Below are 57,671 nucleotides of genomic sequence, written 5' to 3'. Positions count from 1 at the left end.
CTGGCAAGTTGTTAGTTATGTTTTAACGTTGAAGGCAGATTTAGAAAAGTAAGATTGATAAGATTATTATAGATATGTACACATTTTCAAATAAATTAAAGACATTCTCTTTCATTCTAATGCTTTTAGGAGCAATAGGCGTTGGTTATGGTTTTTTTACATCTCATTTATCTTTTGAAGAGGTTGAAACCTTACTTGCAGAAGAAGCGCATCACGGTGGTGGTCATGGTGAAGATGTAGCTCATGCAGCACCGGCTCATGATGCACATGCAAAAGAAAACGCTCACGGCGATACAGCTCATGCTAAATCTGGAGAACATCACGTAGATGCTCATAAGGAGCATGTGGAACATGTACAACATCAAATAGCGAATAGACCATGGTCTGCTTTATATGTTGCGGCATTTTTCTTTATGATGATAGCTTTAGGTGTTTTAGCATTTTATGCTATTCAGATTGCTGCACAAGCAGGATGGTCACCAGTATTATTTAGAGTCATGGAAGGCATTACCGCTTACTTATTACCAGGTGCATTAATTGTTCTTGCAATTGCTGTAGCTTCTGGTACTATAGGTCATTATAATATCTTTATGTGGATGAATCCTGAGGTTACTAACCCAGAAAGTCATCACTATGATAAATTAATTGATGGTAAATCAGGCTGGTTAAATATTGGTTGGTTTGCTGTAAGAGGTTTAGTTTTTATTGCAGGATGGAGTTTATACCGTCACTTTGCACGTAAGTTTTCAATTGCACAAGATACAGCTGAAGATAACAGTAACTTTAAAAAGTCTTTCCGTATTTCTGCGGCATTCTTAGTATTCTTTATTTATTCAGAATCTATTATGTCCTGGGATTGGATTATGAGTGTAGATCCACACTGGTTCTCTACTTTATTTGGATGGTATGTTTTCGCAAGTATGTTTGTAAGTGGAATTACAGTAATTGCTTTAGTTACTATTTACTTAAAGTCTAAAAATTATTTAGAGTTTGTTAATGAAAACCATTTGCATGATGTAGCTAAGTTTATGTTTGCAATTAGTATTTTCTGGACATACTTATGGTTCTCACAGTTCATGCTTATATGGTACTCTAATATACCAGAAGAGGTAACTTACTTCGTAACACGTTTCCAAGATTATCAATTACCTTTCTTAGGAATGGTTGTTATGAACTTTGTATTCCCTCTTTTATTATTAATGAACGCTGAATACAAACGTATTCCTTGGTTTGTGGTAATGGCTGGATTGGTTATTTTATTCGGACATTACGTAGATATTTTTAACATGATCATGCCAGCAACCGTTGGAGATAGATGGTTTATTGGAATTCCTGAAATAGCTTCTGTTTTACTTTTCGCAGGCTTATTCATATTTGTAGTGTTCACCGCTTTAACAAAAGCACCACTATTAGTAAAAGGTTATCCTTTTAGAAAAGAAAGTGAAGATTTTCATTATTAATTAAGATATAAATAAAGACGAACGATACCAATGACTGCTTTATTAACAATTATAGTTTTAGTATTTATTTTAGTTGCCATATGGCAAATGGTTAAAATTTTCGATTTAGCTCAGGCTAAAGGAGAAAACAGTGCTGTTGCCACAGACAAAGACAACACAATGAATGCATATTTAATGATGGGCTTTTTAGCTTTCATTTATATCATTACCATTGTATGTTTTGTTAAATGGGGAGATTTGCCATTAATGTCAAATTCTGCTTCTGCTCATGGCCCAATCATTGATAACTTAATGGTTATCTCAATGGTGCTTATTTTCTTTGTACAGACTGTAACTCAGTTTTTACTACATTATTTCGCTTTTAAATATAAAGGTGAAAAAGGTAAGAAAGCATTATTCTTTGCTGATAATAACAAGTTAGAGTTCATTTGGACTATTATTCCTGTAATTGTATTAGCTGGTTTAATCATATACGGTTTAAGTACTTGGATTAACATTACTAGTGTTGACGAAAGTGATGATCCGTTAGTAATTGAATTGTATGCACAACAATTTAACTGGAAAGCTAGATATTCTGGAGCTGATAATACTTTAGGAAAAGCTAACGTGCGCTTAATCGATATCGATAGAGCTAATATTTTAGGTTTAGATGAAGCTGATCCTAATGCTCAAGATGATATCATTACAACGGAATTGCATTTACCTGTTGGGAAGCCTGTTTTGTTTAAAATGCGTTCTCAAGATGTATTACACTCAGCTTATATGCCTCATTTTAGAGCGCAAATGAACTGTGTTCCTGGTATGATTACTCAATTTGGATTCACGCCTACAGTAACTACTGCAGATATGCGTCAAACACAACAAATGCAAGAGAAGGTTACAAACATTAACGAGATAAGAGTTGAAAAGAGTATGGCGTTAGTTGCTAAAGGTGAAGAGGCTTTAGAACGTTACGAATTTGACTACTTGTTACTTTGTAATAAAATTTGTGGAAAATCGCACTACAATATGCAAATGAAGATTATTGTAGAAACACAAGAAGAATATGATGCTTGGATTAAGGAGCAAAAAGAATTCAAAAATTCTCTAATTAACTAATTAAAAAGATAAAAACGATATAAGATTATGTCAGCACACGCAGATACTCACGCTCACGACGACGACCACGGACATCATCATAAAGAAACGTTTGTAACTAAATATATATTTAGTCAAGACCATAAAATGATCGCTAAGCAGTACCTTGTAACTGGTACTTTTATGGGGATTATTGGAATTCTGATGTCTTTAATGTTTCGTATGCAAATTGCATGGCCAGAAGAGCCTAATGTATTATTTGAAGCGTTATTAGGTAAATGGGCTCCAGGAGGTGTTATGGATGCAGATATTTATTTAGCATTAGTAACTATTCATGGTACCATTATGGTATTTTTTGTACTTACAGCCGGATTAAGTGGTACGTTTAGTAATTTGTTAATTCCATTGCAAATTGGTGCACGTGATATGGCATCTGGTTTCTTAAATATGGTTTCTTATTGGTTATTCTTTTTATCAAGTGTAATCATGGTAATTTCATTATTTGTTGAGGCAGGACCTGCAGCAGCTGGTTGGACAATTTATCCTCCATTAAGTGCTTTACCAATGGCTCAAGGTGGTTCAGGTATGGGAATGACACTTTGGTTAGTTGCCATGGCGATATTTATTGCTTCGTCATTATTAGGATCTCTTAACTATGTTGTAACGGTAATTAACTTACGTACAAAAGGTATGTCAATGACAAGATTGCCATTAACAATTTGGGCATTCTTTATTACTGCGGTAATTGGGATCATTTCTTTCCCTGTACTATTATCTGCAGCGTTATTATTGATTATGGATAGAAGTTTTGGAACATCATTCTTCTTATCAGATATATTTATTCAAGGTGAAGTATTACACTATCAAGGTGGTTCACCTGTATTATTCGAACACTTATTTTGGTTCTTGGGTCACCCAGAGGTATATATTGTAATATTACCTGCAATGGGATTAGTATCTGAAATTATGGCGTCTAACTCACGTAAACCTATTTTTGGTTACCGTGCCATGATTGCTTCAATTTTGGCTATTGCTTTCCTTTCAACAATTGTATGGGGCCACCATATGTTTATCTCAGGTATGAATCCTTTCTTAGGTTCTGTGTTTACTTTCACAACTTTATTAATTGCAATCCCATCTGCGGTAAAAGCATTCAACTGGATTACCACGTTATGGAAAGGTAACTTACAGATGAATCCTGCTATGTTATTCTCTATTGGTTTTGTATCAACATTCATTACTGGTGGTTTAACAGGAATTATTTTAGGTGATAGTGCTTTAGATATAAACGTTCACGATACATATTTTGTAGTAGCTCACTTCCACTTAGTAATGGGTATATCTGCTCTTTATGGTATGTTTGCTGGTATCTACCATTGGTACCCAAAAATGTACGGTCGTATGTTAAACAAGAACTTAGGTTATATTCACTTCTGGATAACAGCAGTTTGTGCTTATGGAGTATTTTTCCCAATGCACTTTATTGGTATGGCAGGTTTACCTCGTCGTTACTATACAAACTCTAACTTTCCGTTATTTGATGATTTAGCTAATGTTAACGTAATCATTACTATTTTCGCTTTAGTTGGTGGTGTTGTTCAGTTAATTTATTTGTACAACTTCTTTGCAAGTATGTACTATGGTAAGAAAGCAACACAGAACCCATGGAGATCGACTACCTTAGAGTGGACAACTCCCGTAGAGCATATTCACGGTAACTGGCCAGGTGAGATTCCTCACGTACACCGTTGGGCTTACGATTATAGTAAACCAGGTCACGATGTAGATTTTGTACCTCAAGATGTTCCTTTAATGGTAGGTGAAGAGGAATTACAGCACTAATAATTTGGGCCTTGTTAAAAGGCATCTCGTACAAGAGAAATTGATATAAATAAAGGCCTTTCCATTTTGGAGAGGCTTTTTATTTATATTTGCTATATAGTTTAATCACGTTTGAATGCTTTAAGTAGCTTAAAAATATATTTGTTTAATGAATGAAAATTTAGATCCTAGCGACGAGCATTTTTCACCTGAAGAATTAGATGTTGAAAAACAATTAAGACCCTTGTCATTTGATGATTTTACGGGGCAGGATCAGGTTTTGGAAAATCTTCAAATATTTGTTCAAGCAGCAAACCAACGTGGTGAAGCTTTAGATCATGCTTTATTTCATGGACCTCCAGGGCTTGGTAAAACAACCCTGGCAAATATTTTGGCTAATGAATTAAACGTTGGAATCAAAATAACTTCTGGACCTGTATTGGATAAACCGGGAGATTTGGCAGGCTTGCTTACCAATCTTGATGAACGTGACGTTTTATTTATAGATGAAATCCATAGGTTAAGCCCTATAGTTGAAGAGTATTTATACTCGGCTATGGAAGATTATAAAATTGATATCATGATTGAAACTGGGCCTAATGCGCGCTCCGTTCAAATAAATCTAAATCCATTTACTTTGGTTGGAGCTACAACGCGCTCAGGTCTTCTTACAGCACCAATGAGAGCACGTTTTGGAATACAAAGTAGGCTACAGTATTATAAAACAGACTTACTAACTAACATTGTACAACGAAGTGCTACTATTTTAGACGTTCCAATCTCCATGGAGGCTGCCATTGAAATAGCGGGTCGTAGCCGTGGTACACCTAGAATCGCTAACGCATTGTTACGTCGTGTTCGTGATTTTGCCCAGATAAAGGGAAATGGTAGTATAGATATCACTATAGCTAAATATGCTTTGGAAGCATTACATGTGGATGCACATGGTCTAGATGAAATGGATAATAAAATACTTACTACCATTATTGACAAGTTTAAAGGTGGGCCAGTTGGAATATCTACAATTGCAACGGCAGTAAGTGAAAGTTCTGAAACTATAGAAGAAGTTTATGAACCTTTTCTAATTCAGCAAGGTTTTATTATGCGTACGCCTCGTGGTAGAGAAGTTACAGAACAAGCTTATAAACATTTAGGTCGTGTAAAAGGCCCAACTAAAGGCGGACTTTTTTAAGAAATAACGTGAACAAAGAAGATTATACCCTTTTAATTAAAACCGAAGCCAAACGCCTCGGTTTTTTGTCTTGTGGTATAAGCAAAGCTCAATTTTTAGAAGAAGAAGCACCACGTTTAGAAAACTATTTGAACAAAAACATGAATGGGCAAATGCGCTACATGGAAAATCACTTTGATAAGCGCTTAAATCCAACTTTATTGGTGGAAGATTCTAAGAGTGTGGTGTCGCTATTATTAAATTATTTTCCTTCGGAAGTTCAACAAGATACTAGCGCACCTAAATTAAGTAAGTATGCTTACGGACATGATTATCATCATATCATAAAGGATAAATTGAAACACCTGTTACATTTTATTCAAGATGAAATTGGCGAGGTTAGTGGTAGAGCATTTGTAGACTCTGCACCTGTTTTAGATAAAGCTTGGGCCGCTAAGTCTGGTTTAGGTTGGGTAGGGAAGCATAGTAATTTAATAACACAGAAAGTGGGCTCATTCTATTTTATAGCCGAACTTATTATTGATTTAGAGTTGGAGTACGATTCTGCTACTACTGACCATTGTGGTAGTTGCACGGCTTGCATTGATGCTTGCCCTACCGAAGCTATTGTGGAACCATACGTTGTAGATGGTAGTAAATGCATTTCTTATTTAACCATTGAGTTAAAAGAAAACCTTCCTCCTTCCTTTAAGGGCAAAATGGACGATTGGATGTTTGGTTGCGATGTTTGTCAAGATGTTTGCCCATGGAATCGATTTTCTAAAGCACATAGTGAGCCGTTATTTAATCCGCATCCCGAATTACTTTCAATGACTAAAAAAGATTGGGAAGAAATTACTGAAGATACTTTCAAAAAAGTGTTTCAAAAATCTGCAGTTAAACGGACTAAATTTGCTGGTTTAAAAAGAAATATCAATTTTTTAAAGTAACTTTTAGGGAGAGGTAACTCACATTATATATGCTTTTTAGGCTTCGTAAATAGAAGGCTTTTAATGTGTTGGGTTTATTTGTGTAGTTAAATTTAACAATTTATTGTGGGATTATTTCGTTGATATGAAGTAATTTGCTATAATCTTAAATTTAATTATTATGGTTACCCCAGATATACCAGAAAATGAAGCTGAAAGGCTTAAAAATCTGGAGTCTTATAACATACTAGATACGCTTCCAGAAACAGATTATGATAATATTACGGCTATTGCTGCCGAAATATGCGGTACCCCAATTGCTTTAATTAGTCTATTGGATAATAAACGCCAATGGTTTAAATCGCACCATGGTGTAGATATTACCGAAACTCCAAAAGAACAATCCTTTTGTGCTCACGCTATAAATAATACCGATGGTGTTTTTATTGTTCCCGATACACGAGAAGATTTTCGTTTTCATGATAATCCGCTTGTAACAGGAGATTCTAATGCTATTTTTTATGCTGGTGCACAACTTACAAGTAAAAATGGATTGCCATTGGGGACTTTGTGTGTTATGGATCATAAGCCAAATGTTTTAAATGAAGGACAAATAAAGTCTTTGTCTGCGCTGTCAAATCAGGTTATGAATTTGTTAGAACTGCGTAAAAACAAATTTTTATTAGAGAAAACACTAACAGATTTAGAAGAGAAAAATCATGAATTAGAGCGTTTTGCATACATTGCGGCTCACGATTTAAAATCACCTTTAATTAATATCTCTAGTTTAGCAGAAATATTTATTACAGATTATAAATTAGATATTGACGCAGAAGGTTTAAAACTTTTAGAGTTAATTATGAGTTCTGCAGATAGTCTTCGAGATTTAGTTGACGGATTACTTAGTTATAGTAGAAGTGATGGACTTTTGAAAGAAGGTAAAGCTACCATTGATTTACAAGAATTGACCACCGAAATTGCTCAACTATTTAATTCGGATCATCATGTGAAAATGGTTTTAAAGTCTTCTTTAGAGACTGTGCGTGTTAATAAAACGGCTATTCATCATATTCTAATGAATTTGGTAAGTAATGCTATTAAGTACAGTGATAAAGAAGATGTGCTTATTGAAATAAATGCACAGGAGAGCAATACACATTATAAGTTTTATATAAAAGATAATGGTCCGGGCATTGACTTTAGTGATCAAACTAAAATTTTCAAATTATTTACAAAGGTTGCCAATCAGGATAAATTTGGTCAAGTAGGGCACGGTATCGGCTTAGCTACAGTAAAAAAAATAGTTGAAAAATTAGGCGGAAAAATAAGTGTAACTTCGGAATTGGGACAAGGAGCCACATTTAATTTTTCGATAAAGAAATAGTAACAGCCTTTAATATTTTCTAAAGAAATAATATTTTTTTGAAATGTTGGGGAATTAGTCCCGACTAAAACAGATTAATCAATAAAAGAAAATAATAAAATGAGAACATCTTATAAACTTCTAGGTTTATTTTTAGTATTAACCATGGTTGCATGTAAGCAAACAAAAAAAGTAGAAGCTGTTGCTAACCCAGAGGTTGAAAGTGCCGAAGCGAAATATGATATTCCAGCCTCTTGGATAGAAAAAAGAGTAGAAGCTGCACATAAAAAACTTAATGCTACAGAAGCAGGTAAAGTACTTTGGAGCGCTATGGAAGCTCATGGCGGATTGGATAAATGGTTTTCAAATGGATACCTTTCATTTCGTTTTAATTACCAACCATTGAATGGTAAAGGTATTAGAGATTCTTATCAAACCATTGATACTTGGAGCAATAAAGCAAGGCATAATAGCATTGAAGATCCAACATCTATCTATGGTTGGGATGGTGAAGAAGCTTGGTTAAAGGCTAAGGACAGTACTTCATTTGCTTACGATACTCAGTTTTGGGCTTTAACACCATTATATTTTTCTGGTCAGCCATTTGTTTTAGATGGTGAAGGTGTAAATCTTGAATTATTACCAGAGCAAGAATTTAAGGGCGCTACTCAAAAAATTTTAAAAGCAACTTACGATGCTGGTATTGGCGCAGCACCAGATGATTATTATATTTTGTATATAAATGCAGAAACAAACTTGGTAGATGCTTTTAAATATATTGTGTCTTATCCGCAGTATTTTCCAAACGGAGGGCATGCGCCAGAGAAAATTACAGTATCTCAAGGTACTACCACTGTTGATGGTATTGTGTTTGCAACTGGGTTTAAGACATACTGGTCTACAACAGATAAAGATGGATTAGGTGAGTATATCACTAAAATAGATGTTAGTGATATTAGTTTTTCTCCAACTGTAGAAGATAATTTCTTTTCTAAGCCAGAAGGTGCAGAAGTATTGAATAAATAATTGAACAATAAATAATATTAAAAAGCCTTAGTTGTCACTAGTTGATAACTAAGGCTTTTTTGTTTTTTGTAATTAACTTAAAAGAAGATTAAATAGCAAGAGTAAAATAAAAATCAATTTTTTAAAAGAATAGCAGTTTGCTTGGTAGTATTATTATATTTGTAAGTTAGAAGCAAATCCTTTTAAGTTATTAAAATACATCATCTAAAACCGAGTAGTTTTAAACCTTAAAAGGCTAACAATAAATAAAATATCCATCTATATGAGTGAAGAAAGCAAGCGTAGAGAAGCCCTTATTTATCACGCAAAACCAACACCAGGTAAAATAGCAGTTGTTCCAACTAAAAAATACGCCACCCAACGCGATTTGTCTTTAGCCTATTCGCCGGGAGTTGCTGCACCATGTCTAGAAATTGAAAAAGATAAAGAAGCAGCTTATAAATATACAGCTAAAGGGAATTTAGTTGCCGTAATATCTAACGGAACGGCCGTTTTAGGATTAGGAAACATTGGTCCTGAAGCCTCGAAACCCGTAATGGAAGGTAAAGGTTTATTATTCAAAATTTTTGCAGATATCGATGTATTCGATATTGAAGTTGACACAGAAAATGTCGATGAATTTATTGAAACAGTTAAAAAGATAGCGCCTACATTTGGTGGTATTAACCTTGAAGATATAAAAGCTCCTGAAGCTTTTGAGATTGAACGTCGTTTAAAGGAAGAGTTAGATATTCCTGTAATGCACGATGATCAGCACGGAACAGCAATCATTTCGGCAGCAGCCTTATTAAATGCAGTTGAAATTGCTGGAAAAAAGCTAGAAGAAGTTAAAATAGTAATTAGTGGTGCCGGAGCAGCAGCTATTTCATGTTCACGTTTGTACCAGGCTTGTGGTGCAAAACGCGAAAACATGGTAATGCTAGATAGTAAAGGTGTTATTCGTGACGATAGAGAAGTCCTTTCTGATGAAAAAGCAGAATTTGCAACGCACAGAAAAATTGATACTTTACTAGAGGCTATGGAAAATGCCGATGTGTTTATCGGTTTATCTATGGCAGATATTGTAACGCCAGAGATGCTATTGGTAATGGCTGAAAACCCGATTGTTTTTGCCATGGCAAACCCTAATCCGGAAATAAAATACCAATTAGCCGTAGATACTAGAAAAGATATTATAATGGCTACTGGTCGTAGCGATCATCCTAACCAGGTTAATAACGTACTTGGTTTTCCTTTTATTTTTAGAGGCGCTTTAGATGTGCGCGCAACTAAAATTAACGAAGCCATGAAAATGGCAGCGGTAAGAGCTTTAGCTAAATTGGCTAAAGAACCAGTGCCAGAACAAGTAAATATTGCTTACGGTGAAACCCGTTTAACTTTTGGGAAAAACTATATTATTCCAAAACCATTCGATCCACGTTTAATTGCAGAAGTACCACCAGCAGTTGCAAAAGCGGCTATGGAAAGTGGTGTTGCAAAACAACCTATTACAGATTGGGAACGTTATAAAGATAGTTTATTACAACGCTTAGGGTCTGATAATAAATTGGTTCGCTTGTTATTAAACAGAGCTAAATTAGCGCCAAAACGTATTGTTTTTGCAGAAGCTGATCAATTAGATGTTTTAAAAGCAGCACAAATTGTACATGATGAAGGTATTGCTATTCCTATTTTATTAGGAAGAAAAGAAACCATTTTATCTTTAATGAAAGATATTGAGTTTGATGCCGATATTTTAATTGTAGATCCAAAAGAAGAAGAAGAAAACGAGCGTAAAAATAAATACGCAAAAGTATATTGGGAGCAACGCAAACGTCGAGGTGTAACATATTATTCTGCACAACGTTTAATGCGTGAGCGTAATTATTTTGCTGCCATGATGGTGAACGAAGGTGATGCCGACGGATTAATTTCTGGATATTCTAGAAACTACCCAACAGTTGTAAAACCGATGTTGGAATTAATTGGTTTAGCAAAAGGTATTTCACGTGCTGCAACTACCAACTTAATGATGACGAAACGTGGTCCTCTGTTTTTAAGTGATACCTCAATAAACATCGATCCGACGGCTAAAGATTTGGCTAAAATTACTCAAATGACCTCAAAAGTAGTTCAAATGTTTGGTTTAGAACCTGTAATGGCTATGGTGTCTTATTCAAATTTTGGTTCGTCTATAAACGATCGTGCTTCAAAAGTAAGAGAAGCAGTATCTTTTTTACATAGACATTATCCGGAAATGATTGTTGATGGTGAGTTACAAACAGATTTTGCTTTAAACGATGAAATGCTTCGTGAAAAGTTTCCGTTCTCTAAATTAGTAGGTAAAAAAGTAAACACTTTAATTTTTCCGAATTTAGATTCAGCCAATATTACTTATAAGTTATTGAAAGAACTAAATGAAGCTGAGTCTATCGGGCCAATCATGATGGGGATGCGTAAACCAGTGCATATTCTTCAGCTTGGTGCCAATGTTGACGAGATTGTAAATATGGCTGCTATTGCTGTAATTGACGCTCAACATAAAGAGAAGTGGGAAGTAGAACATGCCGAGCTAAAATAATTTTATTACATTTGGAAGGGACCAATAACCGGTTATGATAACACACATTCAAGGTAAATTAGTAGAAAAAAATCCAACGCATGTTGTAATAGACTGCAACGGTGTTGGTTATATGTTAAATATATCGTTACACACATTTTCAAATATACCAGATGCGGAACAATTAAAATTGTTTACGCATCTTCAGGTTAAAGAGGATTCGCATACATTGTATGGGTTTTCATCGGTGGCCGAACGAGAAATGTTTAGATTGTTATTATCTGTTAGTGGTATTGGAGCAAGTATTGCACGTACTATGTTGTCTTCATTAACACCAAAGCAGGTGCGCGAAGGTATTGCAACTGGCGATGTGGCACTTATTCAATCTATAAAGGGTATTGGAGCTAAAACAGCACAGCGTGTTATACTCGATTTAAAAGACAAAGTATTGAAAATTTATGATATAGATGAAGTTTCTGTTTCTCAAGGCAATACCAATAAGGATGAAGCGTTATCAGCTTTAGAAGTGCTTGGCTTTGTTAAAAAACAAGCCGAACGTGTTGTGGAAAAAATTGTAATGGCCGAACCCGATGCATCGGTAGAGTCTATTATAAAACAAGCTCTAAAAAAATTATAGTACATTTTGAGAAGAACTAACCTCTATTTTTATAAATCAATAAAACACGTGGCTTTTTTATTGGCCATGCTGTGTTTTTCAGTAATATCTTGGGGACAAGAAAAAGAGCAAGATTCTGTAAAAAAAGGGTATCAGCAAGGTGAAATAAAAACATCGAGACCAAATAGTATTGAGTCTAAATATACTTATGATGCTTTAACCGATAGGTATATTTACACCGAAAAAATAGGGCAGTTCAATATTAATTATCCTGTAATTTTAACACCAAAGGAGTATTATGCTTTGGTTTCAAAACAAAATTTAAGTAGTTATTATAAAGAAAAGGTCGATGCCTTTTCTGGTAAAAAAGAAGGAGCAGACGAAGCTCAAAAAAACTTATTACCAGAGTTTTATGTGAAATCCGATTTTTTTGAATCTATTTTTGGAGGTAGTACCATTGAGGTTATTCCGCAAGGTTCTGTAGAAATGGATTTGGGTGTTTTATTCTCAAAACAAGATAACCCATCGTTTTCACCAAGAAATAGAAGTAATTTCACGTTCGATTTTGATCAACGTATCAGTTTAAGTTTATTAGGGAAAGTGGGAACACGTCTTCAAATAAATGCAAATTATGATACACAATCTACTTTCGATTTTCAAAATCTTATAAAATTAGAGTACACACCAACCGAGGATGATATCCTTCAAAAAATAGAAGTTGGTAATGTAAGTATGCCGTTAAACAGTTCTTTAATAACGGGAGCGCAAAGTTTATTTGGTGTAAAAGCACAATTGCAATTTGGTAAAACTACCATTACGGGTGTGTTTTCCGAGCAGCGTTCTGAGTCTAATACCGTTGTAGCTCAAAGTGGTGGAACGCTAGAAGATTTCGAGTTGTTCATTAGAGATTACGATGAGAATAGACACTTTTTCTTAGCGCAGTATTTTAGAGATAATTACGATAAGGCATTAAAAACTTACCCGTATTTAGATACTAGAGGTTTACAAATTACTAGAATTGAAGTTTGGATTACTAACAGAAGTAATAGAACAGATAATGTTAGAAATATTGTTGCACTTCAGGATTTAGGTGAAAGTGATAAAGTATATTCTGGAGTTAATGTTTTTGGCGGGCCAGGCGCTCTTCCTAGAAATAGTAATAATGCATTTGATCCAACAAAAATAACTCAGTCGGCACCAACATCTCAATTAAATGCAAGTATTAGAGATGTGGCAACTATTAAATCTGGTATTGAAGTATCGGGAACTAATGAAGGTTTTGATTATTCGACTCTAGAAAACGCAAGAAAATTAACCGAAGGTTCGGAATATAGTTTAAATACAGAGTTAGGTTATATCTCCTTAAATCAACGTTTAAATAGTGATGAAGTATTGGCTGTTGCCTTTCAATATACTATAGGTGGTGAGGTGTATCAGGTTGGTGAATTTGCTAACGATGGTGTTTCTGCTACCGATGTTACTACAAATACAAGTGGGGATGTTACTCAGGTTGTAAATAGTAATTTAGTGGTGAAATTATTAAAAAGTAGTATTACAAATGTCGATCTTCCTATCTGGGATTTAATGATGAAAAACATCTACGACACGGGTGCTTATAATTTAAGTTCGGAAGATTTTAAATTGAATATCTTTTATAATGAAGCCTCTCCTTTAAACTACATTACACCGGTTGGAACAACAGATTTTCCTGATCCATTACCAGGAGAGAAACCATTAAATGAACAACCGCTTTTGCGTGTGTTTAATTTAGATAAATTAAACTATAACAATGATCCGCAAACAAGTGGTGATGGTTTTTTCGACTTTGTAGAAGGTATAACAGTACTTTCGCAAAATGGGCAAATTATTTTCCCGAATGCAGAACCTTTTGGAGAATATTTATTTGATGTTTTAGGTGGTGGTGATTATGAAAATGATGCATCATACAACGAAAATCAAGAAAAATATGTTTACGATGTACTGTATAAAAGTACAAAAACAAAAGCTTTAGACGAAAACGAAAAGAATAAATTCAAACTAAAAGGACGTTATAAATCATCTGGTGGCGATGGTATTTCTATTGGTGGTTTTAATCTTTCACCAGGATCTGTGAGAGTTACGGCTGGCGGACGAGTGTTAGTTGAAGGTATAGATTATACTGTAAATTATCAGTTAGGGCAGGTTCAAATTTTAGATGAATCTTTAAAAGCTTCGAATACACCAATTGAAGTTTCAACAGAAAACAATGCTGTTTTTGGTCAGCAAACTAAACGTTTTACAGGTATAAATGTAGAACACAAGTTTAATGAGAATTTTGTTTTAGGCGGAACGTTTTTAAATTTAAATGAACGGCCAATTACTCAAAAAGCTAATTATGGTACCGAGCCTATAAATAATACTATTGTAGGGTTTAATGGAAATTACGCAACCCAAGTTCCATTTTTAACACGCTTGGTTAATAAGTTGCCAAATATAGATACCGATGCCGAATCTAATTTTTCTGTACGTGGTGAGGTGGCCTATTTACTGCCGGGTTCTCCAAGCGGAACTAACTTAAATGGAGAGGCTACATCTTACATAGACGATTTTGAAGGATCGCAAAATTCAATAGATTTACGTTCGCAACAATCTTGGTTTTTATCTAGTAGACCTGTTGGCTTAAATACACCTACTAATGGAAATGAGGATGATAATGGTATTCAAAATGGTTACCAACGTGCCATGTTAAACTGGTATTCTATAGATCCTATTTTTTATACAAGCCAAAGGCCAGATGACATTACAGATGAAGATATGTCTAGCCTTTACACAAGTCGTGTTTTTATAAACGAGTTGTTTCCAGATCGTGATTTAGTACAAGGGCAAAATTCTGTAATTTACACGTTAGACTTAGCATATTATCCACAAGAGCGTGGGCCTTACAATTATGATCCTGCTGCTGCCGATGGTATAGATAGTGTAGAAGCTAGAGATAGTTGGGCGGGTATTACGCGCCAGCTAACTTCAACAGATTTTGAACAACAAAACGTAGAGTATATAGAGTTTTGGTTACAAGATCCTTTTCAAGAAAATCAAACCAATCCCGGTGGTAAACTAGTTTTTAACTTAGGAAATATCTCAGAAGATATTATAAAAGATGGTAGAAAGTTATACGAAAACGGATTGCCTGATGATGGTAATATCGATTTGCTTCAAAAAACAGCTTGGGGAACGGTTGTACCTCAAAACCAATCTTTAATTTATGCATTCGATTCTACAGGAGATGAACGCACTAATCAAGATGTTGGTTACGACGGATATCCTGATTCTGGAGAAACACCAGTAATTGCCGACGATCCAGAGCTTACCGCAATCTATAGTAACTACAGTGGTTTAGATGATCCTGCAAATGATAATTACGAGTATTTTTTAAATGCTGAAGGAGATATTTTTGATCGTTATAAAAAATATAATGGGGTTGAAGGCAATACCCCAGATACATTTAGTGATACCGATCGTGGTGCTAATACACAGCCTGATGTAGAAGATATTAATCGTGATAACACCATGAACACGATTGATAGTTATTATGAATATGAATTAGATATTCAGCCACAATATTTACCAAAATCAAGTACGGAATTCGATAATATTTCAGATGCCAATCCTTTAAAAGAATATTTAAGAGATTTTAAAGAACAACCTAGAGCCTTACCAAACGGAGAAAGTGTTAACGTAAGATGGTACCAAATTAGAATTCCTGTTGAAGGGAATGATAGAGTTGCTGTTGGAGGTATTAGTGATTTACGTTCGGTACGTTTTTCAAGAATATATCTAAAAGATTTTGTTCAACCTACTATTTTTCGTTTTGGAACTTTAGATTTAGTGAGAAGTGATTGGCGTCGATACGCACAGACTTTGAACGATGATATACCTTATGATTCGAGTGTTGATTTTTCTGTTGAAATTATTGGTACTATTGAAAACGATGGAAGTTATGAGAGACCTCCGGGAATCGAACCTGAAGAACTTTATAATAACAATACGGTAGTTGAGCAAAATGAACAGTCGTTGGTACTTAAGGCTTGTGATTTAGAAGCCGAAGACTCTAGAGCAGTTTATAAAAATGTTAGTTTCGATATGCGTCAGTATAAACGTTTAAGAATGTTTATGCATGCCGATGATGATGATTCTGGTAATTTAGATGATGAAGAGCTAGTCGGGTTTATTAGAATGGGTAATGATTTAACAGAGAATTACTATCAAATAGAAATACCATTACAAGTTTCTCAATCTACAACAAGAGAAGGGTTGTGGCCAACAGCTAATGAAATTAATATTCCTATTGAAATTTTAGGTAAAGTTAAAGCTCAGGGAATTTCAGATAGTTCTTTGGCTAACGAAGATCCAACATTTTATGATGTTATAGGAGATGATATTCGAATAGTGTCCGATGAATTTAGTGGTTATACACTAGGGCAACATCGTGTAGGTATTAAAGGAAATCCAAATTTTGGAGACATTAGAACCCTTATGGTTGGTGTTAAAAATATTTCTAGAGATAAAGGTGATGTTTGTGGAGCTGTTTGGTTTAACGAAATGCGCTTATCTGATATGGATAACGAAGGTGGTTGGGCTGCTGTAGTAAGTATGGATACCAACTTAGCCGATTTTGCTAGTATTAGCGCAACTGGAAGTCAAAGTACTTCTGGTTTTGGAGCGATAGAGCAAGGACCAAGTCAACGTAGTTTAGAAGATGTTAAACAATACGATGTGGTTACCAATGTTAACGTGGGACAGTTGTTACCGAAAAAATGGGGTATTCAAATACCATTTAATTACGGGCAAAGTGAAGAATTAATTACGCCAAAATACGATCAATTCTACGAAGATTTAACTTTAGATTCTCGATTAGATGCTGCCGAAACTGAAGTGGATAAGGATAAAATTAAAAAACAATCTGAAGATTATACCAAGCGCCAAAGTATCAATTTAATTGGAGTTCGAAAAAATAGAACGGGAGATGCAAAACCGCGTTTTTACGATGTAGAGAATGTTACTTTAAACTATTCTTATAATAAAGTAGAACATCGCGATTTCGAAATAGAAAACTCAGTTAGTAAAACAGTTCGTGTTGGTGCAAATTATGCGCATAACTTCAACCCTGTAACTATTCAGCCTTTTAAAAAGAACGATTCTTTATTTACTGGAAAATATTGGAAGATTTTAAAAGATTTCAACTTAAACCTGCTGCCTTCAAGCTTTACAATTAATACGGATTTAAACCGTCAGTTTAATAGACAAAAATTTAGAGATGCCGATTTATCTGGTGGATCAAATATTGAAATTGAAGAATTATTTAGGCGAAATTATACTTTCGATTTTCAATATACTGTAAATTACAATTTAACCGAGTCACTTCAGTTTAACTTTACAGCTTCTAACAATAACATTGTTCGTAATTATTTTCAAGACAATATTATTAATGGGGAACAAGATCCAACGCTTGATGTTTGGGATGGCTTTTTGGATTTTGGAGATCCAAACAGGCAAATGCAAAACCTTGGGTTAACATATCAATTACCAATTAATAAAATTCCAACATTTAGTTTTGTTAATGCTACTTACCAATATACGGGTAACTTTCAATGGCAAAAAGGATCTGATTTATATGGCAGTCTTGAACTAGATGGCGAAACTTACGATTTGGGTAACACCATTCAAAATGCCAACACACATAATATTAATACATCTTTAGATATGAATAAGTTGTATAAATATATTGGGTTGGTTAAAAAGCCAATTAGACGTGTGCGAACAAGAACAACGGGACCTCCAACTAGTAAATCGTCTGCAAAAGATAAAAAGCAACCTAAAGTTAAAAGCCAATCGACTACTAAGCTATTAAATGCGGGTATAGATATATTAACATCAGTTAAAAGAGTGCAGTTTAATTACTCTGAAAATAACGGAACATACTTACCAGGTTACACACAAACACCTGGTTTTTTAGGGACACTTAAACCTACTTTTGGTTACACTTTTGGTAGTCAGGCTGATATTAGAAGTTTAGCGGCAAGAAACGGTTGGCTTACTTTGTATCAAGATTTTAATCAGCAATTTACATCTACTAATACAAAACAGTTAGATGTTTCTGCAAGTTTAGAGCCTGTAAAAGATTTAAAAATTGATATTGTTGGTAATAGAACTTATTATAAAAACTTCACTGAAAATTATAGAGTAGATGTTAATAACGATAATCAGTATGTTGGCTTAACACCAAATACATTCGGGAATTTTAATATATCTACACTTTTAATTAAAACAGCTTTTAGTAAAAGTGATGAAACCGTGTCTGATGCGTTTAATGATTTTAGAAGTAACCGACTTATTATTGCGCGCCGTTTAGCAACTCAAAATGGAGCCGATGTAAACGATTTAGATGATGATGGCTATCCAAAAGGTTTTGGTAAAAACAGTCAAAATGTATTGCTGCCAGCGTTCTTAGCGGCATATACAGGTACAGATGCAAATAAAGTAAATACTAGTGCTTTTAGAGATGTTCCAATTCCTAACTGGGATTTAAAATATTCTGGTTTCATGAAAATGGCGTGGTTTAAAAAGCGTTTTAAGCGTTTTTCATTAACGCATGGTTACCGATCTACTTATACTATTAATCAGTTTCAAACTAATTTAGATTACAACGAAGTTGATTTTTCTCAGCCTTATGATGATCAACCAGACGATACTAAAGATCAATCTGGGAATTATAAAAACGAGCGTTTGTTTAGTAATATAAACTTAACAGAAATGTTTAGTCCGTTAGTACGAATAGATATGGAAATGAAAAATTCTGTAAAAATTCTAGCTGAAATTAAAAAGGACCGTTTACTATCATTAAGTTTCGATAATAATTTAATGACTGAGATTATCGGTAACGAATTCATTTTAGGTTTAGGATATAGAATAAAAGATTTAAGAATTAGGTCGAATCTTGCTGGTCCGCAAAAACGCATTGTGAGCGATTTAAATATGAAGGCAGATATCTCGATTCGTGATAATAAAACTATTATTCGTTATTTAGATTTAGAAAACAATCAAGTTACTTCTGGTCAAACCATTTGGGGATTAAAATATTCGGCCGATTATGCCTTTAGTAAAAACCTAACAGGTATCTTTTATTTCGACTATTCTTTCTCTGAATATGCTATTTCTACGGCGTTTCCATTAACAACTATTCGTTCTGGTTTTACCATCAGATATAATTTTGGGAATTAACAACTAATCTATTTGAAAATCAATATTGAATAAATACATTTGTGAAAACTTATAAAAATTAGTTTTACATATTAATCGTATTTAATAAATAAAAATAAAATGAATATTCCATCAGAATTAAAGTACACAAAAGACCACGAGTGGGTAAAGGTTGACGGCGATGTTGTAACTATTGGTATTACCGATTTTGCACAAAGCGAGTTAGGTGATATTGTTTATGTTGAGGTAGAAACTCTTGATGAAACTTTAGAAGCTGAAGAAGTTTTTGGAACGGTAGAAGCTGTAAAAACGGTTTCAGATTTATTTTTACCAGTTTCAGGTGAAATTATAGAGTTTAATGAAACTTTAGAAGATGAACCAGAAAATGTAAATACAGATCCTTACGGAGCTGGATGGATGATTAAAGTAAAATGTTCTGATGTTTCTCAAATCGATGGGTTAATGTCTGCAGACGGTTATAAAGCATTAATTGGTGCTTAAAAAATCGGCAATAGTCTTAGCGGTATTATATACTGTTGCTTTAACAGCAGCTTGTTTAATGTCTCTTAAAGATATGCCAAAAGTAGATGTTTCTAATGGAGATAAAATTTTCCATTTTGGAGCCTATGCTGCTTTTACTGTTTTATGGTATGCTGCGTTTATTTTCAACTTTAAGTTGGAAAAAATGAAAGCTTTATTATATGCAACTGTATTTGCTGTTGTTTTTGGTATAGTTATTGAGGTGTTACAAGATACTATGACGGACTATCGCGCCATGGATATTTATGATGTAGTAGCAAACTCCTTGGGAGCATTACTCACAGCTTTGATATTGTGGCGAATAAACAAATTACAAGTTAAAAAGCAATAAAGACTTGTTTTTTTGACAAATAAATAGTTATTTTAGCAATCTTGATAAACTAATTAAATTTATGGAACCTAAAAAAAATCCTAAAGCAAATGTTGGACGTAACAGTTCACTGTATTTTGCAATCGGCTTAGCGTTAATGTTATTCTTAACGAACTATGCTATTAATTTCAAAACTTATGATGACGTAATTACCGATATAGGAGTGGTAAGTATGGACGAAATAGAAGAGGAAGAAATTCCAATTACTAATCTAATGCAAACGCCTCCACCACCGCCACCGCCACCAGCAGCTCCAGATGTTATTGAGATTGTTGAGGATGAAGTGGAAATCGAGGAAACTATTATAGAGTCTACTGAAGTTGATCAAGAAACAGAAATTGTTGAGGTTGAAGAAGTAGAAGTTGTAGAGGTTGAAGAAGATATCGAAGTGCCTTTTGCTGTTATTGAAAATGTACCTGTTTTTCCAGGTTGCGAAAAAGGTAACAACGCAGCTAAGAAAGCTTGTATGTCTGAAAAAATTCAAAAATTCGTTACTAAAAAGTTTAATACTGAATTAGCTAGTGAATTAGGTTTATCGGGAAGACAACGTATTAACGTTATCTTTAAAATCGACAAAACAGGAAATGTTGTTGGAGTTCGTTCAAGAGCACCACACCCAGGTTTAGAAAAAGAAGCAGCACGTGTTATTAACATGTTGCCTAAAATGAAGCCAGGTATGCAACGTGGAAAAGCAGTAACAGTGCCTTACTCTTTACCTATTGTATTCCAAGTTCAAGATTAAATTTCTTTTCAGCTGTTAAACAACAGCACAATAAATATAAAATCCCGTTACATTTCTGTAGCGGGATTTCTTTTTTGGTATGCTTATTGCAACTTTATCATAATATTAACATTTAAATTTTAATAATTATGAGTAATCCAAAGAAAACTCACGAACTCATTCGGCAAAATGAGCAAATCGTGAAAAAATCGCAAAAGCATGATGCAAATTTACAAAAAAACTCCACGCTTTACTTTCAGGTGGGCTTAATCATCTGTTTGTTTATGGTGTATGGTCTTTTTGAAATGAAGTTTGAGTCGGAAATCCCTAAGGAAAGTAGTTTCAATTTTGAACCCGACCCTGAGGAGATTCGAATTGAAAACTTTAAAATTTATGTTGAACCAGTAAAAGAGGTTCAGCCAGAACCTAAAAAATCAACTAAGTTAATTGATAAGGTAGAAGAAGTCGATAATGATGCGCCGTTTGAGGAGGCTATGAATATTAAAACGGCCGATCAGAATACAACGTCTAAGCCTATTGCTATTGGTGATATTGTTGTTGAAGGCCCTCCAGCCGATGAGCCTCCAGTAGATTTTGTTAGCGTTGAAGAAGTGCCTGTTTACCCGGGATGCGAAAACAAAAAAACAAACTTAGATAAACGTAAATGTATGTCTGAGAAAATAACAAAGTTGGTTCAGAGAAAATTTGATACTAATTTAGGTAGCGAGCTTGGTTTGTCTGGAAAACAGGTGATTAGAACTCAGTTTAAAATTGATAAAACTGGTCGTGTTACCGATATTAAAACTCGAGGAACACATCCTGATTTAGAGAAGGAAGCTGAGCGTGTTATTAATAACATTCCGGAAATGACGCCAGGAAAACAACGAGACAAAAATGTAGGTGTTATTTATACCTTACCAATAGCGTTTAGTGTGCAGTAATAAAATACTCAATAAAATTATCTAAAAGCCGTTAGCCTATATAGGTTAACGGCTTTGTTGTTTGAAGGAACTGATACAGTTGCCGTGCAGAATATAAAAAATATAGTATCTTTCGAGCTTAAATATATTTTATATTATTTATCAATCCTCAATTAAGTGATGAAGCAATTTCTTTTCCTAGTTTTCATTTTGGCTCAATGTGTTGGTTATACTCAAGGCAATCCGTATTCGGAAAAGCCTCCTGTGTTTTCAGGGTGTGACAGTATTTCATTCAGTAAACAACAAAAATGTTTCGATAACCAAGTACATGCACACATCTATAATAGTTTTAAGGTGCCTGTAAGGGTTGAAAAAGAAAAATATAAAGGAGAAGTTGTGGTTCTTTTTGAAGTGGATACAATAGGTCGGTTTCAGGTGATGTATGTTGATGCGGTTTATAATGAATTAAAAGATGAGGCTAAGCGTGTGTTTTCAAGTTTGCCAAAAATTAAACCGGCAACTTATAATGGGCGCCCTACATTTAAACAATATTCGCTTCAAATTAAAATTCCTTTGATAGATACGAATTTAGATATCGATGAAAGCGAAGCAATTAATCCAATTTCTAAGTTAGAACAACAAGCCAAGCAAGAGTTTGATAGAGTAAATAATGATTTAAAGACCTTCGAAAATAAAGCTTATAACAGTCAATTAAATATTCAGTTTACGCATAGTGATTATGCTAAGTTTGATAGGCAAATGAATGTTGTGGGTAGCAATAGCCATACGGCATCAAAACCCTTTGTTTATGATGATGTAGCGAGTTATTATGATTTTCAGGCAGAAAAAGAAGCTCTACAGCGTGAAACTGCAACTTGGGCCGGACAAAAACTTTGGAATGAACATTTAGTGCAACTGCAAAGTGACGATTATTGGTTTACAATAGACCCTATTTTCGATTTAGAAGTTGGTAAAGACACTGATGCGGAGTTCAGTTCTACTTATAATAATACCCGAGGTTTTTTGGTTCAAGGTGGTTTGGGAGAAAAGTTTAATTTTTATGCTTCTGTTTTTGAAAGTCAGGGACGTTTCGCAGATTATGTAAATAGATATGCTGAAAGTTTAAAAGCCTTCGGACCAGATCCGGCTATTATTCCTGGGCGTGGTATTGCTAAAAGATTTAAAACAGATTCTTACGATTATCCTGTTGCGGAGGCATACATGTCTTATGCACCCGCAAAATTTATAAATATTCAATTTGGGCATGGTAAAAATTTTATAGGTGATGGTTATCGTTCGTTATTATTGAGTGATGTTGCTAGTCCGCACCCATTCCTTAAATTAAACACCAAGTTTTGGAAAATAAAATATACCAATACCTGGATGTGGTTAAAAGATGTACGCCCAGAAGTTACTGAAGACGGTGCGTTTTTAACTAAATATATGGCTAACCATTATTTAAGCTGGAATGTTTCGAAGCGATTTAATCTTGGTTTATTTGAATCGGTAATTTGGAGTAACACTAATAATCGTGGCTTTGATGTTAATTATTTAAACCCTATTATTTTTTATAGAGCTATAGAGTTTGAAACCGGTCAAGATGCGGGAAATGCTGTAATAGGTGCTACCGCAAAATATAAGTGGAATGATAATATTAACTTATATAGTCAGTTTGTGTTAGACGAATTTTCTTTAGCTGATGTAAAAGCGGGGGAGAGAAGTTGGAAAAACAAGTTTGGCTATCAATTGGGTGTTAAGTATTTTAATGCTTTTAAGGTTGAAAATTTACTGCTTCAATTTGAATATAATCGCATTCGTCCTTACACATATTCACATAACACGATAGCCACAAATTACGGACATAATAATCAGTCTATGGCACATTTGTGGGGCGCGAACTTTAGTGAAGCTATATTTATTGGTCGTTATCATTATAAACGCTGGTTTGCCGATGCAAAGTTAATTTTTGGTGTGCGTGGTTTAGATTTTAATGATGATACAGATGGGTTTAGTTATGGCGCTGATATCTATAAAAACTATAATGATCGTCCATTCGATTCTGGAGTAGAAGTAGGGCAAGGCATTAAAACTAATGTTTTTAACGGAAATTTACAGGCTGGTTATGTTATTAACCCTGCGTCTAATATGAAGTTATTTACCGATATTACAGTTAGAAATTTTAATCCCGAGGCAACTACGGCCACAACTTTCAAGAATAATACGGTTTGGTTGAATTTCGGAATTAGAACCGATTTGTTTAATTGGTATTTCGATTATTAATCGTCTTAAAAATAAGTAGTATTCTTTTCATTTTATCGATAATCTAGGGGTTCGAAGTCTTTTCTCGCATCTTTATTATGAGGAAGCTTTGTGCTTTATGTTGGAATTTAGTCTGATTTATGTTTAAATCACACAATTTCAGTGCTTTGTTTTTTAGTAATAACCTCCTGTTTGAATATATAAAATATAATTTTCGAGTTTTTATATGTGGGATTTTAACCATAAAAGATGTTTAATTACCAAACTTTCTGTTAAAATAATTTGCATACCTCGAAATAATGTATATATTTGGAAAACCAATCTGGTTAACCAATTTGGTTTTCCAGAGTACTATTCACAAACTAAAACAGGCTAGATATGAAAACAAAACTACTTTTTCTTTTTTCTTTTATGCTTGCAGCTTTTGCGCACGCTCAATTCACATCTTCTCCTGGAGATATAATATTTACTGAGTTTTTACCAGATCCTTCCACATCAAGTGAAGCTCAAGGGGAATGGTTTGAGATTATGAATACTACGAGTGCTGATATTGATATTGAAGGATGGACTATTAGAGATGGTTCTTCAAGTAAAAGATCGCATCTTATTATAGGGTCTTTAATTGTTCCGGCTAATGGCTACTTGTTATTGACATCAAATAGTGATGCTGCTGTTAATGGTGGTTTAGTCTCATCTTATCAGTATGGTGTAATATCACCAACACCATTGGTTTCTGGTTCAGGAACAGGGTCTAATTTTCCTACGTTTAATAATTCTAATAGTTTTGATGACGGAGTAGGAGGATGTAATAGTAGTGTTGACGAAGATGGAATTGATGATGAGATAGATGGTTTAAGGTTATTAATGCCGATTATTAGTGATCCTGAAGTAGATACAACGGATTTTGTTGAAATAGATAGATTTGAGTATGATTTTGGATATAATGCTACAAATTTAGCGGGAAGCGGAAAACCAGATGGTATTCCAAACTTACAATTGCTTCCTAGTTGGGATGGCTCTTTTACTCAGTTGTCAGGGTCGTCTTGTTATAATGGAAATGCATCTTTGGATGATGATGTAAGTGTACAGTTAGTAAATGGTAGTTGGGTGTTTTCAGACCCAAGCGTAGGTGTTTATGGTTCTACGAGTTATTACGGAACGCCTGGCGCAGCAAATACAAACGTGCTTTCTGTTGATAAAAATGTACTTGCATCAAAATTTAAGATTTATCCAAATCCAGCGCAAGATCATATTAAAATAGATGCCGATAATGTAAATGTTTCTTCTGTAGAAATGTTTAGTATTGTTGGTAAAAGATTAATTTCAGAAAAGAATTTAGTAAATAATAAATTAGATATTTCAAGTTTAAATAGTGGTGTTTATCTTTTAAAAATAAACGCATTAGAAGGAAGCTTGGTTAAAAAAATTATAGTTGAGTAGTTAGTTGTTTTTAAAAAGAAGGTCTTTTGTTGTAATTGGCCTTCTTTTTTGTTATTTTAAATTTATCAAAAACCTTTTTATGAATAAGTTGTTTAGCCTTTTATTGGTAGTTGTTTTATGTTTTTCTTGTAACGGAAAAGTTGAAGATTCAGGTACTTTAGTAAGCACCAATAAGGAATTGTACGAGGCTATTAAAAATGTTAAAGCCGGAGATAATATTGTTTTGGCAAACGGTGTTTGGGAAAACGTAGAAATAAAATTTGTAGGTGAAGGAACTGAAAATGCTCCAATTACATTAAAAGCAGAAACGCCTGGCCAAGTATTTATAGAAGGTGTTTCTAATTTAGAAATTGCCGGAAATTACTTAGTTGTAGAAGGCTTGTTTTTTAGAAATGGGTACACACCCACAAGTAATGTTATCGCGTTTAGAACTAGTGAGGAGAAAGTTGCCAACTATTCTAGAGTTACCAACTGTGTGATTTTAGATTACAACCAAAAACAACGTGATAAAGATGACCTTTGGATTCAACTTTTCGGAAAACATAATAAAGTCGATCATTGTTATATTGCAGGTAAAACTAATGGCGGTCCAACCCTTAGAGTTGATTTAAAAGGAAACCAAAGTATTAGAAATTATCATCAAATTGTAAATAACCATTTTGGTCCAAGACCGAGAAAAGGAGGGGCTCGAGGAGAATCTATCCAATTAGGTAGTAGTTTTACGTCTATGTCTCCGAGTAATACAACTATTGCAAATAATTTATTTGAAGAATGTAATGGAGAGGTTGAAGTTATTTCGAGTAAAACAAATTTCAACGAAATTAGAAATAATGTGTTCTATAAAAGTGAAGGTTCTGTAGTAACGCGCCACGGTAACTATGCTGTTATTGATGGTAATTATTTTATTGGAGATGGTGTTAATAAAAACTACGGAGGAATTAGACTTGTAAACACGGGGCATTGGGTTATTAATAATTATTTCTATAATATTATTGGTGAAAACTTCAGAAGTCCATTGGCTGTTATGAATGGTATACCAAAATCACCATTAAATAGATACAATCAAGTTACAGATGTTGTGGTTGCATATAATACTTACGTAAATTGTAAATCACCTTGGCAGTTTGGAGTTGGTACTAATATTGCACAATCTGATGTGTTGCCAAAGTCGGAAATTCGTTCTGCACGACCTATTAGAACTGTTGTTGCAAACAATGTTATTTACAATACAGAAGGAGATTTATTACCAGTTGTGGAGCATGATAAAGCAGACGGTGTTCTTTTTAAAAGTAACATTATTAATAATAGCGATGTAGAGTTTAAAGATTACAACGGTGGTTTACAGAATGCTAAATTAGAGTTGAAAAAAGTTTCTGAAACCATATCAATTCCGGTAGGTGTACCAGGTGAAGTAACACCTTATGTAGGTTTTGAATTTAATACAATAACGAAAGATTTAGCAGGGAATTCAAGATTAAATCAAAATAAAATAGGTGCTTTTGTTAATGCTGATATGCCAGATCCTAATATTTTAGATAAATCTAAATATGGAGCAAGTTGGTATTCTAACGAGATAGCAGTAAAAGAAGCTAACATCTTTACTGTTGCCAACGCAGAAGAACTTCAAGCTAAAATTAACGAAGCGCAAAAAGGTGATATTATAGCTTTAAATGCGGGAGTTTATCAAATTTCTAAATCGATAGAAATTAATAAAAGCATTACAATACAATCTCAAGAAAAAGCGAAAGCACAAATTGTTTTTTCTGGAGAAAGTAGTTCACCTTTATTTTCTTTAAACCCTAAAGGCATATTAACGCTTAAATATGTCAGTTTAAAAGGAAATAATTCAAACTACGCTTTTGCTAGTTTAAAAGAGAATATGTCTAATCATTTTGGATTAGCGGTTTCTGGTTGTGATATCAGTGATTTCAATTATGTTTTAAAGGTTTACAAGCAGTCTTTTTCAGAAAAAATCACTTTTGAAAACACATCTATTTCAAACTGTGAAAATGGTTTAGAATTATCTGAAGAAACAAACGATAAAGGCGATTATAACACAGAGTATTTAACCGTAAATAACTGTACGTTCGATAATGTAAAACAAAACGTTATAGATTATTATCGTGGTGGTTATGATGAGTCGACTATTGGCGGAAATCTATTAGTTACTAATAGTACCTTTACTAATTGTGGCGCCAACGAGCAAAACAAGATGTTGTTAAACCATAGAGGTATTGTTTATGTAAACATTGCTAAAAACACTTTCAAAGATAATAAGGTTGATTATGTTTCTATTCTGTGGGGAGCAAAGGAGAACTATGCATCTGATAATGATATTAGTAATTCTGGTGAAATTAAAACCGAAGAAAATTTAAAAATGAAGTTGATGTATTAGTCGTTGATTTTATTATCGAAATAGTAAAAAAGGCATTGAAAATTAATTTTCAATGCCTTTTTTCTTGAGCCAATGTTTACTATTGATGTTAAGATATATAGGAGATTCTTATTTAGAGCCTGTAGTATTTATTAAGTTTAGGGGGATTGGTTTTCGTGATTTACTATAGTGTTATAAGTATTAAAACTTCCAGATTCTATTTCTTCTAATTGTTTTTCCTAATTAGGACTGTATGCGCTTGCGCGGAAAAGTTTCATATTGAAATAATAAATAATCAGATAAAAATGTTTTAACTCGGATACTCTTTTGTCGTTAAAAAAAAATATGAGCTGTAAATATTTACGTTTAAATATTTAGTAAATAATGTAAAATGCGATGTATTGCTTATTAAGCTCATTGTAAAAATATGTTATTTTTTAGAGGTTTTAAAAGTCATTAAATGCAGTGTTTTATTTCGAATGCCTGCTAAATTATAAAGCATCACAAGAATGATGATAATAATTGTTTGGGTGTATTTGTTTTGTAATTTCTAACTATACAATTTATTTTTAGTTCAATAGCTTTATATAGATAGCGATGAATCAGCAAATCTTTGTGGTATTTTTTTAGTACGAAGGGCGCTTTTAAGAGTGTTATATAAAGTTTTGCAGGTAATCATTAGGCGATAGGCTATTCGCTTTTAAACGCTTTCTGTGTTGTTTAGTTATCGCTTTTCTATTGTGTGTAGAAAATATATTAGTGAGACGGGAATATAAAGCTTTAAGGATAATCTTTATTCTTAGTTTACTCGAGCTACTGTGGTAAGTTTGTTTGAAGATGAAAACTGTTTATGCTCATTAAGAAGAGATTTTAGTAGGGAATTGGGGTAGGTGTCTTCAAGTGGTAGTTTAGAGAAGTTTAGTTTATACAGAAGGTTGTTTGTAGGTGTCTGTGATATTTGTTTATCATTACCTTGTCTTTTTTTTTGTTATTGAGTGAGCTAAATCTAGAAATTAAAGTAAAAAAAAACAGATTCAAAATAATATTCAAGATGTTGTTGAATATTATTAGAATCTGTTTTAGTTATTTATAATCTTTAGTTTTCTGCCTATTTGGTTTATACCAATATAGAAAACTTCAAAAGGTTACAAATATTAAATCTATAAATAAATAGTTCTATTATAAATTTGGGTTTCTATCTAATTCATCTTGAGGGATTGGTGTGTCATAATCCTCGGCTGAGTTCCAGTCAGGTTTTGCTCCTTCATATCCAGACGCGCTAAAAACTTGATTACCTAATTGTCTTCTCTTAATGTCATACCATCTTTTACCTTCAAAAGCAAGTTCTATTCTACGTTCTTCAAGTACATCAGCAACTGTTATACTTGTAAGGTCTGCAGGAACTGTACTCGCTGCAATTGTTTCTTCTACATATGCACCGTTTGTAGAATCACCACCGTTTCTTGCTCTGCTTCTTACTTCATTAAGAAGATCAACAGCATCAGCAGCTCCAATTTCAACTCCTGCTTCAGCAGCAATTAATAATACTTCAGCATAGCGTATCATCGAATAGTTATGGCTTGTTGCTCTTTTATTACCACGAGCATATGGGCCAGGATAACGTGTGTATTTCGCAATGTAAGGTCTGTTTTTAGCGTTACTATGACCACTTAGAGTGAAATTTGTATAGTCAACATCTGTACCGCCAATAGTTGCTCTTGTTTGGAAGCTAACACGTTTTCTGTAGTCGTCCTCGTCAAAAGAGTCATAAACAGCCATAGCTGGAACAGCAACAGACCATCCTTGATCATCGTCATCACCTCTAACTCCTGTCATTGGAGCAGTCTGATCATAAGAGTTATCAGAAGCTTCAACATTATTATAATCTAATGCAAATATTGGTTCTTTAGAAGCATCAATTTTGTTAGCGTTAAATAGAGTCTGAAAATCAGGGTCTAAATCTACATCATATGTCGCTTTATTAGTAATAACCTCTTTCGCTTTGTTGTAAGCTAATTGAAAATATGCATTGTCATTAGTTCCTGCTAAAGTTAAGTAAACTAAAGCTAGGTAAGATTTTGCAGCGGCTTTAGAAGGTGTCGCTCTAGAAGTAACTGTGTTTGGTAACCATTGTTCAGCGTACTGTAAATCTGATATGATGTTTTCATAAACTTGGGCTTCTGGAGTAGAACTTAAAGAACTAGATGCATTTATGTCTGTTACAGGTTCTGTGATATAAGGTACATCTCCAAATAATCTTACTAAATGAAAGTAATAAAAAGCTCTTGCAAAGTAAGCTTGTGCGATAACAGGATTTTTAAACTCATCGGCAACCTCAACTTTTTCACCGCCAGCAATTGCATCATTAGCTGCTGCAATACCTAGGTAAATTCTTGTCCATGGGTCAAAAACCATTTCGTTATTACCAGAAATAGTGTGAGTATTCATTTCTACTCTTCGGGTTTCAGTTGATGCAAGATCGACCATGTCAGAACGTAATAATAACGCAATTGATAATTTTCTACCCCAAATCTCTTCATTAATTGCATGAGTTAAAGAAGCGTTTACGGCTAATTGTATATCATCTGTTGTTTGGTAAAATCCATCTGGAGATAACAATCCTACAGGTTCTTCCTCTAAATCGGAACACCCTACTGCAGATAGTCCTAAACCTAGTCCTATCATCATTAAAAATATATATTTAGTTTTTTTCATTTTATATGCTTTTTAAAATTCTTAAAATGTTAAATTAAGGCTGAAACTAAAAGACTGTACTGTTGGGTAATTTCCAAAGTCGAATCCTCTAACAGTGTTACTTGCGGTGTTATTTCCATTTTGGCCACCTTGAGCACCAGCATAATTAACCTCTGGATCTAGACCAGAATAATTAGTGATTGTTAATAAGTTTTGTGCACTAACTGATAGTCTTAATTTTTCTACACCTATAGTTTTAAGAACATCTGAAGGTAAGTTGTAACCTACTGCAAGGTTTTTTAATCTAACATAGCTTCCGTCTTCTACAAATCGTGAAGAAATTTCTCTGTTACTGTTGTTTCCAACACGTGGTTGGTCGGTATCTGTATTTGAAGGTGTCCATGCGTTATTGAAATAAGCATATGTTGTGTTTGCATCACCATTATTTAACTGAACGTTCGTCATGTTAAAAATTTCACCTCCTTGAGATCCTTGGAAAAATAAGTTTAAATCCCAGTTTTTATACCTGAAATCATTTGTAATACCCCAAGTGAAATCTGGATTAGGGTTACCAATTACTGTTCTGTCACCGTCATCAATAACACCGTCAGAAACACCGTCTTCATCAGCTATATCATAAAATAAAGGATCTCCTTCTACGCCTCCAGGTAATGTAGCTGTTCCTGCTGGTGCAGTACCTCCTTGGTATACTCCTGCGTAATCTAACCCGTAGAATAAGCCTACTTCTTCACCTTCTCTAAGGATGTAAGTATTGTTAACGCTAAAGTAACTTGGTGCCCCATTTCCAAACCAATCATCTCCGTTAATTAACGTAGTAACTGTGTTTTTGTTTTTAGAGAATACAAAGTCTGTACTCCAGCTAAAGTTATCATTAGTAATGTTTTTAGTACTTAAAAAGACTTCAATACCAGTGTTATTAATTTCACCAACATTCTTTAAAATCTGGTCGTTATAGAAACCTAAATACCAAGGTAATCCATTATCTCTCATAATTAAATCTTTCGTGTCGATGTTGTAATAATCTACAGAAAGTGAGATTTTATTGTTTAATAAAGCTAAATCTACACCAGCATTAAATTGGTAAGAAGACTCCCATTTTAAATCAGGATTTGCTGGTTGGTAAGGTGTAACAGCTTGTACTGTTGTTCCATTACTAGATGCGTAAATATTTTCTAAACTAGCTAAAGATTCATAAGCACCAATAGAAGGGTTTCCAGTTACACCGTAACTAGCTCTTAATTTTAAGTTAGAAATAGTTTCGTTATCTTTTAAGAAATCTTCATTGGAAACTTTCCATCCTAATGCACCAGAAGGGAAAATAGCATACTTTTCGTTGGTAGCAAAATTTGAAGCTCCATCACGTCTTATAGTAGCTGTAATTAAATATTTATCGTCATAATCAAAGTTTATCCTTCCAAATTGAGACTGGATTTCTTTTTCTGTAACATATATATCTCCTGATCCTTGTTGGATTAAGTTTGTAGCGGTCCATAAACCGTAGTATGAGAAAGAATCTGAAATTGTTCCTGTACCTTCATTAGAAAAACCTTTACTCGTAGTTTTTTGGTAAGAAAGACCAGCTAATAAAGTTAAATTTCCTTTTCCTATTTCTTTATTATAGGTTAAGTAGTTCTCAGTTAATACATTTTTAGTTTTATCTTCAGACATAATAGCTCTACCTTGAGTGCTACCACCTGCAGTAACTTCTAATGTTCTTGGCATATAAATACCTCTAAATGTATTTTTTGTGCTTATACCGAAAGTTGTTTTAAAAGCTAGCCCTTCTACGATATCGTAATTAGCATAAAAATTTGCTCTAAAATCTTCTATTTCAGTATCGTCATCTCTTTGAGTTGCAACAGCCCATGGGTTATCAACTTCGTCACCTACTTGATCGTTTGTAGTGAACGAACCGTCTGCATTGTATATACCTTTATCTGGAGCAAAACGCATTGCTAATGAAACAACATCATCTCCACCAACAGTAACAGAACCATCAGATTGAGTAGAAACACCATTTTTAGTGCTTATACCTCCTGTTAAGTTAACTCCAAGTTTTAATTTATCAGTTACTTGGGCATCTAAATTAGATAAGAAAGAAGCTCTTTCGTAACCAGAATTAACTAATACACCGTCTTGGTTAAAATAAGTACCCGATGCATAATAGTTTACTTTGTCTGAGCCTCCAGAAACAGATAGTTGGTGGTTTTGAACACTTCCTGATCTGTAAATTAAATCTTGCCAGTCTGTATCGAAGTCACCTTGTATGTATGGACTTGCTGTTGTAGAGTTTGTAATAGCAACATTTTGTCTAACTTGGTTTTGGTAATCGGTAAAATCATTAGCGTTTAATAAGTTTAGTTCATTTGCTGTAGACTGTACGGAGTAAGTAGAATTTAATTCAATATTTAATCTGCCAGATCTACCTTTTTTAGTTGTTACTAAAACAACACCATTTGAACCTTGTGAACCGTAAATAGCGGTTGCAGAAGCATCTTTTAATATTTGCATAGATTCAATATCTCCTGCTTGTGGCATATTGGCACCAACGAAGCCATCTACAACAATTAGTGGGTTACTACTCGCATTAATTGAAGTATTACCCCTAATAGAGATGCTAATAGGTGCTCCTGGCTCTCCACCATTGTTAGATTGAACGTTTACACCGGCAGCACGACCTTGTAACGCTTGTGTTGCATCTAGAACTGGAAATGCTGTTAACTCTGCAGTTTTCACTGAAGAAACAGAGCCTGTTACATCACTCTTTTTTCGAGCGCCATATCCAACAACGACAACTTCTTCTAAAGCACTAACATCTTCATCTAGAGCTACGTTAATTTTCGATTGGTTTCCAACAGTAACTGTTTTTTGTACAAAACCTACATAGCTAAAGCTAAGAATGGTGTTGCTACCTTCAACTGTTATAGAGTAATTACCATCAAAATCGGTAGAAGCACCAGTGTTTGTGCCTTTTGCAATAACGTTAACGCCCGGTAGAGGTTGGTTATCCGTTGCTGAGGTTACTGTACCTGTTATTGTTTTTTGTTGTGCACTTAAGGTAAATGCAAAACAAAAGGATAATAATAAAAGGTAAACCTTTTTAAATCTTTTGTGTTTTTTCATTAGTTTAATAAATTAGATTAGTTTGGAATAATTTTCCAGATATGAACTGTTTCTAGTGGTGATTCAGGCTATATCTCGGATTGCTTTTTCGTTTTCTTTTTGTAGTTTCTTTTTTAGTTTTTCATTTTTATCTCTCGTAGATTTTAAGGATTAGTTTGAAATCTTTTTTTTGGTCAAAAAAACCTGAATTTAAACTGCCAAACCACTTTGGTTTACCACTTTGGTTTACCAAATATAGTTAAATATTTCATAAAAACAAGAGTGGTTGGTTTTGTTTTACATGTCGAATGTTACGAAATTGTTAAGAAAGCTAGATTACTCGTGGGATTTGAAGGTTTTGTGTACATGATAAAATATGTGTTAATTTTTTATGAAATTGAAATAATTACGTAGTCTTTTTTGGTTTTTTGATTAAATAAAAGCCTTTGTCGTTATCTTGATTTGCGTGTTTAGCTTATTGGTTTTATTGGTTAGTTTATTGTCTCATTGAGGTAGATGTTGGTTTTTAATAAAACGTTACTTGTTTTAGATAGTTCTTAGTTTTAAGAGTTTAGTAGTTAGCTGGAGTTGTTGTTGTGCATATTGAAAATGATATGCAACTAAGGTAAGAAAATATATATACAAAATTATTATCGAATAAGTTGTTTTTAGATTGTATGTTGTGATTTTATTGCTTGAAATAGAGATTATATAATTTAGGTTTAATTAGGATAGGGGTTTATGTGTTTTTGTTGAGTATTTTTTTTGTTTAACTTATTGTTCCTTAGTTTTATATGTGTGTGCTTTTTTTGAGCAAATGGGTCTTTGGGGTTTGTTAAAATCTAGATTTTGTTAGGCAATCTTTTGTGCAAGTGATAATTATACTTATATTTGGTAAACCAATTTGGTAAACCAATTAAACTATTTCCAAAAAAATATGAAGAATTTAGGAGTCAATTTGCTCAGTATCATGCTTGTTTTAATGTTAGTTTTTTCTTGTAAAGAGCAAGTCTCGGATACTAGTGTAGAAGTCGCTACTACTGAAGCGGAAAGTGGACATCCAAGTTTGGTTTTAACCAAAAAAGGAGTAAGGGATATACGTGCAAATTTAGGGAATATTCCAATTTTTGATAAGAGTTTGGCTGAAACGAAAGCTGAGGTCGACGCAGAAATTGAGGTTGGAATCCTAGTTCCAGTTCCTAAAGATTTTTCTGGAGGATATACGCACCAACGTCATAAGCAGAACTTCTATATGATGCAAAAGGCAGGGGTTTTGTATCAAATTTTAGACGATGAAAAATATGCTACGTACGTAAAAGATATGTTAATGGCTTATGCTAAGCTGTATCCAACATTGCCAGTGCATCCACAAACTCGGTCTTATGCAAGAGGGAAGTTGTTTTGGCAATGCTTAAACGATGCTAACTGGTTGGTCTATTCGGCGCAAGCTTACGACTGTGTTTATGATTGGTTGAGCCCAGAAGATCGTGATGTTTTAGAAAATAATTTGTTTATTCCTTTCGCAAAGTTTATTTCCGAAGGAAATCCACAGTTTTTTAATCGTGTGCACAACCATAGTACATGGGGTAATGTTGCTGTTGGGATGATAGCCTTGGTTATGGATAATGATGCTTTATTAGAAGATGCTTTAAATGGTTTAAAAACCGACAATTTAAAAGTTGGAATGAAAGATAATGATGGTGGATTTATAAAAGTAGAAGGACAGAAATTAGGATTCTATGGTAATTTAGATGAGCCATTTTCTCCAGATGGATATTATACCGAAGGACCATACTACCAACGTTATGCTATGTACCCTTTTTTAATATTTGCTGAAGCGCTTCAGAATGTAAAACCTGAGTTAAATATTTTTGAATATAAAAATGGTGTACTAATTAAAGCAGTCGATGCGCTTATTAATTTGAGTGATGCAGATGGTGACTTTTTTCCACTAAACGATGGGCAAAAAGGAATGAGTTATTATACGAGTGCTGTGGTAACTGCTGTGGATATCGCTTATCATTTTGGAGGTAAAAATCCAGAATTGTTAAGTATTGCTGAAAAGCAAGATCGTGTTGTTTTAGATGATACGGGTTTAAGTATTGCTTTAGGTATTAAGGAAGGTTTAGGTAAGTCTTTTGATAAAAAATCTATTGAACTAAGTGATGGGCAAAACGGAGATGAGGGTGCTGTTGGTATATTAAGAAGCGAAGATTTAGAACTTGTTTTTAAATATGCAGCACAAGGGTTAAGCCATGGGCATTACGATAAATTATCATACTCGCTTTATGAAGATGGTGATGAGGTGCTTCAGGATTATGGTTTAGCGCGTTATGTAAATATTGAACAAAAAGGTGGCGGAAACTACTTAAAAGAAAATAAAACATGGGCTAAGCAGTCCATAGCTCATAATACGTTGGTTCAAAATGAAACGTCTCATTTTATGGGTAAATATGAAATTGGAAGTATACATCATTCAAATAAGTATGTGTTTGATGTTTCTAATAAAAACCTACAAGTTGCAAGTGCTAAAGAAAGCAATGCATACCCTGGTACAGAAATGCAACGTACAGTGGTGTTTATAAATGATGAAAGTTATGCTAAGCCGTACCTTTTAGACTTCATGAAAGTAGTATCTAATACATCTAATAAATACGATTTTCCATTTTACTATTTAGGACAATTAATGCAAACCAATTTTGAATATAATAAGTTAAATACCCCAACGGTTTTTGGTAAGGATAACGGTTACCAACATTTGTATAAAGAGGCTGAAGGTGTTTCTTTTGGGGATAATGCTAAATTAACCTGGTTATCGAATGGTAAATTTTATTCTATAACATCTGCAACTGCTAAAGGTGATAAAATGATATTAGCAAAAATAGGTGCTAACGATCCAGATTATAATTTACGTAATGAACCTGCTTTTATTCTTCGTAAAACAAACACTAAAAATACTGTTTTTGCATCGGTTGTAGAATCTCATGGAACATATACTGCTAGGTCTGAGTTTGCCGAAAATGCATATAGCCATGTAAAGCATGTTGAAGTTGTTCATGATGTTGCGGAATACACGGCTGTAAAGGTTGAAACAGATAATAATAAAACAAAGCTATTTGTAATCTCTAACTTGGATAATAAAGCAGGTTCGGACCATAAAGTAACTATTGAAGGTGAAGTTGTTTCATGGACAGGAGCTTTTACCTTGAAAGAATTAAAATAATAATAAACAACAAGAATTATATTTTGATATGTTCTTGTTTTAGTGCGATTAAATAAATTATAAAAAACAAAAAAAAATGAAGCGATTTAGTGAAAAGTACGTCATTACAAAAGACATGCAATGGGAAGAACTTGGTGGAGGAGTATCAAGAAAATTCTTAGGTTACGATAATCAAATTATGATGGTAAGAGTGAAATTTGAGAAGGGGGCATTAGGTTCTCCACATCAACATTTTCATACGCAAGCTACTTTTTGTGCTTCGGGTAAATTTGAATTTGAAATTGATGGAGTAAAGCAAATTGTAGAAGCTGGAGATGGTGTATATATTGAGCCTAATTTAATGCATAGTGCTGTTTGTTTGGAAGCAGGTGAGCTAATTGATACATTTAGTCCTGTGAGAGAAGATTTCTTAAGTGGTGGCGAGGTGTCTTATTTTGGAGATAAAGCATAATTAGGTAATTTAAAACCATTAGGGTAAGTTTAAAAAGTTTGAAAACACAAGTCTTTTAAATTTATCTTTTTAGGTTTTATAGAATTACTTCGATATAATTTTAACTTTTTTTTAGTTAAAATATATCAAAAGGCTAGAATTAACAAAATTTTGTATATATTTGGTAAACCAATCTGGTCAACCAGTTGTTTGAGCTTAGTAAAATAAATTAAATCTCATACTAAATATTAAAATGATAGCTTTCTAATAATATAGCAAACAAAAAAAAGGAAGGGTCCACGCCCATCCTTGTTTTAATTGATTTACTTCTTTTAGGAGGGAAGTAAATTAAAACATGCCATTACAGTAATAAAAACATGTGTTCTACAAAATTACTAAGATTATAGTTAGTTCATATTGTTTTTAGGATTGCTTTAAGAGTTAAATGTCTCTTAAAATAATCGAGTTTTTTGAGCATTATAGGGTTCAATTAATTTTGGAGCAAAAATTCCAAACCAAATAAAAATTAAACTAAATTGATTATGAATTTAAAGTCTAAACTAATTTTAGTAGTGATGTTGGTATTCAATATTGCTTTATTTGCGCAGGGCAGCATACAACTTAAAGGTGTTGTTGTTTCAGCGACAGATGGCATTCCTATTCCAGGGGTAAATGTTATCGTTAAAAACACATCAAAAGGGGCTTCTACCGATTTTGATGGTGCTTTCGAGATAAAAGTTGAAGAAGGCGATATTCTACAAGTTTCTTATATCGGTTTTGTGTCTCAAACTATTATTGTTGGAAGCCAAAATACTTTAAACATCTCGCTTCAAGAAGACGTTGCTCAATTAAATGAGGTTGTTATTATTGGGTATGGAGATCAAAAACAAAAAACAATAACAAGTGCTTTATCTAAGGTTTCAGGTAAAGATCTTGAAAATGTTTCTGTTGCGCGTGTAGAAGATGCGCTTCAAGGCAAAGTAGCGGGTTTAAGAATTCAAGTTGCATCATCTGAAGCTGGAGGTGATCCTAAAATTACATTAAGAGGTCCAGGGTCTATTACAGGATCGTCGGCACCTTTAATTGTTGTAGATGGTATTGTTTTAGGTACAGATGCTGATATTTTAAGTTCTATTGATAATAATGATATTGAATCAATAAGTGTTTTAAAAGATGCATCATCTGTTGCAATCTACGGTTCTCGTGGTGCAAATGGTGTGATTTTGGTAACGCTTAAAAAAGGTGTTGCCGGGAAAACAAAATTCTCTTATAACACGTTTATGGGGTATAAGTATGCTAATAAAAACGATAATTTTAACACAACAATTGCTGATGAAAGAGCAAGGTTAAACGGGTTACAGGGTGTTATTGACGGTATAGCTACAGATAGTCCAAACTATGATAGAATTCTAGGAGATTACAACACAGCTTATGCCGAACTTGAAGCCATGGATTTTATTGCTTCTCTTGGAGATGGTGAAAAAAACTGGCAAGATGAAGTTTTTAATGGTGGTGTAATTACTAGTCACTCTTTAGCTGTAAGAGGTGGAACTGAATTAACGAGTTATACAGCATCTTTAGGGTACCTTGAAGATGAAGGAATTGCATTAACTGATAATTTTAAAAAATACAATGCTAGAATAAAGGTTGATAGTAAATCTAAAAATAAGAAAATTAGGTTTGGAGCTAACTTAAATGTTAACTACAACGACCAAAATAAATTACCAGCGCGTTTTACAGATCCATTAAGACAAATGGGGCATGTGCCACTTTACTTAAATGAAGAGCACTTAAAGTATGTTACTAATTTCTCTACAGATGTAGGCACATCTACAGATGCAGGTAAATTATTTGAAAACCTTCAAGAAGGAAGTTATGGGTTTTCTAGAGCTTTTGATCATGTTTTTACACAAGACCCAAATAATCCTAGACAAATTCTTAGAGATCCCAATACAGGGCTGCCAGTGGCTAGCGATTTAACATCGGGAGGCTTAACTTTATCTACAACTAAAAACGTACATCCTTTAGTGCATTTCTTAGAGAGATCGAGAAAAAAGAGAAAATTAAGTTTAAATGCATCATCTTATATTGATTTTGAATTAGCTAAAGGTCTTAATTTTAGACAGACTATTTCAGGTGTTTTTAGACATAATAAATCTAATGAGGCCGATTATCTATATGGACAAGAGAATAGAGATCAAGAATCTTTCCGTGCAGAAGGTAGGGATGAGTTAAATCAATTCGCTTTTGAGTCACTTCTTAAATACAAGAAGAATTTTGGTAAGCATAATTTAAATTCTATTCTTGGCTTCGAGTATACACAACGTGATTTTTTCGTTCAAGAATCGGAGGCTGTTGGTTACACAAATGATTTCAATAATAATATCGCGCTTGCAGATGGAGGTACCACTTATACGGACAATGGAACCGATAAGTTAGTGTCATATTTTGGTAGAATAGATTATAACTATAATGAAAAATACTTATTACAAGTATCAGCAAGGGGAGATGGTAGTACAAGATTTGGTCCAAACACAAGATTTGGTTTCTTTCCAGCAGCTTCTGCAGGTTGGGTAATGTCAAAAGAAAATTTCTTATCGTCTAGTGAGTTTGTAACATTTTTAAAGTTAAGAGCTAGTTACGGTGTTTCAGGTTCTAATGAAATTTCAAATAACATCTTTCAGTCGCTTTACAGATTTGAAGAAACATTCGGTACTGTTGGTTATAACGGTCAAACAGGTGTTAAAGGATTAACTTTAGCAAATCAAGATTTAGGATGGGAGAAATTAATAGAATTTAACCCAGGTATTGATGTTACTTTCGGTAGAAGTCTTTTAAATTTAACCTTAGATTATTATACTAGAACAAGTGAAGATTTAATACTTTTTGCTCCGGTACCTAGTTCTTATGGTACAGATAATTGGTTGCAGAATATAGGTGAGGTTAAAAATGAAGGTGTTGAAATAGAATTGAATTCCAGACTTATTACTACCGAAGACTTCAGCTGGTCTGCATCGGGTCAGTTTTCTTTAAACAGAAATACGGTTGAGAGTTTAGGTAAAAGTGAGCAAATTATTTCTGAAATTGCACAAGACACTCGAGCAACACAATTTATTGCTCGAGTAGGACAGCCAATAACTTCTTTTTACGGTTGGGTTTACGAAAAAGAAATTCCTTTAGAATGGGTAGATAATCCTTTCAATAGGTTTAATAATGATTTTGCAGATGTTTATGTAAAAGATTTAAACAATGATGGAATTATTGATGATGAAGATAGAACGGAACTAGGAAGTCCTTACCCTGATTTCACATGGGGATTCAATTCTGATTTTAGATATAAAGATTTCGACTTTTCATTCCAATGGCAAGGATCTCACGGAGCTGAAGTAAGAGTTGCCGATTTAGATCAATTATATTATGCTAGTGAGTCTGCAGTAAATGAGTTAGCTAGTTTCCCGGATAGAGATTTAACGGTTCATAGAAGGTTTACAGATGATCATATTCAAGATGCATCTTTTGTAACTTTAAGAAATGTAACATTTGGTTATTCATTACCAGAATCATTTACATCAAAAAATAAGATTGATAGATTAAGGTTTTATATCACTGGTGAGAATTTATTATTCTTTACTGCTAAAGGGTATGAAGGGTTTAATCCGGATGCTTCAGGTCAAACATCTGATAACGCAAATACGCCATTAACATCAGGCTACCAAAGAGGAGATGGTCCTGTGGTTAGAACAATTTCAGCAGGGGTTAACTTTCAATTTTAATTAGTTATGAAAAATATATATAAAAAAATATTAGTAAGTTTTTCTGTAGTAGCTTTAGTTACAAGTTGCGAGAAAGAACTTGATCTTAGTAATCCTACAGCACTTTCAATAGAGGAGTTACTACAAACCAATAACGGGTTTCAATTACTATCCAATGGAGTTTTAGATGCATATCAAAAAGTTCCTGCAAATGAGTTTTTGTTAATTGAGTTAAGATCGGATAACGTTAGAGCAAATTCAGAAAACGGAAATTTTCCTGCAATTAACGCTTATAATGTAGATCCTAATAATGGTGATGTTGCAACATATTATTCTAATAATATGGCGACAATTAAACATGCTAATACCATTATTGATAATCGTTTTTTAGCGCCAGAAGATCAACAGTACACTGTGGGTGAAGCTTATTTTATGCGTGCGTTATGCCACTTTAATTTAGTAAGAGCATATCAAAATGTACCTTATATTGATAAGGTTTTAGATATTACTAAGGACGAAGCTTTAGATTATCCTCAATTGCCAGAAGCAGATGTTTATGAGAAAATCATTAATGATTTTAAAACATCTATAGCTTATTTGGATGGTGGTGTACAAAACAGATATCGACCTTCTAAAGGTGCAGCTATTTGTTTAGCTGCAAAAGCATATTTAAGTCAACCAAATCCTAATTATGGAGAGGCAGAGCTTTTATTAGCCTCTGTTATTGAAAACAATACAAGTTATAATTACGACTTAATTTTTACTGAAAGAAATAACGCTGAGCAATTTGAGTTTAATGCAGATCCTTTAAACCCTACAACTGATGTTTTAACTGATGCAGAATATTACGCTAATTTAGTAATTGATTATGGGCATGTGTTAGGAAATACAATTTCAGATGGTTATACAGATGGTGTTCTTGATGGATCTTGGTCAAACAGTTCTGCACTAGAAATTAATGATGAAGTTATTTTTTCAATAGCCTACGATTTAGTTAGTAGTGACAATTATGTAACTAGTGATAGCGCTTTAGATGATCAAGTACAAACAGATTCTGAATCACATAGTTTCGCCATGACATTGCAAGGACCATCAAATGGTGTAAATATTGCAACTTTAGATTTCTTAGAGGTTATGAACCCGGAATTACAACCGGTAAGATTCTATGCTAGTCTTAATGCATTAGATTATAGCGCAACATTAATAGATAACACAAAAGATACGTTTAACGTTAAGTTTCCGACAAATGGTGAGATTGGAGATAATGACTGGGTTGTTTTAAGATATGCCGATGTTTTATTGCTATATGCTGAAGCTATTTTAGGAAACGATGATAGTACTACGGATTCTAGAGCTATTGATGCTTTTAATAAAGTAAGATTAAGAGCTGGTCTAGAAGAGGTGGTTAACTTAACAAAAGCTGATTTATTGGAAGAGAGACGTGTTGAGTTTGTTTTTGAAAATCAACGTTTATACGATTTAATTAGATTTGGTAAGGCAGATGAGGTTTTAACAAATTTCTCTAATCAAAACAGTTTGTTTTATACAAACGAAAAGAAATATCTTCCTTTTCCACAAAGAGAAATAGATAATTTACCAAACTTCTATAAACAAAATAACGGATACTAAAACCTGATAATTATGAATAAATATTTGTATAATATAAAGTATATAGTTTTGGGTGCTATTGTATCTTTAACTTCTTGTGTTAGCGATGACTTAGCTAATGTTGGCGATTTGGAAGATATTACAGGCCCAACACCATTTTATAATTTAACTGATGTTACATCTTCTGAATTTGACTGCGAAAAAAATGAATTATGGGCTAACTATGATTTTAATTTTCAAGCAGGTTCTAATTTAGCTGTTAACGGAACAATGTATGAATGGTCAATAACTCCTGCAGATGGCGTTACTTTTATTAATAAAGACTTGCCTATTTTAAATCTTAAAATAGAGGCTGAAAGAGCATCTGTTGTAGCTATTGAAAAAGAGATTGCTAAACGCGAGTTTAAATTACCATGTGAAACTAATCAAGCTAAGATTGATGTACTAGAAGCAGAGATTGTTGATTTTGAAGCTCAATTAGTCGCGGCTGAAGCAGCACTTTCAGATGAAGTATTACAAAATATCTCAGACTTGGAAAGTCAAATAACAGCTTTGCCACCGGCAACATTACAAGATCAAGAATTAATATTTTCTTTTCCTGGACCAGGAGAGTATACGGTTGGCTTAACGGTTACCGATAACCTTGGTAAATCTAATTACACTGAAAAATTGGTTACTGTAAACCAAGCTGTACCTACAATTCCACAGCCAGAAATTGGAGAGCCTGGTTTCGAGGATAATAGTTTGTTTGACGGCTCTGGAGATGGCAGAGATTCTTGGAGAGCACCAAGTAGTAGTGCTTGGGGTAGTGTATTTCAAATTAATTCAAAAGCCGAAGGTATTTTGCCAGAAGGATTACAAGCATCTAAATTTCCAGCAGATGGTACCAGAGTTGGTTATCAGGAAATAGAAGTAACTCCAGGAGCAACTTATGTATTAACTTATTTCAGTGCATTTGAAGAAAATGCTTTCGGAGATGTTACTGTATCTATAGTAAGTACAAATGCAACAAGTCTAGATGAGGCCAAGTTAGCCGCAAACATTATTGCTTCTAGAACAGATAATAATGTTGGTAGGGTAGATGATGTTTTCAAAAAGCATGCTATAACTTTTGAAGCAGGAGAAAATGAAAAAGTAATCATTTTACTTACAAATTCTGGTGTTGAAAGTAGGTTAGATGCATTTGATATAACAGTTAAACAATAAACGTTCTAAAATTTAATATTATGAATTATAAAATATTTAAAAAATTCAATAGGAGTGTTTTTGTATTATCTTCTATGTTCTTAGGGCTTGTATCATGTTACGATAGTGGTTATGATGAGTTCGTAGCTCCAACAGGAAATGTAAATAACATACAACCAAATACTTTATTTACGAATAGTACAAACCCTGATGATAATTTATCAATAGTATTTAGAAGCTATTCCACAGATGCAACTTCTTATTTATGGGATTTTGGCGATGGTAATACATCAACTGAAGCAAATCCAGATTATACATATGCCGAAGGAGGCTTATATTCTGTAAGCTTAACAACAAAAAGTGCAGATGGTTTGGTGGCAGAAGCTACATCATTGGTGTCACCTGTTTTTGTTGATTTTGATTTTACCATTATAGATTCGGAAGTTACTTTCGAGAACTTAAGTTCGGGAGCTAGTGATTTGGTTTGGAGTTTTGGTGATGGGGAAACTTTAGGTTGGAATATTGAAGATACTGAAGAGGATGCCGATTTTAACCCTGTATATGCTTATAAAACGGCAGAGACATTTGTAGCAACTCTTACAGTAACTAATTTTTTAGGTGCAAGTGTTTCCGTTTCTAAAAATATAGAAGGCTTAGTTTTATCAACAGTTCCGGATTTTAGCTTTTCTACAAAATCTTTAACAGCAACGTTTACGGATGAATCTATTTTGGCTGTTTCTTATTTATGGGATTTTGGAGACGGCAATACATCTACAGAACAAAGTCCGGTACATACCTATGCTGAGAGTGGAAGTTATGAAGTTACTCTAACCACTACAAATGATGCAGGTGTGTCTAAAAGTATTGTAAAAGCTGTTCCTGCAGGGGGTGTAGAACCAACATTTAAAGCTATTGTTTTAAATGGATCTTTTGATGAGTTTACTAAAAATACCGGTGACAATGCTGATGCATGGGACATGACACCAAATTCTACTGTAGAAAATAATGATGGCGTAAAAATAGATAGTCCTTATAAAGCGCTTTGGAATAATTCGGCACTAAATAGTTATATTGATACTGAATATTGTACTGATGAACAACCTTCATCTTCAAGTAATGGTAATTACGGAAATGGTGGTGAAACAAGAGGAGGAAAGCTTAATAGTACTTGCCGTCGTTTGTATCAACAAGTAGCTGTTGAGCCAGGTGTAGAGTATACATTTACAATTGATACCCGTGCAGAAGTAGAAGGGTTAGTTACAGAAGTATTTATTTTGAATACTGAAATTACTACGGAAGTAGGTATTGAGGATAATGCAGACGCGTATTTAGAAATTACTAATGATTTCAATTCTAGTAAGGCTACAAGTGGAAGTACGTTTACAACGAATACATTAACGTTCGAGGCGTCATCTGATAAAGTTATTATTTATGTTAGATCTTTAACGGCTGTTGATGGTAATTCAGAAGTCTTTATCGATAACGTAGATATTATTACTCCAGGGTTTTAATATTAATAATTCAGTATAAAATGAAAAACATCCGAAAAGAACTATTAGTACTATTATTATCAATAATTCTATCTGGAAACGTTGCTTGTCATGCACAGAAAAGCAACGTTTCAGATTCGGATATTAAAGTTGAAAATAAAAAGAAGAAGAAGAAAAAAAAGAAAAAGATAAAGCTTCCAAATATTGATTTAAGTCATTGGAGTGTTACTACCCCAGAGCTAAATAAAAAAGGAAGAGCAATGAATATTGAGCCACCTGAAATTTTGAATTACGCTACAGATGAGAGATTAATACCTTATATGTACAACGATTCTACCAGTGGAGCATTAGTGTTTTATTCTTTTCCTAGTAATGCCACAACGGCAAATACAAAGTACACAAGGTCTGAATTAAGAGAGCAAATGGTTCCTGGTGATAATAACACAAACTGGACCTTTGCAGACGGAGCTAACATGAAAGGGAAACTTGCCATGGGAGAAACCACCAAAGATTCAGAAGGGAAATATCATAGAACTATTATCATGCAAATCCATGGACGTTTAACAAATGAACAAAGAGATTTAATTGGCCAAAAAGATAATAATGCACCTCCAATTTTGAAAATATATTGGGATAAAGGTAAAATTAGAGTAAAAACTAAAGTACTTAAAGATTTAAGTGCAACTGGTGAAGCTTTATTGCATGAAGACGCTTGGGATGATGATGATGGATTCAATTTTGAACAAGAAGTCGGTTTTAGAAAGTTCACTTTAGAGGTTAAAGTATCCGAAGGTAAAATGGTTATTGTGCTAAACAATAATGAGTATAAGGTTTACGAAGGTATTCATATGAGAAAATGGGGTGTTTTCGAAAACTATTTTAAGGCCGGAAATTATTTTCAATCAAGAGATGAGGGCTCTTATTCTAAAATTAAATATTACGAGTTAGAAGTAACTCATTAAAAAATAAGAAGAAGGAATCTATTTTGATGAGATTAGAAAAAAGATACTAGATAAAACAGGATTAATAACTTAACTGTTTTGTTTAAGTTTAGCACCTTTATTTGGTTAATTATAAACAAGTGTTAACCAGTTGGTAGTCATTAAATTGAAAAACATATGAAGTTAGAAGTAGTTACAATAAGCGAGAGTCAGAGAGTGCAAAACGATATAATTGGTAAAATTCGAGATCTTATCAATTATAAAAATTTGGAGCCTGGAGATAAATTACCTGCAGAGCGAACCTTATCTGAAAAGTTTGAAGTAACACGCTCTAATGTTCGTGATGCTATTCAGAAATTAGAATTCTATGGCTTATTAAAATCTATTCCTCAAAGCGGAACTTTTGTGGCAAACATTGGTGTAATTGCAATGAATGGAATGATTGATGATATTTTAAGATTAGAATCTTCAGATTTTAAATCGTTAGTAGAAACAAGAATTTTGTTGGAGTTAAAAACAGTAAGGCTAGCGTCTTTAAGAAGAACAGAAGAAGATTTAGAAAATATAAAGGAGGCTTTAGATGCTTATAAAGAAAAAGCCTTGTCTGGTGAAGATGCTGTGCAAGAAGATTTACTTTTTCATTTAGCAATCGCAAAGGCAAGCGGAAATAGTACCATAAACATGTTTATGTTAACTATTACGCCGCAAATAATTATCGATTTCGGTAAATATCATGTTTGTAATATCGATCAGGCAGTTGTTGGAATTCAAGAGCATAATGATATTTACGATGCCATAAAAAAGCAAGATCCTGTATTAGCCAAGCAAAAAATGAAAGATCATTTTAAAATTCTATATCAATATTGTTATAAGGTTGAATAAATTGAATCTCATTTGAAAAATAACGTGTTCGTGGATAAGCGAATATTTAAATTAAACTTAATTATAATAAACTTATGAAAGTAAAAGGTTTACGTTGGTGGATAATATCATTAATCTGTCTTGCTACAGTTATTAATTATATTGATAGAACCGCTTTTGGTGTAATGTGGCCAGAAATGGGAAAGGATTTGGGCATGGACGAATCAGATTATGCTATTATGCTTAATGTGTTCATGATAACTTATGCTTTAGGTAAGTTTTTATCGGGTAAGTTATATGATATCATTGGTACACGAATGGGGTTTACAGTATCTATAGTAGTATGGTCTGTAGCTTCTATATTTCATGCATTTGCAAGAGGTTTAGTGTCTTTAACATTGTTTAGAGCTCTTTTAGGCTTAGGTGAAGCAGGTAACTGGCCAGGAGCCGTAAAGAGTAATGGGGAGTGGTTTCCTGTGAAACAGCGCGCTATTGCGCAGGGTATTTTTAATGCAGGAGCCTCTTTAGGGAGTGTTATTGCTCCAGTGTTAATTGCTTATTTATATGGTCATTTTGGTTGGAGAACAACATTTATCATCATTGGTGCAATTGGTTTATTATGGGTAATTCCATGGTTGTTTATTAATAAAACAACTCCAGAAACGCATCCTTGGATTACAGATGAAGAGAGAAACTTGATTATGAATAGTAGAACAGAAGCTATTGCTTCTGTAGAAGTGAAAAAAGAGAAAGAAAAAGGATTAAGTGTTCTTCAAATATTAAGTTACAAAGAATCTTGGGGTGTACTAGCATCTCGATTTTTTATAGAACCAATTTGGTGGTTGTTTGTCGGCTGGATGCCTTTATACTTACACTCTAAATTTGGATTTAGTATTGCTGAAATTGGATCAACAATATGGATTTCTTACTTAGGTGGAATGGCAGGTAGTCTAATTGGTGGTTGGTACTCTGGTAAATTAATGGAAACTAAAACCGTTGATGCCGCTAGAAAAATTACAATTACAATTGGATGTTCATTAATTTTCTTAGGCTTATTAGGTATTATTTTCTTAGTAACCGAGAAAAACCCAATGACTTTTATTTATATCGTTAGTGTTGTGCTTTTCGGATTCCAATTTGCAATCGGGAATATCCAAACAATATCTAGTGATTTATTAAGAGGACCATCGGTTGGTACATTAGCTGGTTTAGCAGGTACGGTAGCCGCATTTTCAGTAATTATCATGAATACTTTAATTCCATTGATAGCCGAGGTTTCATATACACCAGCCTTCGTTGTAATTGCGGTTTTAGCTCCAATGGCAGTATTGTCCATATTTATCTTAATAAGAAAGATAGAACAAGTAGAAAAAATAAATTAACATCAAACAAGTATATTAAATATTAAAATTAAACGATATGAGTAATTCAAAAGTAAAAGTAGCAGTAATAACAGGAGCTACAGGTGGTATTGGTTTCGAAGTAGCAAAAAGGTTAGGGAAAGACGGATATACTGTAGTATTAAACGGTATTGAAGATGAAGTAGGTGCAAAACGTATAGAAGAACTTACTGCTGAGGGAATTACTGCTGAATATTTCGGATTTGATATGACAAAAGACGAAGCAGTAACTGAAAACATTACTAAAATTGGTGAAAAATACGGGAAAATTGATGTTCTTGTAAACAACACGGGTGGTATTGGTGTTAGAGCTAGATTTGAAGAAATGACAACTGAACAATACAGATTTGTTATGGCTTTAAACCTAGATTCAGTATTCTTTGCATCAAGAGCAGCAATTCCTTTCCTTAAGAAAAGTGAAAACCCTAGCATAATTAACTATACTTCTAATGCAGCATGGAATGGTGCAGGACCTGGAGCTGGAATCTATTCAGTATCTAAAGGTGGAGTACAATCTATCACTAGAGCTTTAGCTAAAGATTTAGCTGAATATGGAATTAGAGTAAATGCAGTATCTCCTGGTACTATCGATACGCCTTTCCATGCACAAATTAAAGCTACTAAACCAGAAGTTTTTGCTTCTTGGGCAAACAGTGTTTTATTAGGTAGATTAGGTGAGCCAGAAGAAGTTGCTGGTGTTGTTTCTTTCTTAGCTAGTAAAGATGCTTCTTTCATTACAGCTGAAACTATCCAAATTGGTGGAGGACAAGCTTTAGGTATCTAAGTAATTACAGATTTAGTCAAAATTATAAAGCGTCTTTGTTTAACTACAAAGGCGCTTTATTGTTTTTTAGAAGAGTCTCTAATAATCAGTTCCGCGTTTAAAATAATCTTGTTTAATGTTTGAGTAAACGATTCGTTTTTAACGTGCTTTAAAAACGTTTTAGCGGCTTGCTGACCTATTTCGGAGCTGTGTTGTTCAATACTAGTAATTGTTGGAGAAACCATAGCTGTAAAAGCTTCATTTCCAAAACCAACTAAGGCAATATCTTCAGGCATTCTAATGTTTTGTTCATTTAAAACTTGAAAAGCACCTAAGGCAGCATAATCTCCAGCAACATACACAGCATCGGGTCTATTTTTTAAGGCCAATAGTTCGATCATCTTTTCTCTACCTTCTTCAGTAGTTAAGCTACTTTCAATTAATAGTTCTGGATCTTGTGGTAAATTGTATTTTTCTAAAGCATCAACATAACCGCGAATTCTATTGTTAAAAATCCGGGTTCGCTTAAAACCTCCAATATGGGCAATGCGTTTACAGCCTTGTTTTACTAAATGTTCCACAATCATGTGGCTGCTGTTGTAATCGTTAATTCCTATATAATCTACATTTAAATCGTTTTCACCACGATCAAATAGAATTAAAGGAATACCTTTAGATTTAACTTTCTCATAATAACTTAAGTCTACAGTTTCATTGGCCATCGAGGCTATAATGCCGTCTACTTGTGTAAACAATAAGGTGTCAATATTAGCGCATTCTTTTTTGTAAGACTCATTAGATTGTGTTATAATAATGTTGTAGCCCGCTTTGTTTAAAACCTCTTCCATATTCTGGATTACCGAAGAAAAAAAGTTGCTATTTGTACGCGGTACAATAACACCAACCAGATTACTTTTGCCGCTTCTTAAAGCACTCGCTAAATGGTTAGGCTGGTAGTTTAAGTTTTTCGCAACTTGTTTTACCGCTTTTTTTGTTTTATCACTAATTCTAGAGTCGTCGTGAAGTGCTTTTGAAACTGCGGCAGCAGATATATTTAAAACGTTTGCAATATCTTTTATGGTTGTTTTCTTTTTCACAATGAAATTTTTTATATATTTGCTTAAACGTTTAAGCAAATATACAGAGTTAGTATTTAGAATCAAAGCACGGTATTTAAAATATAAGGTTTTGATTTATTTTTAATTTTTTTGGTTAAACGTTTAAGCAGCTTTAATAAAAACAAATAAGTATTTAAAAAAATGGGTAAAGTAGTAACATTCGGAGAAATCATGTTAAGATTAGCTCCTCAAGGATTTTTAAGATTTTCACAAGCAAATAATTTCGACGCTGTTTATGGTGGAGGAGAATCTAACGTAGCAGTTTCTTTAGCAAACTACGGTGTAGATGTTGATTTTGTAACACGTTTACCAAAGAATGATATTGGCGAATGTGCTATGATGGAAATGCGTAAAAGAGGTGTTGGTGTAGACAAAATTGTTTACGGTGGAGATCGTTTAGGTATTTACTTTTTAGAAACTGGTGCTGTATCAAGAGGATCTAAAGTGGTTTATGATCGTGCACACTCTGCAATTGCTGAAATTGAATCGGGAATGATTAACTGGGATGATGTTTTTGAAGGATGCGAATGGTTCCATTGGACAGGAATTACACCTGCAATTTCTCAAGGTTCTGCAGATGTATGTTTAGAGGCTGTTAAAGCTGCTAGTGCAAAAGGAATTACTATTTCTACAGATTTAAACTACCGTGCTAAATTATGGAACTACTGTGATGATGCTCATAGAGAAGCTGTAATGACTGAGTTAACATCTTACTGTGATATCGTTTTAGGAAACGAAGAAGATGCAGAAATGCATTTTGGTATTAAACCAGATGGAGCAGCTGTTCAAACAGCAGGACATGATGTTAAAGCTGAAGCTTTTTTATCAGTTTGTAAGCAAATGACAGAGAAATTCCCAAGAGCTAAAAAAGTAATTACAACATTAAGAGGTTCTATCTCTGCATCTCATAACACATGGGCAGGTGTTTTATATGATGGAAAACAAATGTTACAAACACGTCAATACCAAATTACTGATATCGTAGATAGAGTAGGTGGTGGAGATTCGTTCATGGGAGGTTTAATCTACGGATTATTAAAATACCCAGAAGATGATCAAAATGCATTAGACTTTGCAGTTGCTGCATCTTGTTTAAAACACACTATTAAAGGTGATGCGAACTTAGTAACTGTTGCCGAAGTTGAAAAACTTATGGGTGGAGATGCTTCAGGACGTGTTGCAAGATAATATATAAGTTTATTTGTTAAGCTGTTGAGTCGTTATTTGCGAGTCAACAGCTTAACAGCTTATTTAACTTAACGAATAAATATAAAAAAATGGCACAATTTTCAAGATTAGAAGTGGCTCAAGCCATGAAAGATACAGGAATGATTCCTTTATTTTTCAATAACGATATTGAACTAAGTAAAAAAGTACTAAAAGCGTGTTACGATGGTGGTGCAAGGTTAATGGAATTTACAGCTCGTGGCGATTTCGCTCACGAAGTTTTTGGAGAATTAACTAAGTATGCTATTGCAGAATTACCAGGTATGATTATGGGTGTAGGCTCTGTTACCGATGGTGCTGCAGCATCTCTTTATATGGCTTTAGGAGCAAACTTTATTGTAACTCCTGTTTTAAGAGAAGATATTGCAATTGCATGTAACCGTAAAAAAGTTTTATGGTCTCCTGGATGCGGAAGTTTAACTGAAATTGCAAGAGCTGAAGAGTTAGGTTGCGAAATCGTGAAACTTTTCCCTGGTGATTTATACGGGCCAAAATTTGTAAAAGGAATTAAAGGACCACAACCTTGGACAAGCATTATGCCAACTGGTGGTGTTTCGCCAACTAAAGAAAATTTATCGGGATGGTTCGATGCAGGTGTAACTTGCGTTGGAATGGGATCTCAATTAATTTCTAAAGATATTATAGCGAATAAAGATTACGCTAAATTAGAGCAAGATGTAAAAAATGCATTAGCTATTATTGAAGCTGTTAGAAAATAAGCGGAATACCGCTTTAAAAATTAAAAAGCCTTTCTTTTTCTTAGCTGAAAAATCAAAGGCTTTTTTATGTTTTATAGTGAAAACCTCAACATAAGTTAAGATGTTTGAGTTTCGTAATATCTAATCTATTTTAACGCTCTGTATTAAGGTTTCTAAAACACTTTCTACACCTTGTTCCATATTGCTTTTAGTTTCAAAATTGGCTACTTTTTTTACGTTTGGGTGGGCATTTTTCATGGCGTAGCTAAAATGAGCTAATTCTAGCATTTGTAAATCGTTGTTATAATCTCCAAAAACCATAGTTTCATTTTTATGAATTCCCATTTCCTTTTGAAGCATGCTTAATGCGTAGCCTTTGTTCGCGTCTTTATGAGAAATATCGAGCCAGTTTAAACCAGAAACCGTGACTTGATAGTCTTTTTCAATGTTTGAAATATGAGGCAGAATATTAGCTTCGGAAGATTCAAAATGATAAACAGCTATTTTCATAAAATCATCGTTGGTTACTTTAGTTAGGTCGTCAACAATTTTATAAGCTGCGTAATACTCATTGAATTTTGAAATAAATTTAGAATCGTTCGTTTCAATATAAGCCGCTTTTCTTCCGCATAAAACAATATAGCAGCCCGGAACTTCTCGAAGAATTTCAATAGATTTTAAAACGTCTTCTGGAGTTAATTTCAATAAAACATTAGTTTCGTTGTTATGTTGCATTAATCCGCCATTTTCAGCAATTATCGAAATATCACTTTTAATGGTGTCAAGTTTTTGTGTAATACTTTGATATTGCCTTCCGCTTGCAGCAACAAAATGAATGTTTCGTTTCTTTAATTCTTCAAATTGATTAAAAAAACGATCGCTTACTTCACTATTGTTGTTTAATAGAGTGCCATCCATATCGGTGACAACAAGTTTAACTTCAGATAAATTCATATAATTTTTTTAAAAAAAACAAAAATACAAACTAGAACTGAGAGCGATGTTAGTTAAATATTAAAATAAAAAATCCTGCAAAACTTAATGGTCTTACAGGATCTCATATGTAATTTATTAAAGGGTATTAAAACTCTTTTTTACCAAACTCACTATCAATAAATTTAGATTTATTTTTTACCGTATTAAATGTGTATGATAGGTTTAGAGATATCATATCTACTTCGTAAACATAATTAGTTGTGGTGTAAAATTGGTCTGGTCTAGAGGTTGTAATACGTTGCTCGTTTGTATTTAATAGACCCATATCTATGTTTTGCCATTGTAATGTTGCAGTTAAACGATTATCAAGAAAGGTTTTTCTAAAGGCTAAATTAGGTGAGTAAAAACGAGAATCTTCTCCCATAGCTGTGTTTCTAGCAGATAGATAATTGAATGTAAATTGAAGTGATGCGTTTTCCCAAAACGAGTAAGTAGAATTTAGGTTGAAAGAATATATTGTAGATTCTGTATCGATATCATAACTACGAGAAACACCATCTCTATGGTTAAAATTTAAAACACCATCAATAGCATAATTATACACATTGGCACCAAAAACATTGCTCCAGTTTTTAGTTGGTTTAATGGTTGCTCCAAACTCTAAACCGATTGCGTTACTTTTTCCAACGTTAGAATATACACGGTTTATAACGCTATCGATTACGGCTCCATTTGTTTCGTATGCTAGTGTGTTTACTCGGTTTATTACATTGTCGGTATGTCTAAAATAAGCCGTTGCGTATACCGAGTTCCCGCCTTTTAATTTTTTAGTAATACCCAATTCAACTAAATCTATAAATTCTGGTAATAGTGTATTATCACCTTGCTCAAAAACTTCAGAATGTTCGCGCTCGGCAAAACTATTCATTTTTAAAGTGGTGGTGCGTTCAACACGTTTACTGTAGGCGGCTTTAATATTTGTTTTATCGTTTGCAGCAAATTGTACAGAAGCTGAAGGGAATAATTTCACAAAATCATACTCGTATAAATTGGTTGTGGTTTCGCTTTTTAAAGCTTCAGTATAGGTTCTATCCATAGACTCTAAGCGAACACCAGCAGCATAATCCCATTTATCTTTTTTACCTGTTAATTGCGCATAACCCGAATGGATGGCACGTTTTAATTGAATATCACTAGAGAATTCTGGTACTAAATTACCATCACGCTCATAAACAAATTCTCCTTTGTGATCGATGTCTCTGTATTGATAGCCCGTTTCTATAGTTCCGAAAGAAAACGGTTTCCAAGTATAATCTAAGTTAAAACGGGTTCCGTAAAGCGGATTATCATTGGTGTTGTATTCTTGTTGATAGATAATCGAGTTATCCGGGTGGCCTAAATTATCATTAACTGTTGGACCTCCTAAAAAAGTGTATTCATATAAAAAAGAAGTCGAAAGTTTAGATTTATCGTTAAACTTATGCGCGTAATCAAAACTTCCTAAGGCAAAATCTCCTTTTCTAATTCTTAAATTGTGGTTGTAATATTCAAAGGAGTACAATCTATTTTCTGTTCCAATTGGAGATACCGCATGATTATCGTAATAAACAATATCTGCTAACCTTTCTTTAGTATGTTTTCCGGCGAAAAAACCTAGTGAGAACTCATCGTTCGGGTTTGGTGTGAAATCGACGTTAAAACGTCCGTTATAGCTAATGTCGTCAAAACTACGTTCACCATCCGAAGGTAAAAAGGTTGTTTTATCTTCAGCTTGGTTTACAATAAACATATCGCCTTCTCTTCGGCCTGTTTTATCATTACGTTGGTAACTGGCACCAAGAGAGAGGTTCCATTTGTCGCTACGTTTATTTACAGTAGCATCAAGGCCGTAACGTTTTGCAGGAACTTTAGTATCGTAAGGTTCGATTGACGGAAAGCCACCTCGAGCATTTATTTGAGCAAAGGTACCGTTAGTAGCTCCTTTTTTTGTTTTAATATTTAAAATCCCACCTTTACCTTCTGGATCGTACTTTGCAGATGGCGCTGTAATTAGTTCTACCGTTTCTAAAGCATTTGCAGGTAATTGAGCTAAAATAGAAGCGGCGTCGCCTTGTGTTGGTTTTCCGTTTACTAAAACTGTAAAACCTTTGCTGCCACGAACACTAATTTCTCCTTGGCCATCTACAGTTACCGATGGTAAGTTTTTTATAACATCTACAGCATTTCCACCTTCGGCATTTTGATATTTTTTTGTGTCGAATACTTGGCGGTCAATTTTGTGTACTACGGCAGAGCGTTCTGCTTTAAGCAATACTTCGTTTAGCTGACTGCCTAAAGTTAATTTTATAACACCTAAGTTAATAGCTTGTCCCTTTTTGTTAACCGAAATAGTTGCCGATTTATAAGATGTGTATCCCATAAAAGAAGCTTCTAAATAATAGTTTCCGGGTTTTATGTTTTCTAATGAAAACTCACCTTCTGTGTTAGTTACAACACCTGTCACAAGTTCTGTGTTTATTTTGTAAAGTGCCGCTGTAGCATACTCTAAAGGTGCGTTAATATCTTTGTCAATGATTTTTCCGTTTATTTGACTGAAAATGAGTTGGGTTGATAAAAATAGAAAAGAAAATACAATTGAAATTTTTGTTTTCATTTTAATTGGATTAGTTTGAGTTGGCTATATTGTTTGCAACAAAATTATACTTATTTAATAAAAGTAAATGCTGTTTAAGAAAAAATTACAAAAGGATCTCTATTTTTAATAATTACTCAGAATATCGGTAAATTGAAAAAATATAATTTAAACAATAAGAACTGCTGGTATAAAATAATTATAACTTATTTTTAGTAAGGTAATTTGAAAATAGTATTTTTGTAAATTGCACTTCTTTATATCTCAAAACTTGTATGGTTACATTAAAACAATTAGCGAAAGAATTAGGCGTTTCAATTTCTACAGTTTCAAAAGCTTTAAATAATAGCGAAGAAATTGGAGAGGATACTGTGAGACGTGTAAAAGAACTTGCAGAACTGTACAATTACAAACCGAACAAAGTAGCATTAAGTTTAAAAAATAATAAAACCAAAACTATAGGTGTTATTATCCCAAACATTTTAAACAGAATTTTGGCCAAAGTCCTTTTTGGTATCGAAACTGAAGCCGCAAAACATGGTTACAATATCATTACGTGTATATCAAATGAATCGCTAGAGAAAGAAAAACAAAGTTTACAATTACTTGCCAATGGGAGTGTAGATGGTTTTATTTTATCGGTTGCTGAAGAAACACAAATTAATAATGAAATTGAACACTTTAAAAAAACCATTAGTCAGGGCTTACCAATTGTTATGTTCGATCGCGTTGCTCACGATGTCATGTGCGACAAGGTTATAGTTGATGACTTTGATGCGATGTACAATGCAACTAAGAGTTTATTAAAAGAAAAAAGAAAAAACATTGTCTTTATTAGTAATATTAACGACCTTAGTGTGGGTAAGTTACGTGAGCGTGGCTACAATAAGGCTATTTTAGAACATGGCGTACAAGAGCCATTAGTTTTAAAGATAAAAAGGAAAAAAGACGATCATCAGAAAAAAATAAAATCTTTCCTAAAAAAGAATAGAACGGTTGATGCTGTTATAGCAGCCGATAGTTCGTCTGGAGTTATTGCACTAAATACAGCAATAAATCTAGGTTTAAAAGTACCAAAAGAATTTTCGGTAATTGCTTTTGCAAGTAAATCGGATTCTAACCACACCATCCCCAAATTAACAACTATTCGTCAGCACGCAAAAGAGATTGGAGTAAGTGCTGCGCAAATGTTAATTGCTCGAATGCAAAATTTACCTGCCAGTGCAGATGTAAAAACTAAGATTGTAAAGACGAGTATTGTTAAAAATAAATCAACTTTATAGCTAATTTTAGCTTTTTCTGTAGAGTTTTACTTTCAATTTCAATTTTTTTTAGGTCTTCGTCGCGGCCGATTATCGATGTAATGCATTTTGCGCAAGAATAACCTTATTTTTTCAGTAAGGTTAAGCCTTTTTTTGCGTGTTTTTTACGGGAAATCCTTTTTTTACTAAAAATTTAAAAGTTTTCTTCTGTACTTTTGTTTCACTGATCTTAAGATAATTACCAGTTTTTTACCCTTTAATTCGTACAAATTATAGGGCCAGAATTCCATTTGCCAAAATTTAAAATAACCTCAAAAACACGAAGAAAATGAAAGCATTAAAAATTACATTCTTATTAGCATTATTAGTAACAGTATTCACATCATGCACAGAGCAAGATTTAAACGATGACAGCTTATTAGCAGGAGACCAAACGGAAGTAAACGATACAGGCGGAGATATTGAT

General features: G+C 33.7%; 36 protein-coding genes (1 of these 36 running past the window's edge). 31 read left to right on the top strand and 5 right to left on the bottom strand.

The window, feature by feature from the left end; translation table 11 throughout:
* The 18 genes from BM246_RS08680 to BM246_RS08595 form a co-directional block, all read left to right on the top strand.
* Positions 1 to 52, top strand: partial view of a c-type cytochrome gene (locus tag BM246_RS08680; RefSeq protein WP_074937249.1) — the end only. It extends 500 nt beyond the left edge of the window; 52 of the gene's 552 nt are visible here — the last part of the coding sequence; the start codon falls outside the window, past its left edge; the stop codon is at positions 50 to 52.
* 22 nt (positions 53 to 74) lie between these two features.
* Positions 75 to 1,460, top strand: a complete 1,386-nt coding sequence (locus BM246_RS08675) for a quinol:cytochrome C oxidoreductase (protein ID WP_042504715.1) — start codon at positions 75 to 77, stop codon at positions 1,458 to 1,460.
* A 30-nt stretch (positions 1,461 to 1,490) separates the two neighbouring features.
* A complete protein-coding gene (locus BM246_RS08670) occupies positions 1,491 to 2,558 on the top strand; it encodes a cytochrome c oxidase subunit II (RefSeq protein ID WP_074937246.1) in 1,068 nt (355 codons plus the stop codon).
* A 27-nt stretch (positions 2,559 to 2,585) separates the two neighbouring features.
* Entirely contained in the window at positions 2,586 to 4,379 is a 1,794-nt protein-coding gene (locus tag BM246_RS08665; protein WP_074937242.1) for a cytochrome c oxidase subunit I, read from the top strand.
* 148 nt (positions 4,380 to 4,527) lie between these two features.
* Positions 4,528 to 5,550, top strand: a complete 1,023-nt coding sequence (gene ruvB / locus BM246_RS08660) for a Holliday junction branch migration DNA helicase RuvB (RefSeq protein WP_074937239.1) — start codon at positions 4,528 to 4,530, stop codon at positions 5,548 to 5,550.
* Positions 5,551 to 5,558: 8 nt separating this feature from the next.
* Entirely contained in the window at positions 5,559 to 6,479 is a 921-nt protein-coding gene (gene queG, locus BM246_RS08655; RefSeq protein ID WP_042504718.1) for a tRNA epoxyqueuosine(34) reductase QueG, read from the top strand.
* 160 nt (positions 6,480 to 6,639) lie between these two features.
* On the top strand, positions 6,640 to 7,842 hold the full coding sequence (locus BM246_RS08650; protein ID WP_042504720.1) for a sensor histidine kinase: 1,203 nt from the start codon (positions 6,640 to 6,642) through the stop codon (positions 7,840 to 7,842).
* 99 nt (positions 7,843 to 7,941) lie between these two features.
* Positions 7,942 to 8,847: a hypothetical protein gene (locus BM246_RS08645; RefSeq protein WP_074937236.1), complete on the top strand. Its 906-nt coding sequence runs from the start codon at positions 7,942 to 7,944 to the stop codon at positions 8,845 to 8,847.
* A 262-nt stretch (positions 8,848 to 9,109) separates the two neighbouring features.
* Positions 9,110 to 11,407, top strand: coding sequence for an NADP-dependent malic enzyme (locus BM246_RS08640; RefSeq protein WP_074937233.1), 2,298 nt, complete (start codon positions 9,110 to 9,112; stop codon positions 11,405 to 11,407).
* Between the two features lie 34 nt (positions 11,408 to 11,441).
* Complete coding sequence (gene ruvA, locus BM246_RS08635; protein ID WP_042504722.1) at positions 11,442 to 12,023, top strand: Holliday junction branch migration protein RuvA; 582 nt, start codon at positions 11,442 to 11,444, stop codon at positions 12,021 to 12,023.
* A gap of 6 nt (positions 12,024 to 12,029) precedes the next feature.
* The gene (gene sov, locus BM246_RS08630; protein WP_394363848.1) at positions 12,030 to 19,259 is read left to right on the top strand and encodes a T9SS outer membrane translocon Sov/SprA; all 7,230 of its coding nucleotides are present in this window, start codon (positions 12,030 to 12,032) and stop codon (positions 19,257 to 19,259) included.
* Between the two features lie 99 nt (positions 19,260 to 19,358).
* The gene (gene gcvH, locus BM246_RS08625) at positions 19,359 to 19,739 is read left to right on the top strand and encodes a glycine cleavage system protein GcvH (RefSeq protein ID WP_074937230.1); all 381 of its coding nucleotides are present in this window, start codon (positions 19,359 to 19,361) and stop codon (positions 19,737 to 19,739) included.
* Positions 19,732 to 20,109 carry a VanZ family protein gene (locus tag BM246_RS08620; protein WP_139221870.1) on the top strand — a complete coding sequence of 126 codons (378 nt, stop codon included), beginning with the start codon at positions 19,732 to 19,734 and terminating at the stop codon, positions 20,107 to 20,109. The genes gcvH and BM246_RS08620 overlap by 8 nt, the downstream gene beginning before the upstream one ends.
* 61 nt (positions 20,110 to 20,170) lie before the next feature.
* Complete coding sequence (locus BM246_RS08615; RefSeq protein ID WP_042497553.1) at positions 20,171 to 20,890, top strand: energy transducer TonB; 720 nt, start codon at positions 20,171 to 20,173, stop codon at positions 20,888 to 20,890.
* A gap of 128 nt (positions 20,891 to 21,018) precedes the next feature.
* Positions 21,019 to 21,810 carry an energy transducer TonB gene (locus BM246_RS08610; RefSeq protein ID WP_074937227.1) on the top strand — a complete coding sequence of 264 codons (792 nt, stop codon included), beginning with the start codon at positions 21,019 to 21,021 and terminating at the stop codon, positions 21,808 to 21,810.
* A 159-nt stretch (positions 21,811 to 21,969) separates the two neighbouring features.
* On the top strand, positions 21,970 to 24,069 hold the full coding sequence (locus tag BM246_RS08605) for a gliding motility protein RemB (protein ID WP_074937223.1): 2,100 nt from the start codon (positions 21,970 to 21,972) through the stop codon (positions 24,067 to 24,069).
* Positions 24,070 to 24,426: 357 nt separating this feature from the next.
* Positions 24,427 to 25,488 (top strand): T9SS type A sorting domain-containing protein, encoded by a 1,062-nt coding sequence (locus tag BM246_RS08600; protein WP_074937220.1) that lies wholly within the window; start codon positions 24,427 to 24,429, stop codon positions 25,486 to 25,488.
* A 79-nt stretch (positions 25,489 to 25,567) separates the two neighbouring features.
* Positions 25,568 to 27,883: a chondroitinase-B domain-containing protein gene (locus BM246_RS08595; protein ID WP_074937219.1), complete on the top strand. Its 2,316-nt coding sequence runs from the start codon at positions 25,568 to 25,570 to the stop codon at positions 27,881 to 27,883.
* A gap of 1,158 nt (positions 27,884 to 29,041) precedes the next feature.
* On the opposite strand, the gene BM246_RS08590 is transcribed toward BM246_RS08595, so the two are convergent.
* Together BM246_RS08590 and BM246_RS08585 are read right to left on the bottom strand one after the other, a co-directional pair.
* Positions 29,042 to 30,577 (bottom strand): RagB/SusD family nutrient uptake outer membrane protein, encoded by a 1,536-nt coding sequence (locus BM246_RS08590; RefSeq protein ID WP_083415744.1) that lies wholly within the window; start codon positions 30,575 to 30,577, stop codon positions 29,042 to 29,044.
* A gap of 21 nt (positions 30,578 to 30,598) precedes the next feature.
* Positions 30,599 to 33,700: a SusC/RagA family TonB-linked outer membrane protein gene (locus tag BM246_RS08585; protein ID WP_074937216.1), complete on the bottom strand. Its 3,102-nt coding sequence runs from the start codon at positions 33,698 to 33,700 to the stop codon at positions 30,599 to 30,601.
* Between the two features lie 916 nt (positions 33,701 to 34,616).
* Between BM246_RS08585 and BM246_RS08575 the strand changes: the two genes are divergently transcribed.
* The 10 genes from BM246_RS08575 (at position 34,617) to BM246_RS08530 (ending at position 49,353) form a co-directional block, all read left to right on the top strand.
* A complete protein-coding gene (locus BM246_RS08575) occupies positions 34,617 to 36,902 on the top strand; it encodes an alginate lyase family protein (RefSeq protein ID WP_083415743.1) in 2,286 nt (761 codons plus the stop codon).
* Positions 36,903 to 36,978: 76 nt separating this feature from the next.
* Positions 36,979 to 37,353 carry a cupin domain-containing protein gene (locus tag BM246_RS08570; RefSeq protein ID WP_042497547.1) on the top strand — a complete coding sequence of 125 codons (375 nt, stop codon included), beginning with the start codon at positions 36,979 to 36,981 and terminating at the stop codon, positions 37,351 to 37,353.
* A 521-nt stretch (positions 37,354 to 37,874) separates the two neighbouring features.
* Positions 37,875 to 41,105: a SusC/RagA family TonB-linked outer membrane protein gene (locus BM246_RS08565; RefSeq protein ID WP_074937211.1), complete on the top strand. Its 3,231-nt coding sequence runs from the start codon at positions 37,875 to 37,877 to the stop codon at positions 41,103 to 41,105.
* Between the two features lie 6 nt (positions 41,106 to 41,111).
* Positions 41,112 to 42,713: a RagB/SusD family nutrient uptake outer membrane protein gene (locus tag BM246_RS08560; RefSeq protein WP_042504731.1), complete on the top strand. Its 1,602-nt coding sequence runs from the start codon at positions 41,112 to 41,114 to the stop codon at positions 42,711 to 42,713.
* A gap of 12 nt (positions 42,714 to 42,725) precedes the next feature.
* Positions 42,726 to 43,898, top strand: coding sequence for a hypothetical protein (locus BM246_RS08555; RefSeq protein ID WP_042497544.1), 1,173 nt, complete (start codon positions 42,726 to 42,728; stop codon positions 43,896 to 43,898).
* A gap of 20 nt (positions 43,899 to 43,918) precedes the next feature.
* Positions 43,919 to 45,388, top strand: a complete 1,470-nt coding sequence (locus BM246_RS20210; RefSeq protein WP_083415742.1) for a PKD domain-containing protein — start codon at positions 43,919 to 43,921, stop codon at positions 45,386 to 45,388.
* Positions 45,389 to 45,408: 20 nt separating this feature from the next.
* Entirely contained in the window at positions 45,409 to 46,329 is a 921-nt protein-coding gene (locus tag BM246_RS08545; RefSeq protein WP_042504736.1) for a polysaccharide lyase family 7 protein, read from the top strand.
* Between the two features lie 156 nt (positions 46,330 to 46,485).
* Complete coding sequence (locus BM246_RS08540) at positions 46,486 to 47,190, top strand: FadR/GntR family transcriptional regulator (protein WP_042497536.1); 705 nt, start codon at positions 46,486 to 46,488, stop codon at positions 47,188 to 47,190.
* Between the two features lie 74 nt (positions 47,191 to 47,264).
* Positions 47,265 to 48,551 (top strand): MFS transporter, encoded by a 1,287-nt coding sequence (locus BM246_RS08535; protein ID WP_074937205.1) that lies wholly within the window; start codon positions 47,265 to 47,267, stop codon positions 48,549 to 48,551.
* 37 nt (positions 48,552 to 48,588) lie between these two features.
* Complete coding sequence (locus BM246_RS08530) at positions 48,589 to 49,353, top strand: SDR family NAD(P)-dependent oxidoreductase (protein WP_042497532.1); 765 nt, start codon at positions 48,589 to 48,591, stop codon at positions 49,351 to 49,353.
* A gap of 56 nt (positions 49,354 to 49,409) precedes the next feature.
* Here BM246_RS08530 and BM246_RS08525 read toward each other — a convergent pair whose 3' ends face one another.
* The gene (locus BM246_RS08525; protein WP_074937548.1) at positions 49,410 to 50,432 is read right to left on the bottom strand and encodes a LacI family DNA-binding transcriptional regulator; all 1,023 of its coding nucleotides are present in this window, start codon (positions 50,430 to 50,432) and stop codon (positions 49,410 to 49,412) included.
* A gap of 159 nt (positions 50,433 to 50,591) precedes the next feature.
* On the opposite strand from BM246_RS08525, the gene BM246_RS08520 reads away from it, so the two are divergent.
* Together BM246_RS08520 and BM246_RS08515 are read left to right on the top strand one after the other, a co-directional pair.
* Entirely contained in the window at positions 50,592 to 51,638 is a 1,047-nt protein-coding gene (locus BM246_RS08520; RefSeq protein WP_042504737.1) for a sugar kinase, read from the top strand.
* A gap of 89 nt (positions 51,639 to 51,727) precedes the next feature.
* On the top strand, positions 51,728 to 52,396 hold the full coding sequence (locus BM246_RS08515) for a bifunctional 4-hydroxy-2-oxoglutarate aldolase/2-dehydro-3-deoxy-phosphogluconate aldolase (protein WP_074937202.1): 669 nt from the start codon (positions 51,728 to 51,730) through the stop codon (positions 52,394 to 52,396).
* A 120-nt stretch (positions 52,397 to 52,516) separates the two neighbouring features.
* Here BM246_RS08515 and BM246_RS08510 read toward each other — a convergent pair whose 3' ends face one another.
* On the bottom strand, positions 52,517 to 53,329 hold the full coding sequence (locus BM246_RS08510) for an HAD family hydrolase (RefSeq protein WP_042504738.1): 813 nt from the start codon (positions 53,327 to 53,329) through the stop codon (positions 52,517 to 52,519).
* A 127-nt stretch (positions 53,330 to 53,456) separates the two neighbouring features.
* The gene (locus BM246_RS08505) at positions 53,457 to 55,964 is read right to left on the bottom strand and encodes a TonB-dependent receptor (protein WP_074937200.1); all 2,508 of its coding nucleotides are present in this window, start codon (positions 55,962 to 55,964) and stop codon (positions 53,457 to 53,459) included.
* 254 nt (positions 55,965 to 56,218) lie between these two features.
* Between BM246_RS08505 and BM246_RS08500 the strand changes: the two genes are divergently transcribed.
* Complete coding sequence (locus BM246_RS08500) at positions 56,219 to 57,226, top strand: LacI family DNA-binding transcriptional regulator (RefSeq protein WP_042504740.1); 1,008 nt, start codon at positions 56,219 to 56,221, stop codon at positions 57,224 to 57,226.
* Positions 57,227 to 57,671 lie beyond the last annotated feature (445 nt).

Origin of the sequence: Algibacter lectus (assembly GCF_900112395.1) — a bacterium.
GTDB lineage: Bacteria > Bacteroidota > Bacteroidia > Flavobacteriales > Flavobacteriaceae > Algibacter > Algibacter lectus.
The sequence above is the reverse complement of the archived record's forward strand: the minus strand, read 5'-3'. Positions and strand labels throughout refer to the sequence as shown.

Excerpts from the sequence above, each read along its gene's own strand:
- BM246_RS08675 (WP_042504715.1), top strand. The coding sequence starts at position 75 with ATGTACACATTTTCAAATAAATTAAAGACATTCTCTTTCATTCTAATG.
- BM246_RS08670 (WP_074937246.1), top strand. The coding sequence starts at position 1,491 with ATGACTGCTTTATTAACAATTATAGTTTTAGTATTTATTTTAGTTGCC.
- BM246_RS08665 (WP_074937242.1), top strand. The coding sequence starts at position 2,586 with ATGTCAGCACACGCAGATACTCACGCTCACGACGACGACCACGGACAT.
- ruvB (WP_074937239.1), top strand. The coding sequence starts at position 4,528 with ATGAATGAAAATTTAGATCCTAGCGACGAGCATTTTTCACCTGAAGAA.
- BM246_RS08650 (WP_042504720.1), top strand. The coding sequence starts at position 6,640 with ATGGTTACCCCAGATATACCAGAAAATGAAGCTGAAAGGCTTAAAAAT.
- BM246_RS08645 (WP_074937236.1), top strand. The coding sequence starts at position 7,942 with ATGAGAACATCTTATAAACTTCTAGGTTTATTTTTAGTATTAACCATG.
- BM246_RS08640 (WP_074937233.1), top strand. The coding sequence starts at position 9,110 with ATGAGTGAAGAAAGCAAGCGTAGAGAAGCCCTTATTTATCACGCAAAA.
- ruvA (WP_042504722.1), top strand. The coding sequence starts at position 11,442 with ATGATAACACACATTCAAGGTAAATTAGTAGAAAAAAATCCAACGCAT.
- gcvH (WP_074937230.1), top strand. The coding sequence starts at position 19,359 with ATGAATATTCCATCAGAATTAAAGTACACAAAAGACCACGAGTGGGTA.
- BM246_RS08615 (WP_042497553.1), top strand. The coding sequence starts at position 20,171 with ATGGAACCTAAAAAAAATCCTAAAGCAAATGTTGGACGTAACAGTTCA.
- BM246_RS08610 (WP_074937227.1), top strand. The coding sequence starts at position 21,019 with ATGAGTAATCCAAAGAAAACTCACGAACTCATTCGGCAAAATGAGCAA.
- BM246_RS08605 (WP_074937223.1), top strand. The coding sequence starts at position 21,970 with ATGAAGCAATTTCTTTTCCTAGTTTTCATTTTGGCTCAATGTGTTGGT.
- BM246_RS08600 (WP_074937220.1), top strand. The coding sequence starts at position 24,427 with ATGAAAACAAAACTACTTTTTCTTTTTTCTTTTATGCTTGCAGCTTTT.
- BM246_RS08595 (WP_074937219.1), top strand. The coding sequence starts at position 25,568 with ATGAATAAGTTGTTTAGCCTTTTATTGGTAGTTGTTTTATGTTTTTCT.
- BM246_RS08590 (WP_083415744.1), bottom strand. The coding sequence starts at position 30,577 with ATGAAAAAAACTAAATATATATTTTTAATGATGATAGGACTAGGTTTA.
- BM246_RS08585 (WP_074937216.1), bottom strand. The coding sequence starts at position 33,700 with ATGAAAAAACACAAAAGATTTAAAAAGGTTTACCTTTTATTATTATCC.
- BM246_RS08575 (WP_083415743.1), top strand. The coding sequence starts at position 34,617 with ATGAAGAATTTAGGAGTCAATTTGCTCAGTATCATGCTTGTTTTAATG.
- BM246_RS08570 (WP_042497547.1), top strand. The coding sequence starts at position 36,979 with ATGAAGCGATTTAGTGAAAAGTACGTCATTACAAAAGACATGCAATGG.
- BM246_RS08565 (WP_074937211.1), top strand. The coding sequence starts at position 37,875 with ATGAATTTAAAGTCTAAACTAATTTTAGTAGTGATGTTGGTATTCAAT.
- BM246_RS08560 (WP_042504731.1), top strand. The coding sequence starts at position 41,112 with ATGAAAAATATATATAAAAAAATATTAGTAAGTTTTTCTGTAGTAGCT.
- BM246_RS08555 (WP_042497544.1), top strand. The coding sequence starts at position 42,726 with ATGAATAAATATTTGTATAATATAAAGTATATAGTTTTGGGTGCTATT.
- BM246_RS20210 (WP_083415742.1), top strand. The coding sequence starts at position 43,919 with ATGAATTATAAAATATTTAAAAAATTCAATAGGAGTGTTTTTGTATTA.
- BM246_RS08545 (WP_042504736.1), top strand. The coding sequence starts at position 45,409 with ATGAAAAACATCCGAAAAGAACTATTAGTACTATTATTATCAATAATT.
- BM246_RS08540 (WP_042497536.1), top strand. The coding sequence starts at position 46,486 with ATGAAGTTAGAAGTAGTTACAATAAGCGAGAGTCAGAGAGTGCAAAAC.
- BM246_RS08535 (WP_074937205.1), top strand. The coding sequence starts at position 47,265 with ATGAAAGTAAAAGGTTTACGTTGGTGGATAATATCATTAATCTGTCTT.
- BM246_RS08530 (WP_042497532.1), top strand. The coding sequence starts at position 48,589 with ATGAGTAATTCAAAAGTAAAAGTAGCAGTAATAACAGGAGCTACAGGT.
- BM246_RS08520 (WP_042504737.1), top strand. The coding sequence starts at position 50,592 with ATGGGTAAAGTAGTAACATTCGGAGAAATCATGTTAAGATTAGCTCCT.
- BM246_RS08515 (WP_074937202.1), top strand. The coding sequence starts at position 51,728 with ATGGCACAATTTTCAAGATTAGAAGTGGCTCAAGCCATGAAAGATACA.
- BM246_RS08510 (WP_042504738.1), bottom strand. The coding sequence starts at position 53,329 with ATGAATTTATCTGAAGTTAAACTTGTTGTCACCGATATGGATGGCACT.
- BM246_RS08505 (WP_074937200.1), bottom strand. The coding sequence starts at position 55,964 with ATGAAAACAAAAATTTCAATTGTATTTTCTTTTCTATTTTTATCAACC.
- BM246_RS08500 (WP_042504740.1), top strand. The coding sequence starts at position 56,219 with ATGGTTACATTAAAACAATTAGCGAAAGAATTAGGCGTTTCAATTTCT.